General features: G+C 70.0%; 48 protein-coding genes and 2 pseudogenes (1 of these 50 running past the window's edge). 21 read left to right on the top strand and 29 right to left on the bottom strand.

Annotated elements, in window-relative coordinates; genetic code table 11:
* Both AB0D31_RS20490 and AB0D31_RS20485 read right to left on the bottom strand, forming a co-directional pair.
* A protein-coding gene (locus tag AB0D31_RS20490) for an N-acetyltransferase family protein (protein WP_362724906.1) crosses the window boundary here: on the bottom strand, nt 1-325 show its 5' portion. It extends 173 nt beyond the left edge of the window; the window shows 325 of its 498 coding nt (coding positions 1-325); its start codon is at nt 323-325; its stop codon lies beyond the left edge, outside the window.
* The gene (locus AB0D31_RS20485) at nt 322-696 is read right to left on the bottom strand and encodes a metalloregulator ArsR/SmtB family transcription factor (protein ID WP_362724903.1); all 375 of its coding nucleotides are present in this window, start codon (nt 694-696) and stop codon (nt 322-324) included. The genes AB0D31_RS20490 and AB0D31_RS20485 overlap by 4 nt, the downstream gene beginning before the upstream one ends.
* 113 nt (nt 697-809) lie before the next feature.
* Between AB0D31_RS20485 and AB0D31_RS20480 the strand changes: the two genes are divergently transcribed.
* The 4 genes from AB0D31_RS20480 (at nt 810) to AB0D31_RS20465 (ending at nt 5583) form a co-directional block, all read left to right on the top strand.
* Nucleotides 810-2171 carry an NAD(P)-binding domain-containing protein gene (locus AB0D31_RS20480; protein WP_362724901.1) on the top strand — a complete coding sequence of 454 codons (1362 nt, stop codon included), beginning with the start codon at nt 810-812 and terminating at the stop codon, nt 2169-2171.
* A gap of 106 nt (nt 2172-2277) precedes the next feature.
* Entirely contained in the window at nt 2278-2802 is a 525-nt protein-coding gene (locus AB0D31_RS20475; RefSeq protein WP_362724899.1) for an RHS repeat-associated core domain-containing protein, read from the top strand.
* A gap of 946 nt (nt 2803-3748) precedes the next feature.
* A complete protein-coding gene (locus AB0D31_RS20470) occupies nt 3749-4936 on the top strand; it encodes an acyltransferase (RefSeq protein ID WP_362724896.1) in 1188 nt (395 codons plus the stop codon).
* 122 nt (nt 4937-5058) lie between these two features.
* On the top strand, nt 5059-5583 hold the full coding sequence (locus tag AB0D31_RS20465; RefSeq protein ID WP_362724893.1) for a hypothetical protein: 525 nt from the start codon (nt 5059-5061) through the stop codon (nt 5581-5583).
* A gap of 655 nt (nt 5584-6238) precedes the next feature.
* Here the strand turns inward: AB0D31_RS20465 and AB0D31_RS20460 are convergent.
* The 15 genes from AB0D31_RS20460 to AB0D31_RS20390 form a co-directional block, all read right to left on the bottom strand.
* Entirely contained in the window at nt 6239-6805 is a 567-nt protein-coding gene (locus AB0D31_RS20460; protein ID WP_362724891.1) for a VOC family protein, read from the bottom strand.
* A gap of 991 nt (nt 6806-7796) precedes the next feature.
* Nucleotides 7797-8372: a dihydrofolate reductase family protein gene (locus AB0D31_RS20455; protein ID WP_362724888.1), complete on the bottom strand. Its 576-nt coding sequence runs from the start codon at nt 8370-8372 to the stop codon at nt 7797-7799.
* 268 nt (nt 8373-8640) lie between these two features.
* Complete coding sequence (locus AB0D31_RS20450; RefSeq protein ID WP_362724885.1) at nt 8641-9414, bottom strand: SDR family oxidoreductase; 774 nt, start codon at nt 9412-9414, stop codon at nt 8641-8643.
* A 77-nt stretch (nt 9415-9491) separates the two neighbouring features.
* On the bottom strand, nt 9492-11228 hold the full coding sequence (locus tag AB0D31_RS20445; protein WP_362724882.1) for an APC family permease: 1737 nt from the start codon (nt 11226-11228) through the stop codon (nt 9492-9494).
* Nucleotides 11229-11445: 217 nt separating this feature from the next.
* The gene (locus AB0D31_RS20440; RefSeq protein WP_362724879.1) at nt 11446-12720 is read right to left on the bottom strand and encodes an MFS transporter; all 1275 of its coding nucleotides are present in this window, start codon (nt 12718-12720) and stop codon (nt 11446-11448) included.
* A gap of 2 nt (nt 12721-12722) precedes the next feature.
* Nucleotides 12723-14150, bottom strand: a complete 1428-nt coding sequence (locus AB0D31_RS20435; RefSeq protein ID WP_362724876.1) for an amidase — start codon at nt 14148-14150, stop codon at nt 12723-12725.
* Nucleotides 14147-15394 (bottom strand): ATP-grasp domain-containing protein, encoded by a 1248-nt coding sequence (locus tag AB0D31_RS20430; RefSeq protein ID WP_362724873.1) that lies wholly within the window; start codon nt 15392-15394, stop codon nt 14147-14149. The genes AB0D31_RS20435 and AB0D31_RS20430 overlap by 4 nt, the downstream gene beginning before the upstream one ends.
* Nucleotides 15395-15433: 39 nt before the next feature.
* A complete protein-coding gene (locus AB0D31_RS20425; protein WP_362724870.1) occupies nt 15434-16672 on the bottom strand; it encodes a biotin carboxylase in 1239 nt (412 codons plus the stop codon).
* A complete protein-coding gene (locus tag AB0D31_RS20420) occupies nt 16669-17868 on the bottom strand; it encodes a 3-deoxy-7-phosphoheptulonate synthase (protein WP_362724867.1) in 1200 nt (399 codons plus the stop codon). Before AB0D31_RS20420 ends, AB0D31_RS20425 begins: the two co-directional genes overlap by 4 nt.
* A complete protein-coding gene (locus AB0D31_RS20415; protein WP_362724864.1) occupies nt 17865-19403 on the bottom strand; it encodes an aromatic amino acid ammonia-lyase in 1539 nt (512 codons plus the stop codon). Before AB0D31_RS20415 ends, AB0D31_RS20420 begins: the two co-directional genes overlap by 4 nt.
* Nucleotides 19400-20440: an acyl-CoA synthetase gene (locus AB0D31_RS20410; RefSeq protein ID WP_362724862.1), complete on the bottom strand. Its 1041-nt coding sequence runs from the start codon at nt 20438-20440 to the stop codon at nt 19400-19402. Before AB0D31_RS20410 ends, AB0D31_RS20415 begins: the two co-directional genes overlap by 4 nt.
* Nucleotides 20437-20736 (bottom strand): phosphopantetheine-binding protein, encoded by a 300-nt coding sequence (locus AB0D31_RS20405; protein ID WP_362724859.1) that lies wholly within the window; start codon nt 20734-20736, stop codon nt 20437-20439. The genes AB0D31_RS20410 and AB0D31_RS20405 overlap by 4 nt, the downstream gene beginning before the upstream one ends.
* 11 nt (nt 20737-20747) lie before the next feature.
* The gene (locus tag AB0D31_RS20400) at nt 20748-21140 is read right to left on the bottom strand and encodes a hypothetical protein (RefSeq protein ID WP_362724857.1); all 393 of its coding nucleotides are present in this window, start codon (nt 21138-21140) and stop codon (nt 20748-20750) included.
* Between the two features lie 55 nt (nt 21141-21195).
* Entirely contained in the window at nt 21196-22920 is a 1725-nt protein-coding gene (locus tag AB0D31_RS20395; protein WP_362724854.1) for a prenyltransferase/squalene oxidase repeat-containing protein, read from the bottom strand.
* The gene (locus AB0D31_RS20390) at nt 22917-24233 is read right to left on the bottom strand and encodes a phenylacetate--CoA ligase family protein (protein WP_362724851.1); all 1317 of its coding nucleotides are present in this window, start codon (nt 24231-24233) and stop codon (nt 22917-22919) included. Before AB0D31_RS20390 ends, AB0D31_RS20395 begins: the two co-directional genes overlap by 4 nt.
* Before the next feature lie 179 nt (nt 24234-24412).
* Here AB0D31_RS20390 and AB0D31_RS20385 point away from each other — a divergent pair, with 179 nt between their 5' ends.
* Nucleotides 24413-25624, top strand: a complete 1212-nt coding sequence (locus AB0D31_RS20385; RefSeq protein WP_362724848.1) for an AMP-binding protein — start codon at nt 24413-24415, stop codon at nt 25622-25624.
* Between the two features lie 139 nt (nt 25625-25763).
* Nucleotides 25764-26642 (top strand): dimethylargininase, encoded by an 879-nt coding sequence (gene ddaH / locus AB0D31_RS20380; protein WP_362724846.1) that lies wholly within the window; start codon nt 25764-25766, stop codon nt 26640-26642.
* Nucleotides 26643-26689: 47 nt separating this feature from the next.
* On the opposite strand, the pseudogene AB0D31_RS20375 reads toward ddaH, so the two are convergent.
* Nucleotides 26690-27562: pseudogene (locus AB0D31_RS20375) on the bottom strand (LysR substrate-binding domain-containing protein); the annotation flags it as partial.
* Nucleotides 27563-27919: 357 nt separating this feature from the next.
* Between AB0D31_RS20375 and AB0D31_RS20370 the strand changes: the two are divergent.
* The 5 genes from AB0D31_RS20370 (at nt 27920) to AB0D31_RS20350 (ending at nt 33196) form a co-directional block, all read left to right on the top strand.
* Nucleotides 27920-28108, top strand: coding sequence for a hypothetical protein (locus AB0D31_RS20370; protein WP_362724843.1), 189 nt, complete (start codon nt 27920-27922; stop codon nt 28106-28108).
* 146 nt (nt 28109-28254) lie between these two features.
* Nucleotides 28255-29703: a helix-turn-helix transcriptional regulator gene (locus tag AB0D31_RS20365; protein WP_362724840.1), complete on the top strand. Its 1449-nt coding sequence runs from the start codon at nt 28255-28257 to the stop codon at nt 29701-29703.
* Nucleotides 29704-30007: 304 nt separating this feature from the next.
* Nucleotides 30008-30862 carry a class I SAM-dependent methyltransferase gene (locus AB0D31_RS20360; RefSeq protein WP_362724837.1) on the top strand — a complete coding sequence of 285 codons (855 nt, stop codon included), beginning with the start codon at nt 30008-30010 and terminating at the stop codon, nt 30860-30862.
* 270 nt (nt 30863-31132) lie between these two features.
* Complete coding sequence (locus tag AB0D31_RS20355) at nt 31133-32278, top strand: NlpC/P60 family protein (RefSeq protein WP_362724834.1); 1146 nt, start codon at nt 31133-31135, stop codon at nt 32276-32278.
* 6 nt (nt 32279-32284) lie between these two features.
* Complete coding sequence (locus AB0D31_RS20350) at nt 32285-33196, top strand: hypothetical protein (protein WP_362724832.1); 912 nt, start codon at nt 32285-32287, stop codon at nt 33194-33196.
* 237 nt (nt 33197-33433) lie between these two features.
* On the opposite strand, the gene AB0D31_RS20345 is transcribed toward AB0D31_RS20350, so the two are convergent.
* Nucleotides 33434-34312: a helix-turn-helix transcriptional regulator gene (locus AB0D31_RS20345; protein ID WP_362724829.1), complete on the bottom strand. Its 879-nt coding sequence runs from the start codon at nt 34310-34312 to the stop codon at nt 33434-33436.
* A 188-nt stretch (nt 34313-34500) separates the two neighbouring features.
* Here AB0D31_RS20345 and AB0D31_RS20340 point away from each other — a divergent pair, with 188 nt between their 5' ends.
* Nucleotides 34501-35262 (top strand): SDR family NAD(P)-dependent oxidoreductase, encoded by a 762-nt coding sequence (locus AB0D31_RS20340; protein WP_362724826.1) that lies wholly within the window; start codon nt 34501-34503, stop codon nt 35260-35262.
* 318 nt (nt 35263-35580) lie between these two features.
* The gene (locus AB0D31_RS20335) at nt 35581-35742 is read left to right on the top strand and encodes a hydrophobic protein (protein WP_267054796.1); all 162 of its coding nucleotides are present in this window, start codon (nt 35581-35583) and stop codon (nt 35740-35742) included.
* Nucleotides 35743-35854: 112 nt separating this feature from the next.
* Here the strand turns inward: AB0D31_RS20335 and AB0D31_RS20330 are convergent, their stop codons facing one another.
* On the bottom strand, nt 35855-36427 hold the full coding sequence (locus AB0D31_RS20330) for a potassium channel family protein (protein ID WP_362724823.1): 573 nt from the start codon (nt 36425-36427) through the stop codon (nt 35855-35857).
* Nucleotides 36428-37668: 1241 nt separating this feature from the next.
* On the opposite strand from AB0D31_RS20330, the gene AB0D31_RS20325 reads away from it, so the two are divergent.
* Together AB0D31_RS20325 and AB0D31_RS20320 are read left to right on the top strand one after the other, a co-directional pair.
* Nucleotides 37669-38904 carry an acyl-CoA dehydrogenase family protein gene (locus AB0D31_RS20325; RefSeq protein WP_362724820.1) on the top strand — a complete coding sequence of 412 codons (1236 nt, stop codon included), beginning with the start codon at nt 37669-37671 and terminating at the stop codon, nt 38902-38904.
* A gap of 115 nt (nt 38905-39019) precedes the next feature.
* Nucleotides 39020-39478 carry an Rrf2 family transcriptional regulator gene (locus AB0D31_RS20320; RefSeq protein ID WP_362724817.1) on the top strand — a complete coding sequence of 153 codons (459 nt, stop codon included), beginning with the start codon at nt 39020-39022 and terminating at the stop codon, nt 39476-39478.
* A gap of 56 nt (nt 39479-39534) precedes the next feature.
* Here AB0D31_RS20320 and AB0D31_RS20315 read toward each other — a convergent pair whose 3' ends face one another.
* A complete protein-coding gene (locus AB0D31_RS20315) occupies nt 39535-40932 on the bottom strand; it encodes a chloride channel protein (protein ID WP_362724814.1) in 1398 nt (465 codons plus the stop codon).
* A 355-nt stretch (nt 40933-41287) separates the two neighbouring features.
* Nucleotides 41288-42136, bottom strand: coding sequence for a MurR/RpiR family transcriptional regulator (locus AB0D31_RS20310; RefSeq protein WP_362724811.1), 849 nt, complete (start codon nt 42134-42136; stop codon nt 41288-41290).
* Nucleotides 42137-42180: 44 nt separating this feature from the next.
* Here AB0D31_RS20310 and AB0D31_RS20305 point away from each other — a divergent pair, with 44 nt between their 5' ends.
* A complete protein-coding gene (locus AB0D31_RS20305; protein WP_362724809.1) occupies nt 42181-43056 on the top strand; it encodes an EamA family transporter in 876 nt (291 codons plus the stop codon).
* A gap of 322 nt (nt 43057-43378) precedes the next feature.
* A complete protein-coding gene (locus AB0D31_RS20300; protein ID WP_362724806.1) occupies nt 43379-44191 on the top strand; it encodes an NAD(P)H-dependent oxidoreductase in 813 nt (270 codons plus the stop codon).
* A 115-nt stretch (nt 44192-44306) separates the two neighbouring features.
* Here AB0D31_RS20300 and AB0D31_RS20295 read toward each other — a convergent pair whose 3' ends face one another.
* On the bottom strand, nt 44307-44918 hold the full coding sequence (locus tag AB0D31_RS20295; RefSeq protein WP_362724804.1) for a class I SAM-dependent methyltransferase: 612 nt from the start codon (nt 44916-44918) through the stop codon (nt 44307-44309).
* 110 nt (nt 44919-45028) lie between these two features.
* Here AB0D31_RS20295 and AB0D31_RS20290 point away from each other — a divergent pair, with 110 nt between their 5' ends.
* Complete coding sequence (locus tag AB0D31_RS20290) at nt 45029-45718, top strand: TetR/AcrR family transcriptional regulator (RefSeq protein ID WP_362724801.1); 690 nt, start codon at nt 45029-45031, stop codon at nt 45716-45718.
* A 135-nt stretch (nt 45719-45853) separates the two neighbouring features.
* Here the strand turns inward: AB0D31_RS20290 and AB0D31_RS20285 are convergent, their stop codons facing one another.
* The 4 genes from AB0D31_RS20285 to AB0D31_RS20270 all read right to left on the bottom strand — a co-directional run bounded on the left by AB0D31_RS20285 (nt 45854) and on the right by AB0D31_RS20270 (nt 51180).
* A complete protein-coding gene (locus AB0D31_RS20285; RefSeq protein WP_362724798.1) occupies nt 45854-47464 on the bottom strand; it encodes an FAD-dependent oxidoreductase in 1611 nt (536 codons plus the stop codon).
* 71 nt (nt 47465-47535) lie between these two features.
* Nucleotides 47536-48504, bottom strand: a complete 969-nt coding sequence (locus tag AB0D31_RS20280) for a diiron oxygenase (protein ID WP_362724796.1) — start codon at nt 48502-48504, stop codon at nt 47536-47538.
* A gap of 301 nt (nt 48505-48805) precedes the next feature.
* Nucleotides 48806-50332 (bottom strand): NAD(P)/FAD-dependent oxidoreductase, encoded by a 1527-nt coding sequence (locus AB0D31_RS20275; protein WP_362724793.1) that lies wholly within the window; start codon nt 50330-50332, stop codon nt 48806-48808.
* A gap of 404 nt (nt 50333-50736) precedes the next feature.
* Nucleotides 50737-51180 (bottom strand): transglycosylase SLT domain-containing protein, encoded by a 444-nt coding sequence (locus tag AB0D31_RS20270; protein WP_362724790.1) that lies wholly within the window; start codon nt 51178-51180, stop codon nt 50737-50739.
* A gap of 718 nt (nt 51181-51898) precedes the next feature.
* On the opposite strand from AB0D31_RS20270, the gene AB0D31_RS20265 reads away from it, so the two are divergent.
* Nucleotides 51899-52915 carry a winged helix-turn-helix domain-containing protein gene (locus tag AB0D31_RS20265; RefSeq protein WP_362724788.1) on the top strand — a complete coding sequence of 339 codons (1017 nt, stop codon included), beginning with the start codon at nt 51899-51901 and terminating at the stop codon, nt 52913-52915.
* 234 nt (nt 52916-53149) lie between these two features.
* Complete coding sequence (locus AB0D31_RS20260) at nt 53150-53539, top strand: peptidase inhibitor family I36 protein (RefSeq protein ID WP_362724966.1); 390 nt, start codon at nt 53150-53152, stop codon at nt 53537-53539.
* A gap of 974 nt (nt 53540-54513) precedes the next feature.
* Here the strand turns inward: AB0D31_RS20260 and AB0D31_RS20255 are convergent.
* On the bottom strand, nt 54514-55623 hold the full coding sequence (locus AB0D31_RS20255; RefSeq protein ID WP_362724785.1) for an SMI1/KNR4 family protein: 1110 nt from the start codon (nt 55621-55623) through the stop codon (nt 54514-54516).
* Nucleotides 55624-55937: 314 nt separating this feature from the next.
* On the opposite strand from AB0D31_RS20255, the gene AB0D31_RS20250 reads away from it, so the two are divergent.
* Complete coding sequence (locus AB0D31_RS20250) at nt 55938-56720, top strand: hypothetical protein (RefSeq protein WP_362724782.1); 783 nt, start codon at nt 55938-55940, stop codon at nt 56718-56720.
* Between the two features lie 329 nt (nt 56721-57049).
* On the opposite strand, the pseudogene AB0D31_RS20245 reads toward AB0D31_RS20250, so the two are convergent.
* Nucleotides 57050-57326: pseudogene (locus AB0D31_RS20245) on the bottom strand (hypothetical protein); the annotation flags it as partial.

The following is a 57326-nucleotide window of genomic DNA, read 5'->3' as shown; positions in this document are numbered from 1 at the left end:
CCTCGGTGGAGGCGATCAGCGCGTCCAGCAGGGCCCGAGCGACGCCCCGGCCGCGGGCGGCGGGGTGGACGTAGACGGAGTGCTCGACCACACCCGCGTACGCGCAGCGGTCTGAGACCCGGCTGGCTGCCACCCAGCCCAGCAACTGGCCGTCGGGGCCGATCGCGGCGAAGCGGTGCTCGGGCAGTTTCGCGGTATCGAAGTCGGCCCAGGTCGGGGAGGCGGTCTCGAAGGTTGCGTTGCCCTCGTCGATGCCGGCCTGGTAGATCGCCAGGACCTGCTCAGCGTGCTCGGGGTGGAGCGGGCGGATTCGGAAGTCGTTCACGGGGTCGCGGTCTTCGCCCGGCCGGTCAGCAGGGCGCCCATCGCGGTGAGGACGGACGGCTCGACCCGGTAGTACACCCACGTTCCGCGCCGCTCGGAGGCCAGCAGGCCCGCCTGCCGCAGCTTCTTCAGGTGGTGGGAGACCGTCGGCTGGGAGACGCCGACGTCGGAGATGTCGCACACGCATGCCTCCCCGCCCTCATGTGAGGCGACCAGGGAGAACAGGCGCAGCCGCACCGGGTCTCCGAGGGCCTTGAACATGACCGCGGTCCGCTCGGCCTCCTCGGCCGTCAGCGGGCGCTCGGACAGCGGCGGACAGCACGGAGCCGCGACAGCCTCCGGCTCCAACAGGGGCAACACCTTCGTCGACATGACTCCCATCATCCGTTGAACTTCGACGAATGTCTATCTTGACGACTGTCGATCCAGGGTGACACCCTGAAGCCGTCAGGATATCGATGTCCGTCGAATCAATGGAGCTCGTCGTGAACGCATCCACCGAAGCCCTGCCCGTCGTTGTGATCGGTGGTGGGCCGATCGGCCTCGCGGCGGCCGCCCAGCTCATCGAGCGGGACATCCAGCCGCTCGTCCTGGAGGCCGGGTCGGCCGCCGCGGCGGCCGTACGGGAGTGGTCACACGTCCGTTTGTTCTCGACCTGGTCCGAGGTGGTCGACCCGGCAGCAGAGAAGCTCCTCGCGCCGACCGGGTGGGTCCGGCCCGACGGGGCCACCTATCCCTCCGGCGGTGACTGGACCGGGCTCTACCTCCAGCCGCTCGCCGACGTCCTGGGCGACAAGGTCCGCTACAACGCCACCGTCACCGGGGTCTCCCGCACCGGCCGCGACCGCGTCGTCGACGCCGACCGCGAAACGCAGCCATTCGTCGTGCACGTCACCGCGGCCGACGGCGGTGAGAAGCGCGTTCTCGCCCGCGCGGTCATCGACGCCTCCGGCACCTGGGCCACCCCGAGCCCGGCCGGCGGCAGCGGACTCGCCGCCCTCGGCGAGAAGAACGCCGCCGACCGCATCACCTACCGCGTGCCCGACCTGAAGGACCCGCAGGTCCGGGCCCGTTACGCAGGCAAGCGCACCGCCGTGATCGGCTCCGGCGCCTCCGCCTTCACCGCGCTCGCCTACCTCGCGGACCTGGCGAAGTCCCCCGACGGCACCGGCACCCACGGCGTATGGATCCTGCGCCGCGGCATCTCCGGCTCCACCTTCGGCGGCGGCGAAGCCGACCAGCTCCCCGCCCGCGGGGCCCTGGGCCTGGCCGCCAAGGCCGCCGTCGACGAAGGCCACGCCGACGCCGTCACCGGCTTCCGCACCGACGCCATCGAACGCGAGACCGACGGCCGCCTGGTCCTGGTCGGTGAAGACGGACACCGTCTCGACGCGATCGACGAGATCATCGTCCTCACCGGCTTCCGCCCCGACCTCACCTTCCTCGGCGAACTCCGTCTCGGCCTCGACGAGCGCCTCCAGGCCCCCACCGCACTCGCCCCGCTGGTCGACCCCAACCAGCACTCCTGCGGCACGGTCTACCCCCACGGCGTGACCGAGCTGTCCCACCCGGAGAAGGACGTCTACCTCGTCGGCATGAAGTCCTACGGACGCGCCCCCACCTTCCTCGCCATGACCGGCTACGAACAGGTCCGCTCCATCGCCGCCCACCTCGCCGGCGACCACGAAGCCGCCCAGCGGGTCGAACTCACCCTCCCCGAAACCGGAGTCTGCGGCGGAGCCGGCCTCTTCGACCAGCCCACAGCCCCCGAAGGAACCGGCGGCGGATGCTGCGCCACCCCGGCAACCCTCACCATCGGCGCCCCCGCAGCCGCCGGCGGTTGCTGACCGAACCGACGGCGCAACGAAGCAGCGGGGCTGCGACCGGGACGGGGGTCCGGTCGCAGCCCCGCATCGTCATCGCACCCCGTCCGCCACCAACCTCCACGGTGACGTGGCGCTGCAGCTGCCGCTGGACATCAGCCGGCCTCCGCTCGCCCTCGACCAGGACGAGTATGGCAATGCCCGTATCGGCCAGGCCGCCGCCCGCTACAACTGGCTGGGTGGTTACCAGCGTTCCACCGACACACCCGCCGGACTCACCCTCATGGGTGCCAGGATCTACAGTCTGGCCGTCGGCCGCTTCCTTTCGATCGGCCCCGTCGCGGGCGGGAGCTGCAACCGGTACGAGTACGCCTGTGCCGACCCCCGCGACAAGTACGACCTGGACGGCACCTCTCTCATGGAGCGCGTACAGAGGGACTGTAATTCCTACAACTGCGTCCGCACGCGCCGCATCTGCGACAGGTCCTCGCACAAGTGCTCGTTGCAGTGGGACATGTGGTTCCGCAGGGCATGGAGCGGCGCCTACATCGAAGCCGGCTGGCGCTACGAGCTGTCGGTCAGGGGGCACAGAGTCACCTCCGGTAGCTACAGCCATGGCGAGTTGGGCTGGCACAACTTCCACGGGTACTGGTAAGGCATGGCGCTCGCGGCAAGCACAGTTGCTGGGGGTTCACATGCTGGAGTGATCCGGGTGACTCTGTGCAGTTCCACGCTCAGGGCATCGCCCGGTTCGGCTACGCCAAGTACTGGTGGGATCGGTTCCAGAACTTCGGTGGCGGAGGCAGCTACCGCTGACCCATCGCAACTGAACGCCCCCTGAGCCGCGAGCGCGTGGGAAACGAGCTGGGCTGGGAGATCGTCCGGATTCCCAGTTCGGCCTCTGCAGCGCGTGGACGAGGCCAGCACGCCAACACACCGAATTCTCCCCGATGAGTCAATCCATATGGGCGTGCCTCACGCCAGTCCGGCCATCAGTCAACTCATTGTCTCTTCGGCGGCGGTGGCCGCCGCCTCTGCTGGACCGACGGCACCCACCACCTCTACGAGGGTGACGGCAAGGGCGGCATCACCTCCGGCACCACCGTGTGGGGCGGCACCACCTGGAAGACCGTCCTCCAGCTCGCCTGATCAACCAAGTACCCGGTCCACCCCTGCAAAGCGATGCCGCAGGGGGTGGCCGCGAGGGTAGGTAGCGGACAACACCAGACGCACTGCCGCGGGCACCAGACCGCGGTGTCGGCCTGCTACCGGTGGGTGAGGGTCGGCGACCTTTCTGCAGAAAGCCCCGCCTGGGCCCTGACCACCGAGGCCGGCAGTACCGGCACCCGACCCAGTCGAGACATTCTTAGCCCTGCCGCGCTCCCCAGACACCTTTCGGAGAGCGGAACAGCGCACGTCTCCCACCTCACCCTTGCCACGCCCGTCACAGGCTGTGGCTAGAGCCACAGGCAACTCAGCCGGGTGAAACAAGCACCATGTGAGAACATATCCGCTGCACACAGCACACTCACAGGACCATCCCCGTGAGTGCTCTTTCGAATTTACGGCGCCTCGTGACCAGGGTGCCGGGGGGTCGCACAATGGCGGGGCACCGCTCGGGGAACAGACTTGCCGCGCTGGACGGGCTCCGTCTCCTCGCCGCACTGACAGTCGTCTTCTACCACTACGTCGCCCTGGCGAAGCCATGGGGTCACAGCACAGCCTCGATCTTTCCCACTGCTCACAGGTTCGCCCAGTACGGGTGGCTCGGGGTGGAGTTCTTCTTCCTCATCAGCGGCTTCGTGATCTGCATGAGCGTGTGGGGTCGCACCGTCGGCGAGTTCGCCGTGTCCCGTGTCTCGCGGCTCTTCCCCGCCTACTGGGCAGGCCTGCTGCTGACCGTCGCGGTGGTCAAGCTGTGGCCCGAGTTCACGTCCATACACGGCTGGGACACGGTCATAACCAACCTGACCATGCTGCAGGGCGGTAACAACACACCCGATGTCGATCCGGTCTACTGGACGCTCTTCTTCGAGATCAAGTTCTACCTGATCATGACCGTCGTCATGTTCTTCGGCGTCACCTACCGCAACTGCCTGATCCTGTGCGGGGTATGGACCGCGGCCGCCGCCCTGGCGCCGGTTCTCAACACCCCCGTCATCACGGCCTTCGCCATGCCGCAGTACGCCCCCTTCTTCATAGCCGGCGTCGCCTTCTACCTGATGCGCCGCCACCGGCCCAACGCCGTTCTCTGGGGCATCGTGGGACTACAGCTGCTCCTGGCCCAGCGCTACATCGACTACCGCCTGGCCACCAACCTCGGCAAAGCCACCATTGGCACAGTGCCCACCTGGCCGGCCCGGCTCATCATCATCGCCTCCTTCGCCGTGATCGCAGCGATAGCCCTCGGCGCACTCGACAAGATCCAGTGGAAATGGCTCACCCACGCAGGAGCCCTCACCTACCCGCTCTACCTCATCCACATGAACATCGGGATGACCCTCATCCACCACTACCGCGGCCGCCTGCCCGCCCCCCTCCTGGTGGTCTGCGTCACCGCACTCATGCTCGTGGTCGCGTGGCTCATCCACCGCTTCGTGGAGCGCCCGCTGGGACTGTGGCTCCGCAACACGATGCGCCGGGGCATCGCCGACGTACGCCAGCAAGTAGCACCCCGCCGCAAACACGCCAGCCCCCTCCCCCAGGGTCTGCCGCAGACACTCATCCCGCACCAACTCCACGTCCCGACACCCCGTAACCCCGAACCAGCGAGAACCGAACTCGGATGAACGCAGCGGGAATACAGGCACCCACCGGGACGAAAAGGCGCGAATCCCGTCGGCTACTGGGTCACGAAGCAGCGGCCGAGCCTGCGATGCGGGACAGATGAACGAGCAGCACACCCGCTGACGTGGCCCAGGACGCACGTGTCCGCAGGGTCGTCGGGCAGTTCCAGGTCCGTCGGCCACGCCATGACGTCGTAGTCATCGGTGAGGGCCGGGTCCCGCTCGGCGAACTGTTCGTGACCGCTTGGATCTGCCCCATGACCTCATCAGTCACCTTCGCCAAGGCCGCGTTCAGGACCGACTGCTGTTCGACGCCGACCGTGGCCCGCAGCCCCTCCAGCTGGGCCACGCTCGACGAGAGCCGGCCTCGCGTCTCTCATGGTGCGGCTTCCTTGGTCCCGGTACCGCTCTTGACCGTCGCGTACGCGGCCCCCAGCGCGGAGAAGACCATGGCCAAGGACGCGCCGATCACCCCGAAGAACGGGCCGTACACGGGAGAACACTCACTGCCCGTGAATTTCGTCTCGCTGCTCTGGGACATGATCGGAGTCTCCGTTCCGCGCGGCACGATACCGCCGCTGACCGGCGAGCCTGACATGGCCCGGACTGCTCTTCGCGCCGGGAAATACCGTCCAGCGATCAGCCGATGAGCTGTACACGCACCCGAATGACATGGAATCTCACCGACATTCACAGGCCCCACCGCCCCTTAATGACATCCGAACTCATAGATGAACGAGACTCGTTGAGAACGATGTAGCCAGCCGGCCTCCATTCAGCTCACCTTCGCCGAACCTCTTGCCCCCCGCTCGTGGGCAAAGGAGCACAACCGCACGCGGCGCCTGCCGAGGCAAACGACGACGACCTCGCCATGCTGTCCGCCCGTGATCCCGCCATCCCCGGGCGGAGCACCCAGCCGACATGTGGCTGGGGGCCGTCCATGCCGTGCCCACGCCCGACCTTGCCCACCCATCCCTCACAGTCGACTTGCGCGGCCAGTCGAACACGGTCTATCGCGGCACAGTGACCCCTCGGCTCCTGGATGAGTGGCTCCAGGAACGGCACGGCCAGTGGCCCGCGTCGCTCAACCCACACCGGCCGGTGACGACGCACTCAGCGCTCCCGTGAGCTACTGCGCACTGTGCCGCACGTTCGACCACACCCGGAATCGCCCCGCGCCAGATGTGGGGGCGTCGGTGAGGTAGTAGTAGCTTTTCCTGTTCCTCGGCATGGAGTTGAGGGTTCCCGCGGCCTCGCGGGAGGCCGTTTCGGCCAGCGCCGCGGGTGAAGGTCAGCGGGTGAAGGTCAGCGCCAGCGATTGTTGCTGGTGTGGTCTCCGGCGAGCCAACGGGCGAGGTCCGCGTGTGCGGTGGCACGCTGCTCGGCATCGATCTTCTCCACGTCGGGGTGGTCGACGGCGAACTCCAAGATCAGCCCGTTGGGGTCCGTGACGTACAGCAAGACGCAGAAACCGTGGTCGATCACATGAGGGTTCGCGTCCGCGAAGCGGGCTGCGTCGACGCGCTCGCGGATGGCTTCCTGCGTATCGGCCTCGACTTTGAAGGCTATGTGCCGCAAGGGAGTTGAGTTGATGCTGGTCCTGAATTCCTGCTGGTCCTTGGGGTCGGCGAACTGGAAGAAGGCGAGCGCGCTGCCGTCGGCCAGGCCGTAGAGGGCGTGACTGTAGGCGCGCTCGACGCCGGCCATCACCTCACGCTCGGTCCACGTGGCCACCAGAGCCAGGCCGATCACGTCTTCGTAGAAGCGCCGGTTGGCTTCCTGGTCGTCGGTGATCCAGGCGTGGTGATGGAGGCGGAGGGGGAGGGACTGGGCCTGCGTCTGAGGCCGGGGGTGCGTCTGCGTCTGCGTCATGTCGAGTCATCTCCGTACGTAGATGGGGCGTTGGGTCGGGCATTGGGGCTTAGTTGATGACGTCCTGAACAGCATGCCCTCAACACATGTTGAATTTTAAATCAATTTGAGCCATGTTCGCGAGTGAGGCACCGGCGCCAACGAGCTGCATGATCGGACGACGAAATATCCGGTCAGCTGCCAGCGAACTCCGGGAGCCGGGTCAGTGTGAGAGGCCGCGGGGTCACATCACAGTCCTCGTTGAACACATCACAGTCCTCGTCGAACGGCTCGGTGGGAGACTGTTGATGACAGCCTCCACGCGAGGCGGCAGGCACGGTCGGCGGCCTTGCCGGCATCGTGTGATCACGTCGCGCCGCACCGCTTCGACAGCCTCGTCGCCGATCTCTGCCCGGTCGGCGTACGGGTTTGGGGGTGGAGAGGTCTGCCCGGTGTGATCGTGCTGGGCACCGGTATGAAAGGCATCAGGGTATGACGGGGTCGTTGCCGGAGCCGATGCCGGCCGTTGGACCGTCGCCGTGAACAGTCCTGTGCTGCCGGTCGGCTGAGCGGTGGAGGCCAGACGGAACGGGTTCCGCGCGGACGGTCCCGTCCTGCCCGCCGGCTGAGCAGCGGAGCCCAAAGGGCACGGGTTCCGCGCTCGACCAGCCCTGCACGCCGGCGGACGGGGCCTGCGCACCTGCCGGCGAGAAGGCGCTGCGCGCTCGACAGCTGCCCCCGCATACGAGGGACCCCTCACCACAGCCCATGTCCTGACTCGGCAGACGCCGGCAACCGGCCAGCACAGCCCAGTCGGCGCCCCGACGGACACGGACGGGAACGATCGACCGCTGTGCCGTCCGTGCCGCACGTCCAGGACACCTCCCGAGGGCGTCCCGGGCCGTCAGTGAGTGGAGTCGCCGTGCTCAGGGCGCGCACCCGAAACCGGGTCCGGTTCGGACCTGGCACTCACTTTCCTGATCCGCAGCAGCGGCACCATCGTCCGTCGAGCTCAGCGAACGACACGGTAGGAGAGATGAGTCGCCGCCGGGGTCGCTACCACCTGAGTGCGTTCGAGGGTGATGGCGGAGTCGAGCACGCCGAACAAAGACGTACCTCCGCCGACCAGGACCGGGATCACGTGCACGCGGATCTCGTCCACCAGGCCGAGCGGGAGCGCCTGCTGCATGATGGTGGCGCCGTGCAGCCCGACGACCTTGTCGCCCGCCGCCCTCTTGGCCTGCTCGATCGCGCTGACCACCCCGTCGGTGACAAAGGTGAACACAGCCGGATACGACCTGGCGGGTGCCTGATGGGTGACCACGAAACACGGGACATCCCCCATCGGGCCGCCCTGGCCCCAGCCGCCCTCTCCCTCGTTCTTCTCAAAGGACGTACGGCCCATCACCACCGCACCCCAGTCATCGGCCACCTGCTCCAGGATGGCCCGGTCTTCGTCGGCCGCCTGGTCGGACATCCACTTGTGCAGCATCGAGGCACCGTCGCCGAACGGGTTCTCGCGGCTGTCGTTCGGGCCCGTGACGTATCCGTCGAGCGAGACGGACATGTCGCAAATCACTGGTGCCATGGGTAACGCCCTCCCGCTGACGATGCTCGGGATTCACCGTGCGCTGTCGCTGCGTACGACTCTGCACGACGACCGAACTCATCGGTGACCCTGTAGATCGCGTCCATCACGCCTTCCCGCCGTGAACCCCGCACGCGACCAGGTAAAAACCCCTGACTAGTACAAAACACCAACCGGGCCTTTACGCGCCTTTACGCGCCTTTACGCGCTGGACTACCTACAAGCCACCCGGCGGGGCGGGGCGGGGCGGTGCGGGGCTCCGCGAGCGTCAGCGGCCTCTTTCGGCGCCGCCGTTGACCTGAACGATCTGTGCGGTGATCTGGGACGCGGATGGGGAGCAGAGCCATTGGACGGTGCTCGCGATGTCCTCGGGGACGCCCGCGCGGCCGGTGTGGGTCTGACTCACCAGCAGGTCGTGCCGGGTGCCGGCGTGGCCTTCGGCGCCGAAGAACTCCGTCTGCGCGGTGTAGCCCGGAGCCACCGCGTTCACGGTCACGCCCTGCGGCCCCAGGGCGGCGGCCAGGTCATAGACGTACGGGTGCAGGGCGGCCTTGGCTGCCGCGTACGAGCCCGCGCCCGCGCCCCGGTACGCGGCGATCGAGCTGATCATCACAATCCTTCCGCCGGGAGAGGCGATCACCGGGCGGCACGCCTCAGTGAGCAGGACGGCGGTCAGGACGTTGGCTCGGAAGTTCTCGGTCCAGTGCCAGGCCGCTCCGGCCGTGCCCTCGTCCGCTCCCTCGGGGGCGCCGATCAGGACGTTGCCCCCGGCCGAGTTGACCAAGACGTCCACCGTTCCGTACGCGGCGCGCAGTTCGTCCCGTACGCGGTCGGCCTCCTCGGGGCGGGCGAGGTCGGCGGTCAGGGCCCGTACCTGGCCGCCCTGGGCCGCGTATTGTCCGGTGAGTTCCTTCGCCGTGCGGGACAGTACGTCCTCCCGGCGGCCGATGGCGACGACCTGGGCGCCTTCGGCGGCGAAGGCCGCGCACACGGCGCGTCCGATGCCGGTACCGCCGCCGCTCACTACCACGGTGCGTGTCATGGAAAGCCTCCGAATCGGGTCTGCCGGGGTGGTCGGGTCCGGCCGGTCTCGCGGGTGTGCCGGGTCCAACGAGTCTGTCATGTCTGCCGATTGTGCTGTGCGCGGCGGACTCCTGAGCGCACGCCCCAGCGGTGGACGAGCAGGGCGGCGGCGCCCACCGCGACGGAGTCCCAGGGCGCGGTCACCAGCCCGGATCCGCCGGTGGAACCCGCGGCCGCCGCGACGAAGAGCAGGAGCAGATAGCCCAAGAACCAGGCGCCCGAACGGAGTTCGATGGCCAGGCGGTCGCGGTCGGAACGGTACCTGATGGCGAAGATGACGAGGGCGGCCAGCATCAGGGGTATCGCCGTACTCAGTTGGTGCCAGCCCGCCCAGTGCACCAGCTCCGTAGAGACGACGAAACCGGCGGGTGCGATCCAACCCATGCCGCGCATACGCCAGTTGCCGGCCTCGCGGTCCGCGTCGTGGCCGGGCGCGTGGTCCGCCCCGTAGGGAAACTGGCGGTCCGTCCCGTGACCAAGCCCGCCGTCCGCCCCGTAACCGAGCTTACGGTCCGCCCCGTAACCAAGCCCGCAGTCCGCCCCGTTGCCAGGCTCGTGGTCCGTCGCGCGGAAGGTGCTGACCGCGACGGAGCAGGCGGCGTACGTCAGGAGGGAGAGCACCCCGACCACGCCGATGATCTCCTGCCAGCCGTGGAACGGTGCGAGGAAGACCGTCGCCAGGACGAAGTTGGCGAGCAGGGTGCGCCGGGGGACGCCGGAGGCGGGATGCACGGAGGCGAAGAAGGCGGGCAGGACGCCGTTGCGCGCGGCCGCGTACGTCTCGCGGCTGCCGGAGGCGACGAAGATCCCTGCGGCGCCGGTCGGCGAGAGGACTGCGTCCGCGTAGATCAGGGTCGCGAGCCAGCCGATGTTGAGCGCCAGCGCGAGCTGACCGAAGGGAGAGTCGAAGTCGATCCCGTGCCAGCCGCCGGCCAGCCGGTCGATCGGGATCGTACCGACGAAGACCAGTTGGAGGACGGTGTAGAGCACGACCGCCAGCAGGATGGCGGTGATGACGGCGCGCGGCAGGTCGCGGCGCGGGTCGCGGGCTTCGGCGGACAGCTCGATGGGGGCTGCGAAGCCGTTGAAGGTGTAGATGATGCCCGCGCCGGCCACGGCCGAGAGCGCCGCCGACCAGCCATACGGGGCGAAGCCGCCGCCCGCCTCGACGGTGCCCGGGTGGAAGCCCGCGGCGACCAGTACCGCGATGGTGATCAGCGGGACGCCGAACTTGAAGACCGTCAGGGCCGTGGTGACCCGGGCGAAAAGCCGGACGCCGAACCAGTTGAGCAGCGCGAGGGCGGCCAGGAGCACGACGGCCGCGCCGATGCCCCGCGCCGTGAGGGCTCCGTGCCGGTACAGGTCGGGGACGTAGTGGCCGGCGTACTGCACGATCGCGGACGCCTCGGCGGCAAGGGCGCTGGCGACGGAGAGCAGGACGGCCCAGCCTATGGCCGTCCCCACCAGCGGCCCGTTGGCCTCCAGGGGCCAGCGGACCATGCCGCCGGCGCGCGGGCGGGTCGCGCCGAGCTGCACGAGGACCAGGCCGACAAGCATCATCGCGGCACCCGCGACGGGCCAGGACAGGAGGGCCGCCGGGCCCGCCGCCTGCGCCGCGTAGTAGGCGCTGAAGAGCCAGCCGGACCCGACCATGCCGCCGAAGGCGATGGCGGTCAGGCTCCACCGCCCCAGCTCACGCCGGAGTCCTTCGTCCGGCGGGGCGGTTCGCGGCGCCTGCTTCTCCAGTACGGGTGGCGGGGAGGGTGCGGACATGTGTGTCTCCAGGTGGGGTGGCCGGGCGGGCGGGATCGGTCGCGGGCAGGCGTGAGCGACGCTCGGCGTGGCGCGGGCGGGGAGCCGAAGGGGCGGCCGCGGAGAGAGTTGCGGTGGGCCTCGTGCAGGCGGTCAGTGGTACGGCGAGTCAGTCGTCCAGGGACGGTCGTGCGCAGGCGGTACCGACTCCCCCGTCAACCGCCGGCAGCCGCCCCCGTCAGCCGTCGGCCGACTCCCCCGTCAGCCCGGCGACCCGGTCCCCGGGGGTCGGCTCTCCCTCGTGCTGGGCGGGGGCGGTGGCGGGCGTGCGGCGGGTGAGGAGCAGCAGGAGCGCCGCGAGCACGACCGCACCGACGGCGAACGGCAGCGCGGGGTCGATCTGGTAGAGGCTGGTCGCCGCGAGGGGCCCGAGCACCAGAGTGAGGGCGTTGACGGAGGCGCTGAGTCCGGCCGCGCTGCCCTGTTCGTTGGCTCCGACGCCGAGACTCATCGCCGAGTTGTAGCCGGGGATCGCGAGGCTGTGGCCGAGTCCGGAGACGGTGACGGCGGCCAGGAAGACCGGCAGCGAGTCGGCCAGGCAGATGACGACGAAGGCTCCCGCGGTCAGCGGCACGCCCACGCGCAGCAGACGCTGCGGGCGCCACGCCAGCTTGGGGATGATCAGGCCTTGGACTACGAGCATGGGCAGGCCGCCGGCCAGCAGGACCATGCCGGACAGCTCCACCGTGCGTGCGGGGGTGAGGTCGAGCCGGTCCATCAGCAGGAACCCGATGCTGGACTGGAGGAGGCTGGTGGAGAGGTAGATGCCGGCGCCGGACACCAGGAACCTGCGGATGCGCGGGTCGAACGGGCTGAGCCGTCCGCGTGCCGCCGTACGGTCGGTGTGGCGTTCCTCGGCGGGCAGCCAGATCCAGACCACGACGCCGACGAGGCCGATCAGCACCGGTGCGGTGTAGAGGGCGGGAAGCATGCCCAGGTCGCCGAGGAGTCCGCCGAGGCCCGGGCCGAGGACGAGTGCGAGGCCGATGGCGGCGCCGACACGGGCGATCCCCTTGATGCGTTCGCCCTCCTCGACGGAGGTGTCGGCCACGTACGCCTGTGCTGCGACCGGCAGGGCCGCGAGGGAGCCGCCGAAGAGGATGCCCCGGGCGAGCAGGAGCAGGACGAAAACGGTCGTGGCGCCCAGCACACCGCGCAGCCCGAGGTGGGCGGTGGCGGCGAAGGCGGCGAGGCCGAGGGCGGCGCCGAACAGGGCGATGACCATGAGGGGTTTGCGTCCCCACGCGTCGGCTCGGCGGCCCCACAGGGGGCTGACGAGCGCCACCACGGCGGCGGAGGCGCTCATCACCATGCCGTACTGGAACTCGCTGATGGACAGTTCGCGGGCGAGCGGCGGCAGGATGGGGGTCAGGATCTGCTGGCCCGCGTAGCCGCCGAAGACGGCGAGGTGCAGGAGGCCGAGGCCTCCGGTTTTCTGACGTGCCGTGACCATCGTCACTCCTCGGAACTGCCTTGTACAGATGGGGCGTTGGCGATTCGGGGTCGCAGTCGGAGGTCGCCGAGCGCGTGAGCCACGTCCTGGGCGGCGGCGATGAGCGCGCCCTCCTGGTGCGCACCCGCGACGAGTTGCATGGCGATGGGGGCGTCGAGTACGGGGGCGATGCCGGCCGGGAAGGTGATCGCGGGCAGTCCGGCGAAGCTGGCGACCGGGGTGAAGCCGATCTCCCGGTCGTAGCGGGGGTCGCCCGGTACGGGGATGGTGGAGGCGGCGGGCGGCACCGTACCGCGCGGTCGGGGCAGTGCCGGGTCGAGCGGCAACAGCCAGGCGTCCACGGCCCGGTCGGCGAAGTGGGCCGGGAGTGAGGCGCGCAGCCGTGTCATCCGGTCCCGGACGGCGGCGTACTCGTCGTCCCCCACGTCGGCGCCGGCGCGCAGGGCGGCGAGCGTCGAGTCGAGGAGGTCGTCCCCGATGCGGGCGCGCCAGTCCTGGTAGCCGTCCCAGGCGTCGCGGGCGCACAACTGCCAGGCGTCGGCGCGGCAGTCCCACAGTTCGCCGAGGTCCGCGTCGACGACGGTGTGCCCTGCGGCGCGCAGGAGTTCGGCGGTGCGGGCTACGGCGCGGGCGATCTCCGGGTCGAGTACGCCGTCCCGGTGCAGTTCGCGCGGAACACCGACGCGCAGTCGGCCACCGGCGGGTACGGGTGCGCCGAGCCCCAGGTGCTCCCAGGCGAAGGCGAGGTCGTCGGCCGTGCGGGCGACCCAGCCGGGCGCGTCCATGGCAGGCGAGAGGGGGAAGACGCCCGGGAGGTTGCGCGGGTGGTGGGTGACGCGCAGCCCGACCACGCCACAGCGTCCGGCGGGCCAGCGTACCGAGCCCAGGACGTCCGTGCCGAGCGAGACGTCGCAGATGTTCGCGGCCACGGCGACGCCGGAGCCGGTGCTGGACCCGGCGGGGTCGATGTGCGGGAAATACGGGTTCACGCAACCCGTGCCGACGCCGATGTTCAGCTCGGTGGTGACCACCTTGGCGACGACCTCGGCGTGGGTGACGTCCCGCAGGACGGCGGCCGTGGCGCGCGGGTGGTGGCGGTAGTGGCGCAGCCCGAGTCGGGTGGCGAAGCCCCGTACGTCCACGGTGTCCTTGACACCGAGCCGCAGTCCGCCGGTCGGCTCGCGCAGTTCGGTGCAGGCCCGGTAGTGGCTGTCGGCGCGGGTCGCCCAGTCCGCGGCCTGGACGCGGAGCTCCTCCGCGCCGATCTCCCCCGTGGCCAGGAGGCGGTGGCGGTCGGCCAGCGGCAGGGCGAGGATCTCGGGCAGGGCGTTCCCGGCGGTCGTGGTGCTCAGGACGTCGCGCACGGCGTGGGGTGTGGCCGCCGCCCCGGGTACGGGGACGGCCGGGCGGGTGTCGGCTCGGTTACTCATGACAGTTCGTAGAGCCCCTCGCCGTCGAGGAACCGGAGGGTTCCGTAGTCGCGGAGGACGACCTCGGCGACCTCGTGCCGCAGGTTGACGATCATGGGGTACGTCAGGTCGTCGACCGTCGGTCGGATCTCGCCGCCGGGCGCCACGAGAGGGCGGATCTCATGGACGCTCTCCAGTTTCTCGATGGTGTCCATGTGCCGGAACCGCTTCAGCGTCCCGGACGAGGGCGAGATCATGGCGATGGAGGCGAAGTGCTGCTGGATGACGTAGTCGGCCCGACGGCGCTCGTGGAAGCGCTCCGGTGCCACGTACGCGTCCACGGTCCAGTCGATCTGGGAGGAGCCGGTGCCCAGGCTCGCGTAGTAGGGGATGTCACCGCCGGCGATCCGGGCCCCGGCCTCCACCAGGCAGGGACCGTCGGGGGTCAGCTTGACCTCCAGGTGGCCCGGACCGTGCTGGATGCCCAGGGCGTCGAGGACGTCCTCGGCGTACCGGCCCAGCACCTCGCCCTCGGGTGAGCGGCGGGCCAGCAGGTGCACCGAGTCGCACAGGTCGAGGACGCCGTTGGCGGTGATGCGGGTGGTCTTCCAGACGTCGGTGACGTGGTGGTGGCCGTCGCGGCTCACGGTGTTGACGACGTACTCGCCGCCCACCAGGTACTCCTGGGCGACGACGCCCTCGTTGTCGACGGAGAAGAAGTTCTCGGCGCGGGCCAGGTTGCGGTAGGCGGCGATGGACTCATCAGGGGTGTCACAGAAGTGGATGCCGTCCCCGCCGGTCGAGCGGATCGGCTTGACGACGACGCGCCGCCCCAACTTGGTGTGCCACTGCCGCAGTTCCTCCTCGTCGGTGACGAGGATCTGCTCGGCGCCGTGGACACCGGCCTTCTTGATGGTCTCCACCATCGTGTACTTGTCACGCCGCGCGGGGCTCAGGGCCGTGCCGTTGGTCGGCAGGGACATGGCCTCGCTGAGGACGTCGGCGAACTCGACGCCGAACTCGCCGCCGGGTACCACCGCGACGGGCTCGAACGCGGAGACGGCACGCACGGTCTCGGCCAGGTCGCCGTGATGCACGATGTTGGCGGCGTAGTTGTCGAGGCTGAAGGTCGATCGGTACACCTTCGGCACCTCGGGGGTGCTCTGCACGCGGATACAGGCGTATCCGGCCTTGATGAACTCCGGGGCGAGGCGCCGGGTGGGGTGGTAGGCGTCGACGATGACGACGTGGCCCTTGACGGACATGGGGTGCTCTCCCTCAGGGGGCGGGGTCAGGGGGCGGGGTCAGTGGGCGGGACTGAGGACGACGGGTTCGGCGCTCACGCGGAAGGCCGCGGCCGTCGTGGTCAGCGCGTGCTCGACGGTGGCGGAGTCGGAGGCCCGGAAACGGAAGCGGCCGCCGACGTGTTCGTAGTAGGCATCGGCCGCGGGGAGCACCTCGCCGGGCTTGAGGAGCACCTCGGCGTAGGGGCCGAGCTCCCAGCCCGTCGTAGGGGTGACCTCGGTGATGCGGCAGGGGCGTGCCTCGGGTGCCGGAATGAGCAGCCAGCCGCCGATGTGTTCCGCGGGAGCCGGTCCCACGGGGCGTACCGGCAGCCCGAGTTGGAGGCGGAAAGCGGCCTCCATCAGGTCGTACCCGTGCAACTCCCGCCAGATGAAGGGAATCTCGGCGCCTCCGATGCGCGCGCCGACCTCCAGGAAGCGGCACCTGCCGCTTCCGGCCTCGACGAACACTTCGAGGTGGAAGGGGGTGGGCCGGTCCGTGAGCGCGGCCAGGGCGGCGCGCGCGTGCTCGCCGATGGGGGCCAGGACCGCCGGGTCGTCCTCCTCGACCGACCCGAGGAAGGTGCCCTCGCGGAAGCCCAGGCAGGTGTTGACGTATCGGGAGGCCCGCCAGCACATGAGCTCCGTGCCGTCGAAGATCCCGTCCACGTGGTAGATCGCGTCGGGCAGGAACTCCTGGACGAGCATCGGCTCGCCCCAACTGGACGCGTCCAGTTCCTCGGGGCCACCGACCAGGCGGACTCCCGCGCTGGAGCTGCCGATGCGGGGTTTGAGCACTACGGGCCAGCCGTGCGCGGCGGCGAACGCGGCGACCTCGGTGGCGCCTGTCACGGCCGCGCTCGCGGGAGCCGGGACACCGGCCGCGGCCACGGCCTCGACCATGAGGTGCTTGTCGCGGAACCGCAGCAGGTCCTCGGGGCGGTCGCCGGGGCAGTCCCACTCGACGCGCAGCGCGGCGCCGACGAGCAGGTCGTCCTCCTTGAGGGCGACGATCCGGTCGGGCCGGCCGTGGCGTGCGGCCAGGAGGTGGACGGCCGCGCGGACCTCGTCGAGGTCGTCGGTCCTGGTCACCGTGACGACGTCGGCGGCCGCGGAGGATATCGCCGGGAGTGCTGTCTCCGTCGCGACGTAGGTGACCGTGTGGTCGCCGTGGTCGAGGTAGCGGTCGTACTCGGCGTAGCGCTCCTGCCATCGTGTGACGATCACGATGTGGGGGCGGGGGGTGTCGGCGGCGGTCACGGGGTGTCCTTTCGCGCGAGCAGGCCGGCTGTCACCGTGAGCAGGTCGCGGGCCTGTGCGGGGCTCAGACGCGGATCGCAGGCGGACCGGTAGCGGGGCAGGGCGTCGGTGGCGAGGCCGGTCGGGTCGTCGACGCACTCGGTCACGTCGTCGGGCGTCATCTCGACGTGCAGGCCGCCGGGGGGTACGTCGTGGGCGCGCAGCACGGTGAAGAAGTCGGTGACCTCGCGGATCATGTCCGTCATCACGCGGGTCTTGCGGCCCGAGGCGTGACGGACGGTGTTGCCGTGCATCGGGTCGCACAGCCAGACCACGCGGCCGGCGAAGTCGGCAGCGGCTTCGATGAGCGCGGGCAGGCGGCGTGCGGTCTCGGCGGCTCCGAGCCGGGTGATGAGCGAAAGGCGTCCGGCGGAGTGGCCCCGGGCGAGTCGTTCGCACAGGTCGCGTACGTCGTCCGGGGACGCGCCCGGGCCCAGCTTGACGCCGACAGGATTGTTCACCGTTTCGGCGAACCGCACGTGCCAGCCGTCGAGTTGACGGGTGCGCTCGCCGATCCAGAGCATGTGCGCGGAGGAGCTGTAGTGCCCTGCGGCCTCGGGGTCCTCCCGTACCAGAGGCTCCTCCAGGTCGACGAGCAGCGCCTCATGGCTGGTGTACGCGGCGCCACCGGCGCCCTGTGCCAGGTGGCCCTGGAGCAGGAGGGTGTCGAGGCACCGCGTGGCGTGGTCGTAGGCGGCGCGCAACCGGGCCGGGTCGGGGCGGCGGGCGGCGGGGTCCGCCTCGGGCCGGTTGACCGCGTCACCTCGGTAGACGGGCAGGACGGTGCCGTCGGCGAGGGTCTCGGCGGGGTGTGAGCGTGGCTTGGCGTACTGACCGGCGAACCGGCCGATCCGTACGACAGGGAGTGCCGCGCGGGTTGCCAACAGGTCTGCCAGGTCGGCCAGTTGATCGGCCTTGGCGGTGATCCTTGCGGGCGCGGAGTCGAGGAAGGGTTCGGCGCAGTCGCCGCCCTGGAGGACGAAACCGGTGCCTTGCGCGGCCCGGGCCAGTTCGACGCGCAGTCGGTGCACGGCACTCGCGTCGACGAGGGGCGGCAGCGAGGCGAGGCCGGCGCGGACACTCTCCAGGCGTTCGTCGGAGGCCCACGGGGGTTGCTGGGCGGCGGGCAGGCGGACCCGGTGTGTCGCTGTCGTCATGCGCATGGTCCTTGCGGAGTCGTGAAGTGGCGTTCGAGTCGTCGGGCGGTGGCGGCGACCTCGTCGGCCAGGGGCCGGTCGCGGTCCAGGGGGGTCCAGTCCGCGGCGAGGTGTCGCCAGACGCCGTGCGCAGGGGCGGTTCCGTTCAGGTGGGCGAGTTGGTTGAGGGCGAGGGCGAGGGAGGCGACGATCCACCAGGCGCGGTCCAGGGCCGTGGACACCGCGTTGGCGCTGTTGAGGGCCAACGGCACATGGTCCTGGTTGTTGAGGTTGGTGGGGACCGGGGTGAACGAGGCGGGGTAGCCGTGCTGGCGGATTGCGCCCAGGTGCGAACCGGCGGCGATCTGGACACCGGCGAGGCCGCTCTGGCGTCCGGGGGTGGGCGTCAGCATGGGCGGGAGGCCGCCGTTGTGCTGCGGGTCGAGGGCGAGGTGGAGCTGGCGTTCGGCCAGATAGGCCAGCTGGTGCAGGCACAGCATGTGCTGCTCGCTCGCCAGGGCCACGGGCGCTGCGTGGAAGTTCCCGCCGTGCAGGACGTCGTCGTCGACGAAGACGGGGTTGTCGGTGGTGCCTTCGCCCTCGGTGATCAACACCTGTCCCTGGAAACCGAGTTGATCGAGGACGGCGCCGACGACCTGGGGAGCGCAGCGCAACGAGTACGGCTCCTGGAGCCGGCGCGCGGCGCCTTCGACCTGGACGACGGCGCTGCGGGCCGCACGGATCAGGGCGGCGGCCTGTCGCTGGCCCCGGTGCCCCCGGACGGCGGAGAGCCGGTCGTCGTAGGGCTCGGGGCTGCTGCCGAGGAGCCCCGCCAGGTGTCCGGTCCCGACGGCCACGGCGTGGGCCAGGGCCTGGAGACGTACGTGATTGTGCAGAGCCTGGGCGAGGGAGGCGCTGGTGCCGTTGGCGAAGGCCAGGGCGGACCGCGCGTCCCAGTGGACCGGGTCGGCTCCCAGCGCGCGCAGCACCTGGTCCGCGGGCTCCTGCCGCCAGGTGCCGTCCGGTTCGCGCCGCCAGGCGCTGCCGTTCCCGGCCGCGGCCTGTGCCGCGTGTGCCAGGGGAACGAGGTCGCCGCTGGCGCTGAGGCTGCCGTCCTGGGGCACGACCGGGGTGAAGCCCTGGTTCCACTGGGTGGCGAGGGCGTCCCAGACGCCGACGGCCACGGCGGACCGGCCCAGGGACATGCCGCGCAGCCTGAGCCAGACCATGGTCCGGGTGACCTGGGGCGACAGGGCCGTGCCCTGGCCGGTGGTGAGGTGGTCGAGGAGGCCGGTGCCCTGGACGTGCGGGTCGTGGTCGGCGTCGTAGGCCACCAGCGGGCCGAAGCCCTTGGTCAGGCCGTAGACCGGGCGCCGGGCGGCGATCTCGGTGAGGGAGTCGCGGCTCGCCGCGAGGCGGGTGCGGTCCTCGGGGCCGAGGGCGAGCACTTGGTCCGGTCCCGAGGCCCGCAGGAAGTCCTGAACCGCGTCGGGGCCTGACGTGGTGAGGGCTTCGGTGAGGGGGGTGAGGGGCGGCAGGGTGGGCGATGTCGTCATGCCACTCTCGTCGTCGTCGTGGGAACCGTCGTGGGAGGGCCGGTGAGCCGGTTCAGCAGGGGCTTCCCGGTCGCGGAGCGGGCGATCCGGTCGAGGTGGCGGACGGCTCCGGGAAGCGGGCAGCCAGGTAGCGCGGCCGTGATCGCGCTACGGACGGCCTGCGCGTCGACACCGCTGGGGCCGTTGGCGTGGAACAGGTCGTAACGCTCGCCGCGCACGGGGTCGTCGGCGGCGGCGCAGACCACCTCGGTGCCGGGGAAGGCGGCGGCGACCGCGTCCTCCACGACGCCGAGGTCGCAGCGGACTCCATTGACCTTGATCATCCGGGAGGACCGTCCTCGCCAGAGGAAGGAGCGGGCCGCCACCGGGGTCACCGTGTCGTCCATGGTCCACGACGTAAGGGGGCGGTCGGAGGCGTCATGCCGGGCGAGCCGGGGGCCCCGCACGGTGAGCCGGTCGTCGTCGCCCACGTGGACGTCGACGTCGTCCAGGAGTCGCCAGGGCTTTTCCGCTCCGGGGTCGACGGCCAGGGGACGCATGGCGACCGCGCCGGTCTCGGTGGAGCCGAAGACCTCCACGGCCGTGAACGGCGTGCCCTGCCGGTCCCGTACCAGGTTGCGGGCGGCGGCGGTGACGGGTCCGGTGCCGTGGAGAGCGACCGCTCCCGGGTGGTCGGCTGTGGACGGCACCAGGGAGCGCAGGACCAGCCAGCTGGACGGCAGACAGACGAAGAGGGTGCGCAGCCCGGGGCGCGGGGCCGGCACGCTCGTGGGGTCGTCCCAGGCCCGCACGACGGGCACGTCCAGGAGTTCGGGCAGGACGGCGCCGAAGAGCCTTCCGAAGAGGTGGCGGGGCGGGGCGAAGCAGACGATCTGCTCGACGGTGCCCAGCGCGGTCCGGGCCACCAGTAGTGCCTCGTCGCGCAGTTGGTCGGGGGTGCGCCACCAGCGGACCGGGTCGCCGCTGTGGCCGGAGGTCTCGAAGGGGACCTCGGCCACCGGGCGATCGGTGGTGGCGGGAGCGGAGACCGGTGTCACGAGGTGGCTTCCAGGGCCGTACGGTCCTCGATCAGGTCGCGCACGAAGGCGGCGATGCGTCCCACGGTGGCGAAAGTGTGCCGGACATCGTGGGCGACGAAGTCGACCTCCACACCGAAGGCCGCCTCGACGCGCGAGACGCACTCCAGAGCGGTGAGGCTGTCGTAGCGGTCGCCGAGGGCCCGGGCCAGATCGGCGTCGTCCGCGACGGCCGCGAGGGCGTCCCCGAGAAGAGGGCTGAGTGCGGCCCGTACCTGCGTGGTGAGTTCGTCGAGGGCGGGGACGGTCGTGGTCATGAGTGATTCCTTCACGGGCTCGTGGCAAGTCGGAGGTGACCCCCGTCGACCAGGTGGACGAGCGCGGGATCGGTGGGGCGGAACTCGATGTAGAGGAAAGGGGTCCGCTCGGTCATGCCGAGCGCCGCCGCGATCTCCTGCGCCAGGTCGGAGCGGAAGGTCTCGTCGCGGTCGGGGCCCACGCACACGGTCACGCGTGCGTGGTGCAGGCCGTCCCCGGCGGAGGGCAGCGCATCGGCGGGCATCCCACCGGTGAAGAGGGAGTTGGGTTCGGCGGTGGTGAAGTGCACGACGACGTGACCGGCGGGCACACCACGGGCGGTCAGGTGCCGGGTGAGCCGGATGGCCACGGCCCGTCGCGCGGGCACCGTCAGGTCGGAGGTGAGGATCTCGATGGTGGGCATGGGTGCCTTTGGTGGGCCTCGGGGAGGTGGACCGGCGGGGGCGGGGGGGCCGGGGTCAGGACAGGACCAGGTCGGGCAGGGAACCCGTCGGCCCCTGCTCGACCCGGCGCCGCAGCAGCGCACCCAGGCAGGCAGCCAAGGGACCGCCCGTGGCGGGGGCCAGCGGGGTCCAGGCGGTGCCGTTCGTGGTGTGCACGCGGTCGACGAAGCGGCGCAGGTGCTCGGGGTCGATGGCGATGCCGAACAGGTCCGCGGTAGCCACCGCTTCGTATGTGGACAGCAGGTCGGGCATGCGCGAACCGGTGTCGGCCCAGCCACCGCCGCGCACCCGGTGGGCGTCCAGGACGTCGCGGACAGGGGCGTCGTCCAGGTGCCCGAGTGCGTGGCGGACCCGCAGGACGCGCAGGCGCGCGCGTGCGCCTTCTGCCGGGCTCCGGGTGGTGAAGGTTTCCAGGGCGCCGTCGTCCAGGACGACGCTCACGTCCGCGTCGAGCAGACGGACGACGGCGACGGCGGCCGCCGTCGACAGGGAGTCCGAACCCCTGCCCTCCCAGAATCCGAACCCGCCGTCGGGGTTCTGCAGGGAGCGGAGCCAGTCGAGGACGCCGGCGCGCTGCTCGGCGTGGCGCTCGGGATCGGCGAAGGCCCCGGCGGTGAGGCCCCACAGAGTGCAGCGGATCTCGCTGCCGCGCCCGGGCATGTACATCAGGCCCGCCTCGTTGGGCAGCCGGCATCCTTCGAGCCAGGCCCGGTGGGCGGGTACGGCGGGATCCTCCGGGCGCGTGAGGACGGCGGCGGCGGTGGTCAACGCGTCTGCGGCGAGCGCCGGTTCGCGGTAGGTGTAGCCGCCGTCGGTGCAGGCGAGTTCCGCGATGCGGCGGACCACGTCGTCGGCGATGTCGCTGACCTCGGCGCCGACACCGACGAGCGCCCCGACGGCGCAGAAGGAGGCCCATACGTCCTCGACCGGGTAACCCTCCCACCGCACGAACGCACGCCCGGGACCGCGCAGGGCACGTACCCACGGCTCGATGTCGTACGTGGGCATCGCGTCGAGGATGCGGAGGGCGGCGACCGACCGGTAGGTGGCCCACATGCACGGCGTCCCGGCGTCAGGCGAGAACCGGAACCCTCCCTCGGGGGCCTGCTGGGCCTGGAGCCAGGCGACCAGGCGCGGTACGTCCCAAGGAGGGCGTACGGACTCCTGGGCATTCAGGGCGGCCCAGGCGGCGGCGCCGTAGTGGCAGGCACGCACGTCGGCAGTGGTGTGGCCCGGACTCCAGGAAAGCCCGCCGTCCTCGGTCTGGAGGCCGCGGAGCCAGGCCAGCAGGCGTTCGCGGTCAGGGACGGTGGAACGGGCCGGGCCCAGGGTGGTGCGGGTGGAGAAGTGGGTGGCCCAGACCTCGGCGTCCTGGCCGGGCGTCATGGCGTACGCGTCGCCGGTCCAGGTGGTGGCGAGCCATGCGGCGGTCGTCTCCGGCTCCGGGACGGGGCGGCCGAGGTCGGTGAGCGCCTGGGTGCAGTAGAACGTTGCCCACGCGTCGGAGGGCATGCCGACGGACCAGGCGTAGCCGCCGTCGGCGTTGCGGCGACCGGCCAGGTAGCGGGCGGTGGCGTCGGGGGCGGTGGCGTCGGCGGCACGGCCGAGCCAGGCGAGCGTGCGTATCGCGGCGTACGTGCACCACAGGTCGGGTTCGCCCAGGACCGCGCCGCCGGGAGGGGAGGGCACGGCGGAGATCGTGGTGAGGCCGGCCTGAGGAGACACGGTGGGGGCGGTCATCGGGCGCTCTCCACGATGCGTACGTTGGTGCGCTTCCAACTCTTCTGTGAGCCGCCGCTCTTGGTGGTGGAGGGCAGCGCGTTGAGAAAGGCGACACGGTCCCAGGCGAGGCCCAACCGGTCCTGACAGGCTTGGCGAACGGTGTCGGCTGCGGCGGCTTCGCCGGTGCGGTCGGCGCCGGGCGCTCGCTCCAGGAGGAGCCGGGCCTGCGTGCCCGCCTCATCGATCTCGACCAGGTAGCCGGTGGCCGGCGTCAGCCCGTAGACGATCTCCTCCACGTCGTGGATCGCCAGGTCGACGCCCCGCACGCGCAGGCCGTCGCTGGACCGGCCGCGGACGACGATGGTGCTGCCGGGGGTGGAGCAGTCGCACCGGTCGCTGCTGATCTCCACCTCGTCGCCGGTGTCGAGGCGCAGCAGCGGGCGGGCGTGGAGGTTGAGGGGGGTGACGACCAGCCGCCCCGAGCCGTCGGCCGGCAGGGGTGTGGTGCGCTCCCCGTCGGTCAGCTCGAAGTAGTGGGCGTGGGTGAGCAGGTGGAGGTTCCCGGCCGGGCAGGTCGCGGCGAGTGTGCCGGTCTCGGTACTGCCGTAGCTCACGTCGTATGCGGTGGCGTCCCACCAGGCGCCGAGCCGAGTACGCAGGGCGGGGGTGCTGACCTCTCCGAGGAGCATCAACTTGTGGACGTGGTCGGAGAGTTCGGGCAAGGTACCGCGCTGGGTGAGCAGCCGGGTGAGTTGCATCAGCACGCCGGGGGCGGCGAAGACGGCGGTGGGCCGCAGAGTTGACCAGAGGTTCGTCAGACGGTCCCAGTCGGAGATGCCGGTGGCGAACGGGTACATCCGTGTGTGCGGGAGCCCCAGGTACTCGCAGACGCCGACGATGAGGTCGGCGACCGGCACGATGTCGGAGGGCAGCAGGATCGCGACCCGGTCCTCGGCGCTCAGGACGGAGCGCCACGCCTCAGCGACCGAGACCGTGTTCCAGACGATGTCCTCCAGATGGCGCGGGGTCGGGGTGACCCGGCCGGAGGTACCCGTCGTCTCGTAGTACTTGGCCGCCTCGGCCAGCTCCCCCACCGCGAAGCCCCAGGGGTCCTGCTTGAGGCGGTCCTTGGGAGTGATCGGGAGCCGCTCGAAGCTCTCCCAGGAGAACGCGCCGATGTCCCGGAACGCCTGGGACTTGGCGGCTCGCTCCCACACCGCGGCCACCTTCTGGAGGTGGAAGTCTCCGGTGGGCGGGTGCCGTCGGGCCCGTAGGGCTTCCTCCTGCGCCTGCCGCAGCAGCCTCAGTCCCGCTTCATCACGGATCAACATGCGTTTTCCCAACTCGCTTCGACAGGTGGCAATTCCTCGACGCGCTTCGAAGAATTCAGTCACAGCCCCCGTCGCACGTCCAATAACCATCTCGAATCAACGCGCGATAAGCACGGCTGATCACGTGAGTGGGAAATCCGCTTGGACAGTGGGTGTCGCCGCCGTACCTACTTGTTGACATGACGAAGACGCACACGGAGCTCTCGGTTCCCGCTCTGCTGGAACGTATGGCGGAGATTCCGTCCCTCAGTGACCGGTACGACGACGCACGGGCCCTGCCCGAACCGCAGTTGCGGGACTTGCCGATCCTCACGAAGGACGACTTTCGGGGTGCTCTTCCCGACGTCCTGCGCGTGGCCCGGTCGCGGCAGCACGGTTCGATCGTCCTGGGCAGCGGCGGCACCACCTCGACCCCGAAGTTGAGTTTCATCGCCAGCGGCCAGCTGATCGAGGCGATCGCCGCCGAGTGGAGTCCGCTGGACCACAGGGACGTCCTGGTGAACTACGACACCCCCGGCCGGCTGTCCTCGTCGCACAACTTCTTCAACGCGGTGGCGCACCAGGCCGGCGCGGTGACGATTCCGTTGGGTGCGGTGGACGAGGCGCAGCTCGGCGAGTGGCTGGACTTCGTGGGCCTGCTCGACGCGACCGCCCTGAACGCGACGCAGAGCCAGATCGGAAACCTGCTGGAGTTCTACGAGCGCACGAACCGCAAGCCCCCGGCCTTCAAGAAACTGCTGTGGACGGGCGAACCCTTCGGCGACCGCGCTCTGGAGACCGTTCGCCGTGTCCTTCCGAACGCGGAACTGCACGGGGTGTACGGGTCGACGGAGACCTGGGTGATCGGGCACAACGGTCCGGGCTGCGCCATGGACACGTTTCACCTGATGCCGTACCAGCACGTCGAGTTGGAGGACGGGGCGATCCTCGTCACCAACCTGCATCCCGAGTGCGTCAACCCGGTGGTGCGCTACCGGCTCGGCGACCTCGGCGAGTTCACCCGTTGCGCCTGCGGCCGGGAGGATGCCGCACTACGCGTGATGGGCCGCGACGATCCACAGATGAAGTTCCTGAGCATTTTGGTCACCCCGCAGGAGATCGTCGAGGCGACCCGGCTGCACCCGGCGGTCAGCGACGTGCAGATCGCGCTGTTCGACCACGGCTCTCCCGCGGAGCGGATGGAGCTGCGGATCAAGACCGCCCGGGGCGTCGATCCGGCCGAGGTCGAGCGTGCGGTGCACCGCACGGTCCTCACCCAGGTGTACCGGCTGGGCTACGAGGTGGAGACCGAGGCGCCGAACGCGTTCGCGGTGCGTGCGGTCGACCGCTTCACCGTCAACGACCGGTCGAACAAGACACCGTTGGTCGTCAAGGACAGCCCGCTGGCCTGATCCCGCCGGGGCGCCGCCCGGCTCACCCCGCTCACCTGGCCCACCCGGCTCACCCGGCTCACCCGGCTCACCCGGCTCACCCCGCGCCGAGGACACCCATCCCGTGTCCGACCGGCCCGATTTCGAGAAGAGAGTTCCCATGGCTCAGCGCATTACCCGTACCGCTGTTCCCCGCCGTTATCTCATGTGCCGACCCACGCATTTCGAGGTGACGTATTCCATCAATCCGTGGATGGACCCCGAGAAGCCGGTCGACCGCGAACTCGCCATCCTCCAGTGGGAGCGTCTCCGTGAGACCTATCTGGAACTCGGGCACACGGTCGAATTGATCGAGCCGGCACCCGGTCTGCCGGACATGGTGTTCGCCGCGAACGGCGCCACCGTCGTGGACGGACGCGTTCTCGGCGCCAAGTTCCGCAACGAGCAGCGCGTCGCCGAGGGGCCCGCCTACTCCCGGTGGTTCCGGGAGAACGGGTTCCCGGAGGTACGGGATCCGGAATTCGTCAACGAAGGCGAGGGCGACTATCTCGTCACCAAGAGCTGGGTGCTGGCCGGCTGCGGCTTCCGGACCGACCCGGCGTCGCACCAGGAGGCCCAGGACTTCTTCGGCCGACCCGTGATCGGTCTGCGTCTGGTCGACCCGCGCTTCTACCACCTGGACACCGCGCTCGCGGTCCTGGGCGACGACGAGATCATGTACTGCCCGGAGTCGTTCTCGCCGGGCAGCCGGGCGGTGCTGCGCCGGCTGTTCCCGGACGCCGTCCTCGTCTCGGCCGAGGATGCCGGCGCGTTCGGCCTCAACGCCGTATCGGACGGGTACAACGTCATCCTGCCGCAGGCGGCGAGGGGGCTGGCGGAGCAGCTCGCCGCGCGCGGTTACAACCCGATCGGAATCGACCTCTCGGAACTCCTCAAGGCCGGGGGCAGCGCCAAGTGCTGCACCCTGGAGCTCCGCATGGCCGGATCGACCGCCCCGGAGCGTGCGGCGACGCCGACGCGCACGGCCTGCGTGGTGTGACGTCGGGCGCGCCCACCGTGCCGCTGGTCCGTGGCGGAGGCGACGAACGACAGGAAGGCCCGCAGCGCGGACTTCGTGTTGTCCTTGCGCCACACGAGGGCCAGCGGCACGGTGGGCGCACCCTCCAACGGGCGCAGCACCACACCGGGTACGTCGAGCAGGGTGACTGCGTCCCGGGTGACCAGGGTCATTCCGTGTCCCTGTGCGACCGCCATGAGCATGTGGGCCTCGTCAGGCTCCTCGCGGACGATGTGCGGGGTCCGGCCCGCGGGATAGACGGCCTGGATGATCGACTCCCACAACCCGCCGGACTCGCGGGGGAAGTAGACCAGGGGGTAGGCGGCGATGTCCTCGAACCTGACCGTGGGCCGCCCGGCCCACGGGTGGTCGGCGGGGAGGGCTACGAGGATCTCCTCGCGCCCCACGCCGAGGAGATCCAGGTCCTGGCTCAGCTCCACCGGCGGCCGCACGAAGCCCACGTCCACACGGCGGGCACGCACACGTTCCAAGTTGAACGAGCTGTAGCCGGCCGAAGTCCGCAGGGTGACGTGCGGACGGACCGAGCGGAACGCCACGGTCAGTTCGTGGGCCTGGCCCAGGCCGGCGGACGCCGTGTGGGCGAGGGTCAAGGTCGCGTGGTGCCGGTCCGCCATGTCGTTCGCGAAGCCGTTGACCTCCTCGGCGTGCGCAACCAGGCGCTTCGCCTTGGGCAGAAGCTCCTCGCCGATCGCGGTCAGGGAGACGGTCTGGCGCGACCGGTGGAAGAGGGGGGCGCCGATCTCGCGTTCCATCACCTTGATCGCCTGGGAGAGGCCGGGCTGCGAGATGTGAAGTCTCTTCGCCGCTCTGCCGAAGTGCAGTTCATCGGCCACAGCGATGAAGTACGTGAATCCTCGAATGTCCACGGGTCCAACCTCCATGCGCCTCGCGGCGCCCGTAGCGATGAGGAGGGGCCGTCCCGTCCGCACGCCGATCGGCCGGGCCTGCCGCGACTGGCGGACGGCGGCTGGCGCACCGAGAAATCCCAAGCGCCCCCCTGGCGCGGGTGGTCCGCACCCTTGCGAACCGTCCCGAACTCCCTCGCCCCCAAGGTCTCCAACTGGTTTCGGCCTGAAAAGTAGGCCAGCGAGTCAAGTTCTGTCAAGCATTGACTTTCTTCGTCAAGAGTCCTTAGTTTCGACACTCGTCCCGCGCCACCCAAGACCACCCGGACCGTCCGGACCAACCCGCGGGACGACTTCCGGACACACCAGCCCCACCGAGAGAGAAGAACTTCCATGCGCCTCGTCCACGGCTTCGCCTCCCTCGCCACACTCACGGCGGCAATGCTGTGCACCGTCCCGCCGGCTCATGCGGGAGAGCTCACCAGTCGTTCGACGGCGACCGCCACCCCCCAAGAGATCGAGTGGCCCGCCCCCAACCCTGCGGCCTCCGACGAGATCGAGTGGCCGGCCCCGACTACTTGAGGAGTCTTCCCGCTCGGCTCGCTCAGGGGCCGGGAGCTCGTGCCGTCACGGCGCCGCCCCCGGTTTCTTGACAGCCCAGGTGAAGAATTGAATAATCCGTCGACAACTCGAGGCGGGCAACTCGAGAACGGGGCTGTCCGTAAGGAATGAAGATGCTTGAGCAGCCGGCATTCGGTCGTCGTCTTCGTCAGCTCCGACAGCAGCGAGGGCTCACCCAGGCCAGCCTCACCGGCCCCCGCATGTCGGCTGCTTACGTGTCCAGGTTGGAGGCGGGGTCCCGGCCACCCACAGCGCAGAGCGTGGAACTACTCGCCGCCAAGCTCAACGTGCCTGCCAGCGTGTTCAACGAGACCGAGGTCACCGCACTCTCGGACACTCTCGCCACCACGGCGGCACTATGGGAATCGGCCACCAAGGGCGAACTCCGACACCAGCTTGAGCAGGCGCTGGAGAAGGACACCGACGCCGACCCCACCTTGCAGTTGCAGGCGTACGCCCAACTCGCCAAACTCCAGGGCGAGGAGGGCCACAGCCTGGAGGAGTACGACACCCTTCAACACCTCATGCGGGTGAGCGAGGAGCTCGGCCACCCTGTGCTTCTCCTCAACGCCCACCTGCGCCTCGCGCGATGTCAAAGAGCCCTCGGCCACGTCGACGATGCGCGCGCCACCGCGCGGGCAGGGCTGCACCTCGTGCAGCAGGCCGGTCTCGGTACCGACGACGCCATCCGCCTCAAGATCCTGCTCGTCTCCACCGCGGCCGAACTGGGTGACCTCGCCGATGCGAAGCGCCTCAGCGCCGAGATCTGCGCCCCCCTCGAGAACCGTAGGGGCTCCCTCACCGCAGAGGCATGGTGGACCGCGGCCACCGTCACGACCCGCATTGGCGACCACAACCGCGCCCGTCTGCTTCTGGACAAGGCACTCGCGGCGGTCAGCAGCCGCGAGGACCTCTCCTTGTGGGTGCGCCTCCGCCTGGCAGCCGCCGCCCTCACGCTGCAGGCCGCTCCCCCGCGCCTCGACGCCGTCGAGCACTACCTCGCTGAGGTCAAACCGGCCTTGGACCTGGTGGGCACTGCGCCGAACCAGCAGGAGCACACGTTTCTGACAGCTCAACTCAGTTATGCCCGGGGTGACTTCGCTGCGGCCCGTGCCCTCTGCGACGGCATCGAGCAGGACGCGCTCCTGCTCAGCTACCGCGACCGGATCCGCTTCCAGATGCTGCGGGCGCAGATCCGGATAGCGGAAGGGGACACCACGGCGATCACGGACCTCACCGCGCTCGCGGAGCGGGCCCAGGACACGGGAATGATCGACTTGGCCACGGAGGTATGGAGAACGGCGGCGCAGGCACACACGGGGCGAAAGGCTCACGAGGGGCCTGGAACGGGCCCCGAACCGGAGGAACGCTCCAGCGCTCCTAGCCCGTGGAAGGGGGCCGAGGCTCCACCGGATGACTCCCGTACGGGCCCCGAGCCACGGCGAAGCGAGCCGGGAGAACAAGGCTCGGACCTGCGCCTCCTCGACCTTCAGCACCCCGTGTCCGAGAGCCCCGGGGCGACCGCTGCCGGAACCGGCATGCCCAGCGTGACCTGACCGCTCAGCTTCGTCGTACATGTCTGGCCTCGGTGGTTTCACCGGTCCTGAGCCACCACCCCTAGACCCTGGAAACGAACGAAGCCACTCCAGGAGGCCACGAGGTTGGATGACTCGATGGGGCGACGAGAGCGCGTGAAGAAGAGACCGCCTCCCTTCGGCGTGCCGAGGAGCGTCGTCCTGCTGGCGATGCCTCTGCTCAGGCAGCGGCATCACGGGATGTCCAGAAAAGTCGGAGGCGTCGCTGCCCGCGCGTGGCATACCATCGGCCCGCCCCGACCCGTCGAGTAGCACCAAGGACTTTGTGAATCACTCCGATCTCCGCGCCAAGGCACCTTCGCTCGCGGCCGGCATGGCCGCCGCCGACCACAGCCCGGACATCCAGCTGTCCCAGACTCACCACCGCGCCGCGCTCGTGGCGAGCTGGCACATCGCACCAGGCGCAACTGTCCTCGAACTGGGCTGTGGCCAGGGCGACATGACCGCCGTGCTTGCGGAGGCGGTTGGGCCCGAAGGGCGCGTGGTGGCCATTGACGTGGCCGAAACCTCCTACGGGGCGCCGGTCACGCTCGGAGAATCGGCGGCCCGGCTCGCGGCGGGCCCCCTCGGGCCGCGCATCGACTTCCGCTTCGGCACCGATGTCCTCGACCCATCAGTCGACTTCCCCGAGGGCACCTTCGACCACGTGGTGCTCGCACATTGCTCCTGGTACTTCGCTTCGCTCGGACAACTGCGAGACACATTGGCCCGGGTGCGGGCGTGGGCGCGGCGGCTGTGGTTCACCGAGTGGGACTTGACACCTGCCTCTGACGACCAACTGGCGCACCTGCTCGCCGTACTGATCCAGGGGCAGACCGAGGCCGCGGGATCGCATGGCCAGGGCAACGTCCGCACACCTTTCTCGCGCGAGTGCCTGCTGCGGCTCCTGCCTGAAACCGGCTGGACGGCCGACGGCGACACATCGGTCGATACCGAAGAGCTTCAGGACGGCGACTGGGAAGTCGCCGCTTGCCTCGACCTGGTCGGCACGGAGGAGCGTTTGGCAGCGCTGCCCGAGCCGGTGCGGCAGCTGCTCCTGAGCCAGGCCGACGTTCTCCGGGCCATCGCCAAGCCCCGCGGTAACCGCGCGCTCGCCGCGTATGCAGTCACCGCGCGCTGACGTACGACCTCAACGGCCGGTCCGGTCACCATGCGGAGACGAGCAGCCTCCAGACGATGGCGGAGCTGAACTCGCCGTTGTGGTGGCTGCGAAGCCATGAGCTGCGAGCAGCGAGCAGCGATGGAAATCGGCCAACTGTGGCCGAAGAATCGGACGCGTACACGTTGACACACGTGCGGATACGAGGATCTACCGCCCGTGTGCGGATAGTGTGTTCATGGGCCGAACGGATCTCCGTATGACCCAACTTGGCCACCCTGATGGTAGGTCGTGATCCCAACTCTCGTACCCGGCCTCCTGAAAGTGGCGCTGATGAACATGTCGCCCGGCGGTAGACAGCTGCGAATCCGGGTCGCTCTGACAGCCTTTGTCGGCGCGGTCACCCTCATACCGGGCCCGAGTTATGCGGCGCCGAACGATCCCGAACCGGCCGACGGCGGGCCCCTGGAACAGATCCACAACCAGCTTGACGGCCTCTACCGCGAGGCGGAGGTGGCGACCGAGGCGTACGACGCCGCCAACGAGAAGGCGACCGAGCAGTCCAAGCGGCTGACGTCCCTCCAAAGCGACCTCGCCCACACCCAAGGCCGGGCGGACGCCCTGCACGACCTCGCGGGGGCGGCAGCCCGAGCCCAGTACCGCGGGGACTACTTCAGCTCCACAGGCTTCCGGTTGATACTCAGCGACCATCCCGAAAACGCGCTCCCCGACGCCGCGCAGGCGGACCGGACCCGCGACACTCTCGAGAACATCTATGAGAACCAGAAGACTGCCCGCACGGAGCTCGACCGGCAGACCGAGGCCGCGACGAAGAACCTGCGTGACCTCAAGAAAACCCTCGCGGACAAGGCCGGCACGAAGGCAAGGATCCAGAACAGGATCGCCGACGCCGAGCGGATCGAGGCAGGCCTGAAGGCCGAACAGGTCAACGGGCTGGCGCAGTTGGAGAAGCAGAAGGCGGACGAGGCCAAGGGCAAGTGGCCCGGTTCCGGTTCGAACGGCGGACCACCGGCGGACAAGGGCGGAACGGGAAACGGGCCTTCGGGCGGCGGGCCGGCCGTGAGCGGCAGGGCCGGACAGGCCGTCTCCTTCGCCATGGCTCAGATCGGCAAACCGTACGGGTGGGGCGACGTAGGTCCCTCGTCGTACGACTGCTCGGGGCTGACCTCCGTGGCATGGGCCCATGCCGGACGTCCTATACCCCGTACCTCGCAGGCTCAGTGGCAGGGGCTGCGCCACGTCAGTCTCTCGTCCGCCCAACCCGGCGATCTGATCATCTACTTCAACGATGCCACGCACGTGGGCATGTACATCGGAGGCGGACAGATCGTCCACGCTCCGCGGCCCGGCCGTACGATCACCACCGCACCGGCCGCATCCATGCCGATCCTCGGCGTGGTCCGACCCGGAGGCTGAGCGGATATGTCCCACTTGCCCGCACCCCGTGACGACGGGAATCTGCCCGCGCTCAGCGCGCAGCCGTTGATCCGCCTGGACGCGTACGTCGCCGAGGACGGATCGACAGTGGTCAACGGTCATCTGCTGACCATGGGCGGCACCAGGCCACCCAATGAGGCGATCCTCGATGCCGTGGCGATGTTCGCCCGCACCCTGGGGGCTCCAGTGGCGGCAACGGTCGTAGACCGCACCGCGCAGCAGGTGGCGCGGCTTCGGGTGCACCCGGACGGCTCCAGCTACACGATCGCCGACGAGGAGGACCTGCCGCCCGGCCGTGAGCGAACAGAGGCGGAGGAGCAGGCGTTCCCGCCGCTCGCCCGGGTCGAGCGGATCATCCAGCACGCGCAGCGGGAGGAGTTGCACGCGGCATTCGTCCTGGCCAGTGCTCTGCGCGAGCATCTGACGCTCCGCCGGGGCGTGGAGGACGATCTCTCGCTGGAGGCGCGGGCGATCGAGGCCTACATGGCGTTCCTGCGCGGCGACTACACGGTCTCCACCGTGCTCGCGCTCACCGTCGCGCGCATCCGGTGCCGCACCGACCTCAACCGGGCCGCACCCGAGGTGGCTCGCGCCACCGCTGCTTGGCAACGACTCGAGGACGCGAGCCAAGTGGCGGCCCGCGGGCAGGAACTGCTGTACATGTGGGACCGGTTGTCCGCTGCGGGCCTGGTACAGCATCAAGCCCACCAGACCATGGCGTTGGCGGTCCGAACCCGGCTCGAACGGGGCAGCCAGTACGTGGAAGCCCCGGCGGAACGTCCGGCTGCGGCTCTCACCGCGGCCCAGGGTCCCGCCGCCCCCGAGGACACGCCACTCAAACGCAGCCGAAGGGGCCTACGGCGCTTCACCAGATGGACGGGCCGGGCACCCGGCTGAGGCGAACCCCGTCGGGGCAACGCGGCCCCTGCCCGAGCCGGATTTTTCCGAGAGCGGGTCAGAGTTGTCCAAGTCAGCCGGATAGCGGGTCCCGCCGCCGGGCGGAGCGCCTTGGAGGCATGAACACGAGGTACGCCCAGCGGTGGGCCAGTGTGGTTGGTGCGACCCATGCGGCCACTGTGGGTGGTGCGGCCCGTGCGGGCGCTCTGGCCGCGCAGTTAGGACGGCGGGTGTTCGTCAGGGTGACGTGGTGGGGTGTGGGGTGTCCTCTGGTTCGTCATGCGCACTGGTGGGGGCGGATTCGGTGTGTGAGAGTGCGCCGAGGAGCCGCAGTTTCTCGTCGCTGTCGCTGTTCTTGTCGGGGTAGTAGATGACGAGGATGACGTCATCGATGGGGAGTTTGTCCCGGTGGAGGCGTAGGTCACCGACCACGGGGTGATGGACCGTGGTGGTGCCTCCGTCGAGAGCACGGACGTCGTGACGGGCCCACAGGGTACGGAATCGCTGACTGGACAGTGCGAGTTCTCCGACGAGTTCGACGAACCGGGGGTTGTCGGTGTCGTCCCCGATGGTGGTGCGCAGGGCGGCGACGAAGTCGGCTGTGGCCTTGGGCCAGTCCTGGTGGAAGGCTTGTTCTTCCGGGTCGAGGAGGAGGGAGCGCAGCCGGTTCAGGCCGGGCCGCAGCCGGGGTGAGAGCGCGACGGCCATGGGGTTGGAGGCCAGGACATCGAATGCGCGCCCTTCGACGAAGGCGGGGATCTCAAGGTGGGCGAGCAGTTCGCGCACCCTCGGTGGTACGTGCTCGGGGCGCTTGCGGCGCGGCGCTTTGGGGCGCGCTGCCGTGAGGCCGAGCAGATACGTCCGCTCGATGTCGTCGAGGTGCAGGACGCGTGCGAGTGAGGTGAGGACCTGGGGTGAGGGGTTCTTGTCACGGCCTCGTTCCAGGCGCAGGTAGTAGTCGGGGCTGATTCCGGCAAGCAGGGCGACTTCCTCACGGCGCAGGCCGGGTACGCGGCGGTTGCCGCCGGGCGGGAGCCCTGCCTGCGCCGGGGAGACCAGCTCACGCCGGGCACGGAGGTAGCTGCCGAGCCGGTTGCCGGCTTCCTCATCCTTCATACCGACACCGTAATGCGGTACGCGTGTCGCAGAGGGGGCTCTGTCAGGACCAGGGATGACGGGGGCCCTGCCCGGCCCGGCCCAGGACGTCAAGACTGCGGTGACGCTGCTTCGCACGAGGCAGCGGCCTCACTTGTTGCGCCGCGCACCTGAGGGCGGGCGGCGTCCTGGACTGAAGGGAAGATCTCATGGATCTCTCCAATCGCACGGTTCTCATCGTCGGCGGAACCTCGGGTATCGGGCGAGAGCTGGCCCGGCGGTTCGCCGCGGCGGGCAGCACGGTGACCGTTGGCGGTCGCAGCCCACAGGCACTTTCGGAACTCGCTGAGGAAGGGTTCGGCACGGTCGGCATCGACGTCACCGACAGCGTCTCCGTCGCAGCAGGCCGGGACGCCGTGCTCGCCCGGTACCCCGAGCTGGACACCGTAGTGACCATGTCGGGCGTCATGTTCCTGGAGGACCTGCGCGACCCCGCGCACTTCGAGACGGCAGCAACGACGATCGACACCAACCTGCTCGGCACCATCCGAGTCATCGACGCCTTCACCCCCCACCTGGTCCAACGGGGTGCCGGCACCTTCATCACCGTCACCTCCGGCATCGCCTTCCTGCCGTTCCCGCCCATGCCCAGCTACGCAGCCTCGAAGGCCGCGGTGCACGCCTACTCCGAGGCACTGCGCGCACAACTCGACGGCACCGGCGTCGGCGTCATCGAACTCGTCCCTCCCGCCGTCGCCACAGCGGGCCAGGAAAAGGTGAACCCGCACGCGCTCGCCCTCGACGACTTTGCCACCGAGGTCATGCACCTGCTCACAGAGGACCCAACCCCACACGAGATCCTCGTCGAGGGCGTCCTGATGCACCGCTGGGCCGAGCGCGACGGCACCTACGCCGACCTCGTCGCACAGCGCTCCAAGGCCCTGGCCATGCTCCCCAGCCGCCAAGGCTGACCCCAGTCCTGCCCGATCGACGCCGCGATGCGCTCGACTGTGCGGGTGGCGGGGCGGCGGGGCGGCCAGGTGGCCAGGTGGCCGGGTGGCCGGGCGGCTTCGTCCAGCGTCACGCAGCGACATCCGCTGAGACGAAGGGTTCAGCTAGAGACGGTTGAGGGCGCGGGTCCCTGCGATGTGCCCTTACGGGTTTGACGAGGGGCTCTGGTGCAAGGAGGGGCGCAAGCGACTTCCCGGATAAGAATTTCATAAACAAGCATGTCGGAGGTGTGTCGGCGGGATCGGACGGGGCATTCGATGGCTCGGAGGTTGATAACTATGGTTCCCCTGCTTCTCGTTCTTCTGCTGGCTCTGATCCTCTTCGGCGCGGGCTTCGCCCTGAAGGCCCTGTGGTGGATCGCGATCATCGTTCTCGTCGTCTGGCTGGTCGGGTTCATCGCCCGCCCCAAGGGAGGTAGCGGCCGCTGGTACCGCTGGTAAGCCGGCACAGCCGCACCATCAGCAAACAGGTGGGTGCCCCGCGCTACGGTGCGGGGCACCCACCTGTTTGCACGACGACCAGGTCGCCGGTTCGGATCAGTCCCGCCCTTGATCAGACACCCCCGGGTTCGGACGGTCCCGGAGCCAACCCGGAGCCCGGCTCCTGATGATCGCGGCGACGCAGCCCCACCCGCACCGCGCCGAACACCGCCTTGCCGAGCACTGCCAGCACGATCAGATCGACGATCATCTGCACGCTGGTCAGCGCCCGGGCCGCCTCGCTGGTCGGCACGATGTCGCCGAAACCGACGGTCACGAACACCGAGATCGTGAAATACAGCGCAGCGGTCCGGGTCAGCGGCTCCGAGAACGATCCCGGGACGTCATGGGCGAGCAGGAAGTACGCGGCGGAGAACATCACCAGGAAGAGCGGCACGGCTACGGCCAGCGCCCCCATGGCGCGCAGCCACGGGTAGCGTGCACGGCTGATCGAGGCGAGTTGCCACACAAGCAGCCACCCGAACACGGCCAGCGCCCCCACGAGTACCGCCACCGTCCCCACACCGACGCCCCAGTCGAGGGGCGCCACGTAATACAGAACCGTCACCAGGACGACCGACGCGAGGGCACGCAGCACGTGGACTGTGCGGGTCAGGCGACTGACTCCTGAGACTGCACGGTCCATGAGGCGCTCCCGGGTACGCGATACGTGAAGAAGGTGTTACGCACCAGGAGAGTCACCCCGCGCCGATCCCGCCACCGGACGCCCAAGGCTGCGATGAGGCTGTTGCCGTATCCCCCGGCCCGGTGCCGGCCCGGCATCGACACTGTCCGGCCGAAGAGCCGACCCGGCATTCCAAAGTTTCGACGTTCCAGGACGCGTTCTCCGCTGCGGGGCCATCCCTGTAGGGACAGCGAGCAGCAAGGATTCCGCGCGCTCACCTCAGTGGCGCCTTCGAGGAATCCGAAGGCCCTCGCCGGTGGGCGAGCCCGCTTCCGGAGACGGCCATGTGGCGGCACTCCTGCGGGCGCCGGGGAAAGACCTCTTCGCACCGGTCGTCGCACCGGTCACTCACTGGTCCTCGCTCAGGCCGAGGTAGCCGAGGTAGCCCAGGGGGGTGGTGGGCCGCGAACGCCACCCGTTGATCCTGCACTCCCCCGGACTTCCGGAGAAGTAAGTGTCGAGGCCCGAGAAGCCCGTCGAGGCGAAGGCATGCCCGTCAGCGGCCGCCGGCGGGCGGCCGGATCCACGCCGGGCACGGCTCAACTCGGCGCCTAACCCTGGCAGTTGCAGGACGTTCAGTCAGATCACGATTGCCCGAGCCAGCTTGTCCACCGACGTGCGTGCCGACGCAGAACGGCCCCCACCGGTCGCCCTACCAGGCGCCCCATGCCGGCGCCGACGCCCCCGTGGTGTCACCAGCTGCACTTTCGCGTTCCCTCATTTCCCATCGATTTACTAGGAAACCATTGACAGCCCACCCTCCCGGTGCAGAGGATGGGCGCATGGCCCCCACACAGAAGCGGCTCGTTCGCCGTCGGCATGTCGACTTCGGTCACCTCGCCGGCGCCGCCTGTTGTCAGGCCTAGAGCACTCCCCGCGCACGTTCCGCGCCTCGGCCAGGCCTTCCGGTCTCCGCCCATTCGTTGATCGCGCGCCACGCCACAGAGCCAGGCCACGCGCGAACTCGGCTCCCACCGATGGGAGTTGTGACGGATTGGGACGGGAATCGTGCCGGGAGTTGCGGCCAAGGCCGCCATCGCATCGATTCCCGCGCACAGCTCCTCACCACCGGAAGCTCACCACCGGAAGCTCACCACCGGAACCTCACCGTTCGGCGCCCCGCCTGGCCACCGGCAAGACCGGTTCAGCCTGAGCGGCCAACACCCCACCCCGTCGTCAGCGACCTTGAGGAGACCACCGCCATGGCCGTTGCCGCAGCGCCGTCCGTACCCGCCTCGGATTCCACGCACACCAAGCCCAGCCGCGTGCATTGGCAGCGCGTTGCCCGCGAGACCGCGGACGACCTGGCCACAGACGCGGCGGCCAGGGAGCAGGCGGGCAAACCTCCCTTCGACGAAGTGTCCCGGCTTCGTGAGGCGGGGCTCCTGACACTCCTCGTCCCGCACGAGCTAGGGGGCGGCGGAGCCGACTGGCCGACGGCCTGCGCCACCGTCCGGGAGATCGCCGCCGCCGACGGCGCGGTCGGTCAACTGCTCGCCTGTCACTACTTCCTCTCGTGGAGCGTCCAGTTGTTCGGCACGCCCGCCCGCGCCGCCGAGATCGAGCGGGAGTCCGCGGCCGGGCGGTGGTGCTGGGGTGGCGGGCTCGGGCGCCAGGAACTGCCTCTGACGTTGACCAGGAAGGCCGGTGGCTATGTGCTCGACGGCCGCCAGAGCTACGCCACCGGCATCCTGGTCGCCGACCGCCTAGCCGTGCGGGCCGAGCGGGCCGACACCGGCCAGCCGTTCGCCGTCGTCGTCGATTCCGCCCGCCTCGGCGTGCGGATCGATGGCGACGCCGACACCTTCGGCCAGCGGCTCGCGGGCAGTGGGGCCGTGGAGTTCGATGCCGTACCGGTCGCGGCCCAGGACGTACTCGGCTCCCTGTCCGCGGACGAGGACGTCCTGTCACCCCGGGCTGCCGTGTCCTCGCCGGTCGGGCGTCTCCTGTCGGTCCAGCTCCTCCTGGGCATGACCGAAGGGGTGCTCGCCGAAGCACGTGAGTACAGCCGGGCGGGCCATTCCACCTGGCGCCCGGACTGGCCGATCGGCTCTCCCCAGGACCCGCAGGTGCTCACCACCTACGGAGAACTCACCGTCCTCGCCCGCTCCGCGGCGGCCCTCGCCGATCAGGCGCAGCAAGCCGTGCACGGTGGGCTGGCCCGCGGTGACGACCTCACCTACGACGAGTACGCGGAAATCTCCGTCGCCGTGGCCATGGCCGAAGCCGCCGCCTCCAGGGCGGCGCAGGAGTCCACCGCCCGCGCTCTGGACATCATCGGCGCCCGCTCCCTGTCCTCGCGGCTGGGCTTCGACCGCTTCTGGCGCAACGCCCGGACCCACACGCTGTACGAGCCCGTCACCCATCGCCTGCGCGACGTCGGCGACTACTTCCTCAACGGCGCCCATCCGCCGTTCGTCCTGCCCCTCCGGCCTTGACGATCGCAGGCGCCACCCCGCCCCGGTGGCAACGGCGCCCCTGCCCGGCGGCCGGCGGCCGGCCGTGGACCCGACAGAAGCCGTGCCGCCGAAGGCCATACGGAATACTGCGCACATGAGGATCTCAGCCAGGGCCGACTACGCGGTGCGCGCCGCCCTGCAGCTCGCCGCGTCATCGGATGCCGGGCCGTTGAAGGCCGAGGCCATCGCCGATGCCCAGAACATCCCGCACAAATTCCTCGAAGGCATCCTCAACGACATGCGCCGGGGTGGTCTCGTGCTCAGTCGGCGGGGCGGCAACGGCGGTTACCGACTGGCCAAGCCCGCCGAGTCCATCAGCATCGCCGACGTCATCCGCGTCGTGGACGGTCCGCTGGTGTCCGTACGCGGGGTACGCCCGCCGGAGCTGTCCTACACCGGCCCTGCCGAATCACTGCTCCCCCTGTGGATCGCACTGCGGTCCAACGTGCGCGAGATCCTCGACGGCGTCTCCCTCGCAGAGGTCGCCACCGCCCAACTGCCCACAGCAGTATCGGCGTTGGCGGACACGCCGGGGGCGTGGGCGAACCCCTGAAACAGCGGGCCACCACCAGGGAGGCGGGAGATCCGACCTGCCGCCACGGCACGTCCTCATACGCGGGATGTCTCTGCGTCAGCTACGCGCGAGGGCAGCAGTTCGGCGGTGATGAAGGCGACCGCGGCAGCGAGGATGACCAGAGGCATCAGATCCGCGCTGTCCAGGAGCAGGGCGACGAGGACGACACTGCTCACCGGCAGCCGCAGCGTGGCCGCGGTGGCTGCCGCCATGCCGGCCGCCATCGCGGGAATCACTCCGAAGCCGGGCAGGGGCGCGAGCAGGACACCGGCCGCAGCGCCCAGGAAGAGGGCGGGAAAGATGGGGCCGCCTCGCAGGCTGCCCAGACACAGGGTGTAGGCCGTCCCCTTGAAAGCGAGGACGGCGAGTAGCGCGCCGACGCTCCAGGTGTGGGGGTCGGACGCCAGGGCACTGATGGCGCTCCGGCCCGACGAAGCGACCTCGGCCGGTGAGCGGCCGGTGATCAGTGCGTAGAGGGCAGCGCAGGCCCCGGCGCCGAGCGCGTACAGAACGGTCCGTACGATCACGGCCTTCTCGACGTTCTCCATGTTCTCGGTGGTCTCGGTGGTCTCGATGGACGCGGCCACCCTCTGGCCCGCGCCCAGCACCCCGCGCATCGCGACCGCGATGACCACGGCCATGAGCAGCGCCCACAGCACGTCCGGTCCGTCCAGGCGTGGGGGCGGGGCGGACAGTTTGAGGCCGAGGCTGCCGGTCTGCAGTCCGGTCCAGCGCCCGAAGCCGGTGAAGACCAGGGCTCCGACCCCGCTGGACAGCAGGGCCGGCAGCATGACGGCGAACAGCCGCGGACCGCCCACCCCGGCGATCTCGATGAGGAGGACGGCGGCGACCAGCGGGCTGCCGAAGATCACCGCGATGGCGGCGGCGGCTCCGGCCGCGCCCAGCAGCGCCGTGCTCTGCGGGGTTGCCGGTGCCCGGGCAAGGTCGCGGAACAGCAGGGCGAGCCCGCCTCCCAGGGCGATCAGCGGTGCCTCCGGACCGAGGACGGCGCCGAACGGCAGGCTCGCCGTCGCGGCGAGGAGTACGCCCGGCAGCGTAACGGGGAGCGTGCCGCCGGTGTGCAGTCCGGAGGCCGGGATGTGACCGCCCGCGCCGGGCAGGCGCGAGACGACCAGGCCGACCACCAGGCCGGAGACGAGCAGGAGGGGCAGCGGCCACCACCACGCGGGCATGTCCCTCCCCTGCTCGTGGGGCAGGTCCACCCAGAGGAAGTGCTCCAGCTCGTGCAGCCCGACCAGGTACCAGAAGGCGGCCAGTGACACCGGAATGCCGATGACGGCGCAGAAGACGAGCACCTTCAGATAGCCGGGAGTCAGCAGGATGTCCCGCAGACGGTCTGCGGCTTGGGGCTGCGAAGGTTCGGCGGCGGCCGCACCTGATCGAGGTCCGGGTCGAGGGCTGGGCTCGGCCACCGCTGTCCTCCCTTCCCATCGACCCGGCTCCCCGGGCACAGCCGACTGACTCCCGAGGAGCGCGGCGTCTCGGCACGCCTCGCAGCCCTGACGGCCGGAGCAGAGACAGTTGAGGGTCGGGCCCACGGCGAAGGCGACCCGGCCGCACAGGTCCATCGCTATGCCTGGTCACGGCCGAGCGCAACACGAACGCCCCACCGCCGGCACAGGGCTGTTCCGTAGGATGCGGACATACCGGGCCGGCGTCCGGGGTGGCGGCCCATGCACCGGGATGGTGGCCCGATGTGCGGCGTCGTCGCCTGACATGCGACCGCGCTGGTCCGACTGGATGAACCAGGGAATGTGAGGCGTCCGGTCAGTAGGTGTGATCCGCCGTCACATCGGCGGACAACGCCAGACCCCGCTCCGCGTCGGCCCCACGCACCGTCAGCAGGGTCTGGCACAGCGCGTCGACGACGGTGAGGTGAGCCAGCCGGCTGGCAACCGTTTCCAGGCCAAAAATGAGGTCCTGCCCGCCCGCGACCAACGTGCAGGTGCTGGTCTCACTCAGTGGCGAACGAGCGTAACTGGTCACGGCGATGACGCTGGCGCCTGCCACGCGGGCGCGGCGAGCGGCGTCGACCGTGCTGCGGGTGGCGCCCGTATGGCTGATGGCCAGGCATACGCCATCGGGCGGCAGGAGCCCCGCGGACAGCTGAGCGGTGAGCGGGTCTGCCGGGGCGTCGACGACACAGCCGAGCGCGCGCAGGCGGTACGCGGTGTCCAGAGCGACAGCGCCGGACAGGCCGGCTCCGGCGACCAGCACGCGAGGGGCCGTATCGAGTGTCGCGGCCGCGGCGCGCAGGGCGTCCAGGGAAAGCGTGGAGGCCAGGCCATCGAGCGCCTCCCTCGCGGATCGCACGGTGTCGGCGAGTGCGCGGGCGGCGGGGTCGGCCTCGCTCGAAGGGCGTGGGGGCGGCGCCTGGCGCGCCGCGGCGATCTTCAGTTCCTGGTACCCGCGGAACCCCAGACGCTGGCAGGCGCGCACCACGGATGAGGGTGCGGTCCCGGCGAGCTCGGCCACATCACTGACGCTCAGATGCACGAGCTCCACGCCCTTGTCGAGGACGACATGGGCTACGCGGGTCTCGGTGTCGCGCAGCTCTGGCAGGTGGGCCCGGACATGGGCCGCGAGACTCCGCTCCACCCCAGAATTGAATTCCATAACCTGATGCTACCGTGGAATTCCATTCCACAGAGAGGGTGATCATGTCTGTGGCCCTGGCGCTGCCCACGGAGGCGGCCGCCGTGCCCATCGTCGTACTGATCGCGGCGCTGCTCCACGCGGTGTGGAACGCGCTGGCGCACGGGGCCGGGGACAAAACGGCGGTCTTCACGCTGATGAACGCCACCACCGCGGGATGCGCCGCCGTCATGGTGTGCTGCACCACGCTGCCCAATGCCGCGGCCTGGCCGTACATCGCCACCTCGGCCTGGCTCCAAGTCGCTTACCAGCTGCTGCTGTTGCAGGCCTACCGGCTGGGCGACTTCGGCCAGATGTATCCGATCGCTCGTGGCACCTCGCCCCTGCTGGTGGCGCTGGCCTCCACCACCGTCCTGGGACAGCCCATGCCTGCGTGGAATGCCGTGGGAGTACTGGTGATCTCGCTGGGCCTGGCCGGTCTGGCACTGGCAGACGGCATGCCCGGCCGCGCCCAACTGCCGGCGCTGGCCGCCGCCCTGGGCACGGGCGTGATGATCGCGTCCTACACCCTCGTCGACGCCGCCGGCGTGCGGAAGTCGGACACCGTCGCGGGCTATGTCGCCTGGCTCTTCCTGTCCCAGAGCCTGGCATTCCTGTTGCCCGTCTGCCTCACGCGCGGTCGCTCGCTGACCGGCCGGCTCAGGGCCGTGGGCTGGCGCGGTCCTGCCGGGGGCGTGCTGTCCCTGCTCGCCTACGGGCTCGTGGTCTGGGCTCAGGCCCGCGGCAACGTGCCCACCATCGCCGCCCTGCGCGAGACCAGCATCGTCTTCGCCGCACTGATCGGCCTGCTGGTCTTCCGAGAGTCCTTCGGCCATCGGCGCCTTACTGCCAGCGCCGCCGTCCTGACCGGCATCGCGGTCCTCGAACTGGCCCACACCTGACCGCACACGACGCCACGCGGACGCCCCCGTCACAAGCTGGCCACGGCCCCGGACGCGCGCTGCCCACTCAAGCTCCCCCAGCATGCCTCAGTCAGCGGAACCACTGGGCGGACAGCCCACTTTCGCGGAGGACCGCCCGTCCCCGAGCGGCTTGTCCGGCTCCTGGGCAGGCCGCCTCGGGCAGAGCGGCGACTGGTCGTTCCTCGTGGAGTCCGGCGGCAGCGAAGGCTGCCGGTCGACCAAGCACAGACACACGCGCGAGTCGGGTGTGGCGGTTCGGGTACATGCACAAGCCATCACCCGCTTGAAAAGGAGACATGGCGTGCAAGTCCTCTGGCTCACCGCCCATCCCGGGCCCCGCTCCCTCAACGGCTCCCTGTACCGCGAGGGCGTCCGCTTCCTTGAGGAACGGGGGCATGCGGTGCGCACGTCCGATCTGTACGCGATGGACTGGAACCCGGTTGTCACCGCCCAGGACTTCTCTCGCGCCGCCCCCGGCGAGAACGACGATCGGTTGGTCGTCGGCAGCGCGGCCGAGGAAGCCGTACGCCGGGGCACCCTGGCCCCGGACATCACCGCAGAACACGACAAGCTCGCCTGGGCCGACACGCTGATCGTGCAGTTCCCTCTGTGGTGGTACGGAATGCCCGCGATCCTCAAGGGCTGGTTCGACCGCGTCTTCGTCCGCGGCTTCGCCTTCGGTATCCACGACAGCCAGGGCCGCCAATTGCGCTACGGCGAAGGCGCGCTCGCGGGAAAGCGCGCCATGGTCGTCGTCAGCGCGGGCGCCCGCGAGGCGAGCCTCGGGGAACGCGGCATCAACGGCTCCCTCAACGACCTGCTCTTTCCGCTGCAGCACGGCACCCTCTGGTACGCCGGCATCGACGTCGTACCGCCCCTGCTGATCCATGGAGCCGACCGCATGGACGGCGCCGCCTACGCCACCCACACGGACAGCCTGCGCCGGCGCCTCGAAAGTCTCCCCCACACCCGGCCGCTGCCCTTCCGCCGCCAGAACGGCGGAGACTACGACGAAAACCTGATCCTTCGTGCCGAACTCGCTCCGGCCACCGCCACCGGCCTCGCCGTCCACTACCGCACCGAAGCCCCCGACTTCCCTCCCGGCGCCACCTGACAGGGCGCTCCGCGAGCAGGACGCCACGCGGGTGCGTCCTGGGCGTGCGCCGCCCCTACCGCTGCTCCCCTGCGGATGATGCCGCCGACCTCCGCTCCACCGAGTGTGCCCGAGGTCAGCGGTCGCGGCGATGCACGCTGACGGCGTAGCCGCCGCCGTCGTAGGGAGCCGCGTCCCAGGTCGCGAAGCGGGCGGCGAGCTTGAGGCCGGCTGCAGTGCAGTGTGTGTCGTACTCCGCCAGTGTGAGGAACGGCGGCACGGGCAGGTGGGCGGCGTCGAGGCCGAAGCCCGCGACCAGCAGGCCGCCCGGACGCAAGGCCTCCGTCAGCCGCTCGACCACCGTGGCCTCCGTGCCGGGCGCGACCAGCGGCAGGACGTTCCCGGCGGCGACGACGAGGTCGAAGTCCGCGGCGACACCGAGCGCCGCCGGATCGAACGCGGCCAAATCGGCCTGGAACCATGGCAGTTGTGGTGCGCGCTCCCGCGCCACGTCCAGCATCGACGCGTCCAGGTCGACGCCGACGCAGTCGTACCCGAGCTCGGCAAGGCGGATCATGACCCGCCCCGCACCGCACCCGGCGTCAAGGACCCGGGCGCCGGCCGGTACCAACGACGCGCAGAACGCCGCCTCGCCATGTACGTCCTTCCCCGCGCGGGCCAGCACCTCGAAGCGCGCGGCGTACTCGCCTCCGGATGTTCCACCGGTCAGTTCCTGCCAACGACTCATGCGGCCGACTCTAGATCGTCGGGGCGATCCGGTCGTCACCCAGACCTGCGGGCCCCAGACCGCGGGTTCACACCTGGGGGCACACTGAGCCGGTCCTATATCCTGACGAGGTGGCGGACAGAACCGGCGGAGAACCGCAGATCGACGGACGCTCCACCCGGTGGGACGAGCACAAGGCGCAGCGTCAGGTCGACTTGGTGGACGCGGCCGTCGCGCTCATCGAGGAGGAGGGCACGCGCTTTCGCGTGCAGCGTCTTGCCGAGCGGGTCGGGCTGCCGCGGTCGGTGCTCTACCGGCATTTCAAGGACCGCGCCACGCTGGACGAGTTGATCCGCCGACGGGTGGTGGAGTCGTTCCTGCGTCGGATGGAGCCCACCCTCACCTTCGAGGGGACCGTCCAGGACGCCGTGCACCGAGTGGTGGGCGCGCACCTGGACTGGGTTGCCCAACACCCCCGCCTGTACGCCTACATGGGTGTCGCGGAGCACGCCATGGGCGACGGCTCGCTGGTGGCGGACACCAAGACGGCCATCGCCCTGATGCTGAGCGAACGGTTCGGGGACGTCCTCAAGGCGCTCGGGGTACCGCAGGCGCCGATCCGCTCGGTCGCTGTCGGCATCGTGGGTTTCGTGGACACCGCCGTCAACCAGTGGGCGCACGACGAACGGCGTGAGCAGTCCGAGGAGGAGTTGCGCGCCATGCTGTGCCGCTCGGTCTGGGCGGTCCTCGACGCGACCCTGCGGGACCTCGGCGTGGAACTGTCGCCACAGCAGCGTGTGTCGGACCTGGAGCGGCGCTGACCGCGCTGACCGAGTTTGATCGCGCACTCCTCTCCGCTCTGCTCCCCTGCTCCCCTGCTCCCCTGCTCCCCTGCTCCCCTGCTCCCCTGCTCCCCTGCTCCCCTGCTCCCGACGAGGGTATGACCCACCGGGCCGTCAGCCGCGTACCGCTGGAACGGATTGCGCTGCCGCGCGGTGCAAGGAGTCGCTGTCGGTGAGCTTGACGCGGGGACGCTCCTGCGCCTCCCCCGCCGCTCGCTCCGCGCGGTCGATCGCCCGCCATGCTTCCAGGCCCAGGGCGCGCCCCTCCGTTCCCGAGGTGGATACGGGGCGGGCGAGGTGGCCGGCGCAGAAGTCGTCCAGGAGGGATTCGACCGTCTCCTGCGCGCAGGTCCTGTTCGTTCCGATGAAGCCGGTCGGTCCCCGCTTGATCCAGCCCGCGACGTAGACGCCGGGCTCGACCCGTCCGGAGGCGTGCGGGATCGTCCCGGTGTCCTCGTCGAAGGGCAGGCCGGGGACGGGACGGGCCCGGTAGCCGATGGAGCGCAGGACGAGTCCGGTCGCAAGGGTCCGGGTGTCGCCGGTGGGCCGAGCGCGGACGGTGCCGTCGGGGTCGGTGTGCAGCGTGGTGGTGGTGATCTCAAGGGCTCGTACGGAGCCGTCGCCGACGATTCGCACGGGACTGGTGAGGAAGCGCAGCACGATGCGGCGGCGCCCCTCGACGGGTGTGCGGGCGGCCAGCTCCGCCAGGAGGCGCGTCTTCTCGGTGGTGTCGGGCGCCAGCTCCTCGGGCCGGCCCTCGACGCGTACGTCCACGTCCTCGAGGGCGCTGAGCGCGAGGAGTTCGGGCACGGTGAATGCGGCGTGCGCGGGTCCGCGGCGGCCGAGAACGACGACCTCACGGACCTTGCTCGTGCGCAGCGCTGCGAGCGCGCGGTCGGAGATGTCGGTACGGGCCAGCGTGTCCGGGTCGGCGGTGAGGATGCGGGCGACGTCGAGGGCAACGTTCCCGTTGCCGATGACGACGGCGCGTTCGGAGCCGAGGTCGGGGGCGTCGTGTGCACGGTCGGGGTGGCCGTTGTACCAGCCGACGAAGTCCGTCGCGGAGATGCTGCCGGTCAGTTCCTCGCCTTCGATGCCGAGGCGCTTGTCGGTCGCGGCACCGACCGCGTAGATCACGGCGTGGTGCTCGCGCAACAGGTCGGCGTGGGTGACGTCGGTGCCGACCTCGACTCCGAGGCGATAGCTGAAGGCGGCCTGTGACTCGATGGCCCGGAACAGCTCGGTGACCCGCTTGGTGTCCTGGTGGTCCGGTGCGACACCGGCCCGCGCGAGGCCGTACGGCGTCGGCAGGCGATCGTAGACGGTGACGCGCACGCCCGGGTGGCGCAGCAGCTCGTCGGCGGCGAACAGTCCGGCCGGCCCGGCGCCGACGACCGCGACGGACAACTCGCCCTTCGGCAGGCGGCGTTGCCGCGGCACCACGTACATGGGGGCGCGGTCGGCGTGCGCGTTCTCTTTGTAGTACGACGCGTTCAGCTCCAGGAACGGCAACTCCGCCTCGCCGAGGGCCGTGTGGGGTTTGAGCGCGTCCACCGGGCAAGCCGTCGTGCAGGCACCGCAGTCCACGCAGGTACGCGGATCGACGTACAGCATCTCCGTGGTCCCGAAGCCGGGCTCGCCCGGCGCGGGGTGGATGCAGTTGACCGGGCAGGCCAGTACGCAGGAGGCGTCGGCGCAGCAGGATCGGGTGACGACGTACGGCACGGCGGGCTGGTCTCCGTTCGGTGTTCGGCGTAAGGCGGCGCGAGGGGCCGCGGGGCCCGGTGTGCGGGGTATCAGTCGGTGAGCGGGGCGGGTTCACCGCGGAAGCGTGCGGGGCGGCCGTCGATGCGCAGGGCCCTCCACAACGGGCGGGAAGCCTTGTTCATCAGGCCGATGTCCTCGGCGAGCATCCGTACGTCGGAGAAAAGCTCGTGGAGCAGTTTCCGGCCGGCCTCGGACTTCCAGAACACGTCCTTGATCACCCAGGCGGGGATGCCGACCCGCTCTGCGGAGTTCCGGTCGGGGATCATGATGACGTCGCACAGGCTACGCATGATCAGCGGGAAGAGCACGGACAGGGCGCCGCGGCGGACCTTGCCGAAGCGCGGGACGCGCAGGCGCAGGAACTCGTGCGCGAAGGAGATGTGGCGGGCTTCCTCGGCTATGTGGATCTGCATGATCCGCTGCGGCAGGGGATGCACCGGCTCCCCGCTGCGCAGGGCCGCCTTCTGCAGGTGGTCGATGGGCTCCTCACCGGCCAGGATGCCGGTGAAGAACGCCTCCGGGTAGAGGGATCCGAACACCGGCAGGATGCGGCTGAGTTGGCGGAACCAGCGCTTTCCGCCGGAGGTGTCGACGCCGGTGCGGTTGACCAGTTCCTGGAACATCTGGGTGTGGTGGGTCTCTTCGGTCACCTCGTGCGTGAGGTACCTGAACTCCTGGTCCTGGTTGCCCAGTTGGTAGACGTAGTCCAGCGCCCCGCGCATGAGGAGGTTCTCGAACTGCATGCCCACCTTGGCGATCACGGCCCAGCGCCAGATACCGATCCGGATCTGCGTGTCCAGTGACTGCTGCCGGTACCAGGGATGGGCGCCCAGCGCATCTGCCGAGGTGAGGACCCACCGCGGGTCACTGGGGTCCACGGTGAACTCGGGGTCGTCCCACTTGATGTCGGTGAAGGCGTTGAAGTGGACGTTGACGGAACCCTCGGACAGGGTCCGCAGGCGCTCGTCGTAGGCCTTCCTGGTCAGGTGCGCGGTCATTTTCGTCCTCGCTTGTCTGGTGGGCCCGCCGCCCCGGCGGGAGGCCGATGGGCGGTGCGTGGGTCGGGGTGAGGGGTGGGAGCGGCCTGTGGGGCCGGTGGTACGGGGTGCGGCGGGCCCGGGCCGAAGGTGGTGCTGCCGGGTTGGCGCGCTCGGGAGCGGTGTCCGCCCGGTGCGGGAGCGGTCAGGCACTGGTGCGACCGGTGCGGAAGCGGTCAAGCACGGGTGCGACCGGTGCGGAAGCGGTCAGGCACGGGTGCGACCGACGCGGGAGCGGGCCGGCACGGGTGCGGACGGGCGGTCAAGCGGCGCGGGTCGGTTCCTGGGCGCCGGCCGCGGCGACCGTGCCGGCCGCGCCGGACCGTCCCGCCTGGTCGAAGCGCAGTGGGGCGTCCTCGATGGGTGCGCTGCGCAGCATGGCGCGGTCGCGGTAGTAGTTGTTCCACATCCGCCAGGGGTCGCGGGTGCCCTGGCGTGGCATGGCCTTGTCGGCCCGCGCGATGTAGCCGGAGGTCAGCGCCTCGCCCATGACAGAGAACGCCGAGCGGTCGGCTTCGCAGGCCAGCGGGGTGGCGATGTCATGTCCGTGGCGTCGCATGTGTGCAAGGAGGCGGGCGGTGTAGGCGGCCGCCAGGTCCGCCTTCAGGGTCCAGGAGGCGTTGGTGTATCCGATGACGAGGGACATGTTGGGCACGCCTTCGAGCAGGACGGCCTTGTAGAGCACGCGGTTCGTGACATCCACGGGGCTGCCGTCGACGGTGAGGGCCATGCCGCCCAGGAGCCGGACGCTCAGTCCGGTGGCGGTGACGACGATGTCTGCCTTCAGCTCATGGCCGGATTTCAGTCGGATGCCGTCGGCGGTGAACGTGTCGATGTGGTCGGTCGCGATGGCCGCCTTGCCGCTCTTGAGCACCTTGAAGAGGTCACCGCCGGGCACGACGCACAGCCGCTGGTCCCAGGGCTTGTAGCTGGGGCTGAAGTGACGCATGTCGACGCTTCCGCCGGCCCGCGCCCGCACGAGGCCGAGCAGAACCTTGCGGGCGATCCGGGGGTACTTGCGGCAGAAGGCGTAACTCCCGCGCTGCAGCGCGATGTTGCGGGACCGGGAAATCCGGTGGATCAGCCGGGCCGGGACACGAAGCTTCCGCAGGACGGAGATGACGGGGTCGACCTCGGGCAGGGCGAGGATGTAGGTGGGCGAGCGCTGCAGCATGGTGACGCTCGCGGCGTCGGCCGCCAGCGCCGGGAGCAGGGTGATGGCCGTGGCGCCCGAGCCGATGACGACCACACGCTTGCCCGTGTGGTCGAGGCCCTCGGGCCAGTGCTGGGGGTGGACGAGCGTGCCCTGGTAGTCAGCCTCGCCGGGGAACTCGGGACGGTACGGCTCGTCGTAGTCGTAATAGCCCGTCGCGCCGACGAGGTAGCCCGCGCTGTACGACTCGCGCCGGCCGGTGGTCTCGTCCTCGACTTCGACCGTCCATCGACCCTCGGTGTGGGAGAAATCGGCGCTGATCGCGCGGCGGCCGAAGCAAATGCGTTCGAGGACCCCTCCGTCCGCCGCGGCGTCCTCGACGTACTTCCGGATGTCCGCGCCACCGGCGAGAATGCGAGCCTGGCGCCAGGGGCGGAAGCCGAACCCGAAGGTGGACATGTCGGAGTCGGAACGGATGCCGGGATACCGGAACAGGTCCCACGTCCCGCCGACCCGGGCACGCCGCTCAAGCACGACGACCGATGCGCCGGGATTGTCCCGCAGGATGTGGCACGCGGCGCTGATTCCGGATATCCCGGCGCCGATGACCAGGACGTCGACGTGCTGCTGCTCCATCGCGGAGACCCTCGCTCTCGCTCGTGGGCTCCCGGGCGGCGCAGAGGCGGAAAGCCGCTGCGGCTCGGGGCGCTGACGCTTGCTCAGGTTCGTGGTGCCACCTAAGCGCCTCCTCGCAATTTACCTGCGACACGGCGTTTCAGATACCGCCGGTAACGTGAGCTGGATCACGATTGTCGGGGCGGTTCGTTGGTTTCGGATCCCCAGCGAGCGCGTACCGCGCGACGACTCACCGGCAGCGTCCGTAACCGCGCACACCCCACCACCAGCGGACCCTCTCCCGCCGGACACACCGTCAACAACGGCGACGCGGGACCACGCAGGGTCAGGGGCCGGGAATGCCGACATGCCCGCCGCTGTAGCGGCGGGCATGTCGGATACGGCTTCTTACGTCAGCTGGTGGCTCAGTACCAGTGGTGGGCCTGCCAGAAGTTCCAGGCGCCGACCGGGCTGCCGTAGCGGGAGTTCATGTAGTCCAGACCCCACTTGATCTGCGTGGCCGGGTTGGTCTTCCAGTCCGCGCCGGCGGACGCCATCTTCGACGCCGGCAGAGCCTGAACCAGGCCGTACGCGCCGGAGGAGGAGTTCGTGGCGGTGTGGTTCCAGCCGCTCTCCTGCGAGACGATCTTGCTGAAGGCGGCGAACTGCGCCGGGTCCTTGATCATCTGCTGAGCGATCACCTTGGCGTTCACCGGGGCCGCCTGGGCGGGAACCGTGGCGAACAGCGAACCGGCGGCGCCGACGGCGACAACGGCGCCCGCGAGGGCCTTCTTGGAGACGGCGATGCGGCGGATGACTGCGTTGGACACGAAGAGGCCTTCCGAAGGGAACAGGGACGGTCGCGGCATGCCGGGGCATGCGTTAGCCACTCACGCGGTGGGGAGGGGCTCGTCTGCGGCGGGTGGAGCACCCGTGCCGCTCGGCGACTCATCCAGTTCTACCGATCCCCGGATGGCCTGGCAATGCCCCCCTTCTCCTAACGGACTTCGCAGCAACCGGTACGCCCAGTCCGCACACGGCGCGGTTCGCGCAAGGCGTGAAGGGCCGACGAAGCATCGCCCAGGGCCGCCGAAGGCCACTAGGCCCGCTCGTATGTGACCTAGGTCCTGTGGGCCGCCTCACGATAGATATGTCCAGATATCACCGACTGTAGCCATATATACCCTTTGATGTCCGGGCGGCGGACCCGCGGGACTCCCCCGATCAAAGGAACACGAGCGACCGGAGCCGCCAATCCAGAGGTCCCCGCCCGGCACAGGGACGCACGTGACTCCAGAACCCGGCACAGGGACGCACGTGGCCCAGAACAACGAGGAGAGCGCCCGCCGTCCCACGTCGATGAGGGTGCCGGCCACGGGTCGGCGAAAAACACCCCCTCGGAGCTCAGCGGGGGAAGGCGCTTCGGGCGTGTGATGCCTCGTGGCGGTACCTCCCGGTCAGCGTGGGGGTGGCTTTCCGTCAAAGTCGGTGGAAGCGCTGGAGCGGCCGGGCCTGCGCGTCAGAGTGGAAGGGCGAGGCGAGCCTAGGAGATCGTCCGCAGGCGCGCGAAGGCCGCAGGGGGTTGAGATGCTGCGCGTTCACTTCACCGACCGCGATCTGGCGCGGGTTCACGTGGCGAAGGCGCCGGACCCGCTCTGGGAGACGGTGCTGGGGTTGCAACAACTCGCCCAGCCTGTGCACGGACCGGTCGTGTACGCCGACTGGCGCCGCAGGGCACACGCCGAAGTAACGGAACGACGACTCCAGGAACAGGCGCGATTGTTGGTCACGTTGGCACCGCCTGGCGTGGACTACTTCCCGGATTTCCTCACCCCGGGTGCCGCAGCCGATGGTTTGCGCTGCGGACTCGCGGCGTTGCGGTCGACTCCCCCACGCCAGTTGCGGCAGGAGGTACCACGCGCCCCCAGGCTGTCCGGTCCGGGTACGCCGCCTCGCTGGGCACGCGAACTGTCTTCCGGCGACCAACTGCGGCTGAGTGAACTCTCCGACGCCATATGGTCGTTGCACGACGTGCTGGTCGCTCCCGACTGGGCCCATACGGCAGCGACCGTAGCGGCGGACCGGGCGTTACGAATCCGAGCGCTCGATGTCGGTGGGGTGCACGGCTTGCTGGACTCGCTGCGACCGGTGCTGGACTGGCGGCCCCCGGTGCTGTCGGGACCGTATCCGGTCGACTTGGACATTCAGCTGGGAGGCCGGGGCCTGCGGCTGATCCCATCGCACTTCTGCTGGCGCACCCCGGTGGCTCTGGTCGACGCCTCGCTGGATCCGGTCCTGGTGTATCCGATCGAGCACCCGATGCCCAGCCCCGGCGCGACGGCCGGGCAATGCCGCCATCACGTACTGGCCGCCCTGCTGGGCCGTACCAGGGCAGGCGTACTGGCGGGCCTCGACCGCACCGCGACCACGGGCGAACTGGCTTGTCGTCTGCGCATATCGCCGGCCTCCGCCAGCGAACATGTGCGGGCCTTGCGGGACGCGGGCCTGGCAGTCAGTATCCGCGCCGGGGGCCGCGTGATCCACATTCTGACGCCCCTCGGCAACACCCTTCTCGCTGGAGACGGCACGACATCGTCGCAATGACCATCCCTGCCGCGGCAGTTCGCCATGCACCCTGCACACAGCCCGGCGCGAGACTGCACTCTGTTTCTCTGTTCCCGCCACTGACACAGGGTCTTGCCCTGGGGGCCAGTGAATTCGGTCAGAACCGAAAGGGTTCGCCGCTGGCGCGGCCACGCTGCCAGGCTCCGGAACGGACCCAGGGAGGCAGGTGACGACGCCTCCCCTCTCGTCAGAAGGGAAAGCCCAGTGAACGCGATGCGAACCATTTTCGCCGGGGTGGCCATGGTGGGCCTCGCCGTCTTCACCGCGCCTGCCGCCCATGCCGCGTCCCCCACCGCCTCCGGATACAGCCGGTGTGCCGGCGGCGAAGTGTGCTTCTTCAGCGGCGACGACGGCTCCGGCAGCATGTGCAGCTGGTCCGGCGACGATGCGGACTGGCGGAACGGTGCGGTCAGGTGTTCATGGTCGGCCGACAAGACCGTGCACTCCATCTACAACCACGGAACTCCGCAAACCTACGACACCGTCGTCTACTACAAGGGGGCCAACTATTCGGACCGGGTGGGATGCACCACGGTCGGCAAGGAGGGCAACCTGGCCGGTACGTACCACGTGCGCTCGCACAAGTGGGTAACCGGCTGCTGACCCGGTGAAATGACGCCATCCGCGGGGCTGTGGCTCCCCGGCATCCTCATCTGGACCCGACGCCGGCCAAGAAACAGAAGCCAGGCTGCTGACCGCCGCACGCACCGCCCTGACCGGCGATGGTGTGCCCCCGTCGCGCAGCCGCGGCGCAGGGCGCGATGCAGGGCGGCGCGCTGTGCAGGGCGCACACCTGGCGGGCAGAGGGCAACTCCGCAGTTCGGGCGATTCTCAGGTGAGATCGTGCACAGGGTCGCCGGGCTTCCATCCGGCGTCCGACCAGTGCGGGGTTGCCGGTGGACGCGGGGGCGCGGGGGGCGGGTTCGAGCCCCGATTGGGATTTTGCGGGACGCTTTTACCGGAAGGGCCGGCCGGGGAGCGGCGCTGGCCACTGCCCGTCTCCTTGGCGGGCCGCTCCGACTTCACGGCAGGGGCGGGAGATCTGGTGGTCCTCGCCTTGGGCACGGATGAGTCGGGGGCCGGCATCGACGTGGCGCCGTGGCCCGCGGATGACGAAGGCACCGGCGCGGCCGCAGAGGCCGTCGCGGACGGTGAGGACGATCCGGACGGAGGGATGCTCTTCGGGGAACTGGGCGAAGTCGCCGGCGATTTCGCCGTCCCTCCGCCCGAACAAGCAGCGGCCCCCAAAGCCAGGACGAGTAGGGACGTCGCGCCGACTACGGCGCGCGATCGGTGCTTCACGGTGTTCTCTCCTCGGGTGCCCGAGAAGTAGATCACGCCAGGTCGGGAGCGCTTACCAGCGAGTCCCGGCCAGAGAGGCCACTTGAACGCGCCAGACCACAGGTCCTGAGCCGCAACCCGTTCTCGCGTGTCCAGGTACCCGGACGCCAGTGCCACATGGGACCCGGACGCCAGTGCCACGTGGGACCCGGACGCCAGTGCCACGTGGGACCCGGACGCGAGTGCCACGTCGAGGCGGCGCGGGCCGGCGACCGGGCCCTTCGGGCACGGTCGGTCTAGTCCGAGGCCCGGCGGCCGTTGATGACGGCGCGTACGGCCCGGTCGCCGCGAGGGTCGGCCATCAGCCGGGCGATGTCCCACCACCGCAACAGCAGCGCCGGATAGTGCGGCAGCACCGCATCCATGAGATCTCGGTCGAACCGTGCCCGAACGCTCCCGTGGCGCAGGGCGACGCGGATGTCGTCCAGGGACGGCGGGGTGTGACGGATCGCAGGCGGCAACGTGGCCTGATACTCCGGGGCCAGCTTGTGGCCGGGCTGGACCATGACGTTCCCGCCCAGCGCATCGGCAACGGTGTCCTCCAGTTCGATCTGGGCCTGCACGACTCGCCCCCACCAGCGGTCCCGGAAGGCGACCAAGGCGTCGAGGTCGGCCAGGTCGAGGGCGTCGCGCTGCACGTCGAACTCTGCACGCTCATCGCCGGGCAGAGCTTCCCGGATCGCGCCGAGAGTCTTCGCGGGATGGCGGGGCGGGGCCTGGCCGAGGTGGCGTACCCACTGGTCGCCGCGCTCCTCGTCCAGAGGGGGTCCCCACACCAGGGCGCCTCCTCTCATGCCGGGCTTCTCCGAGCCGGCTGCCGCCATGGGGGCTTCCAGGCTGACCGCCATGAGTTCCAAGTAGGCGGGCAGCGACGCGTACTCCTGCTCGCGCTCCCCGTACATGTTCCACCGGCGCACTTCCCCGGTCTCCCCGTTGACGTACAGGCCGGAGATGGTGTCGTCGGGGTTGAGCGAGCAGAACGGTATCCACGATGACTTCCACAGCACCGGGGCGTCCTCGTCCCCGGTGTTGTACTCGCCGTGCTCCCCCTGGAACCGCATCTGCATCTGGTGGGCCCGGATCACAGCGTCGAGCGGCATCAGGGTCCAGTCGCCCATCATGAGCCCCGAACCGTCGACGCCGTCCTCACCGGCCGACAGGTGCCACAGCGCCTTCAACTCCTGCGGAACGCTTACCCCGAGGGCTTCTTCCAGGGCCGCGATCTCGGTTTCGCAGGCGCCGGGCTTGAGGGAGGCGTACGACCGCGGGGCGTACCAGGCCAGCCATTCCGTGATCCGGCTCCATGCCTCGGTGACTCGCACATCTGCTGGTGTGTCAGTAGTCATAGTCACCACGTTCGCATTGCGTCCCGACTCCGCACGCAGCGGGGCCCGGGCTTCATACCCTCATGCCCCTCCTCCTCGTACAGGGAGCGTGAGGTTGGACAGCCCCGGAGGCGATGACAGCAATGCGCACCGTCCGCCTCGACCGCGGAGAGCTGCGGGCGGGAGTCCAAAGGCACGGTAAAGTCAGTGCGTGAGGCCCAAGTAAAGCCCCGTGGGGCGGGCCTCCTCTCCATGTTCGAGGCAAGCAGGACCCGCTGACAGGACCCGCTGGGCGACGCAGCTCGACATACCCCCATCGCAGACCCGGAGAATCGATGCGTCGCCATATCTTGCTGACCGCTGCCACCCTGCTGCTGTGTGCCGGCTGCTCAACGGCAAGCACGGGCAGGGCCTCCGAACCCTCTGTCGACCAAGGGGCCATCGTCAAAACGGCCACCGCGACAACGAGCAAGGGCACCGCTCGCATGGATCAGAAGATCGTGATCGCGGGCGGTGGGGTGGATGCCACCATTGCCGTCACAGGCAACGTCGACTTCGCCGGCGACAAGGCGACCCTCGCCGTCGACTTCCCGCAGGGCGGGATCAGCCATGTCGACGAGGTCCTCGTAGGTAAGCAGGCCTATATACGCGGTGCGGCGGGTGTGGACGAGGCCACATGGGCGGTCGGGTCACGCGACACCGCACAGGCCCACTACATCCTGCGGGCCCCGCTCAATGATCCCCAACACGTACTGCGGCAGATCTCTGCGATGCACCACGTGTCCAAGGAGGGGGATGAAGAGGTGGCCGGGGTAGGGACCTCGCGCTACCGCGGGATGCTCGACCACGAGACACTCACCTTGCGTATGGCCCCGGAAACGCGGGAGAAGGTCGAGCAGGCCCGTGACCTCCTCGGCAACGACCTGCCGGCCTACGCAGAAGCCTGGGTCGACCAGCAGGGGCGGGTCGTGCAAACCCGCACATCCATGGACCTCGGCGGCGCACGAGTGACCGTGACCACCGCCCTCGGCGATCTGGGCAAGCCCGTCCGAGTTTCCCTTCCGTCCGCCGACGACACCGTCCCGGCCACCGGCTTCACGGGAATCCTGACCGGCTGACCCGAGCATGGCGCTGTCCCGTCCCGCCGGAGTGCCGGTCGGCTGAGTGATTGGGATGGCGCAGGTGCCGTGCGCCGGATGCTCACCTCGCACAGGCGCCGTCTCCCATGGCGACATGGCTCACCAACCACAAGCAGTCCCCGGTCACTTCTCGTGATGCGGCCACGCGGGGTGGGTGGTTCGCGATGCTGCCGGCTCAGTGCTGATGACCGATGGAGAGCGTTCGTCGTGGTCGCCATCAACGAGATTTACGTCCACGCTGCTCCCCCAGCCCTGAATGCCTGCGTCCCGGACGCCACAAACGTCCGGTGCAGAGGGGGTGCAGCACGTCAGGGGCCGCCGCTGCCCAGGTGCCTTGCTGCGAGCGTGGTGACCTGCGCGGCCAGGTCGGTCAGGGAGGAGTCGCGCCGTGCGGCGGCGCGCGCGAGTCGGACCACGTCGTTCGCCCAGGCGCCGGTGGCCCGGTCCTCGTCTTCGATCCGGGCGAACCCCCGGTCCAGGAGGCCGCGGGCCTCCGTGCGCGAGTCGGACCACGTCGTTCGCCCAGGCGCCAGGGGCGAGCTCCTCGACTTCGATACGTGCGAACCCCCGGACGAGGGGGCCGCG

Origin of the sequence: Streptomyces sp. NPDC048361 (assembly GCF_040651795.1) — a bacterium.
GTDB lineage: Bacteria > Actinomycetota > Actinomycetes > Streptomycetales > Streptomycetaceae > Streptomyces.
Note: the sequence above shows the minus strand (reverse complement) of the source record. Positions and strands in the feature narration are given on the sequence as shown.

Bases quoted from the DNA above. Each gene is read 5' to 3' on its own strand.
- AB0D31_RS20345 (WP_362724829.1), bottom strand. From the start codon at position 34,312: ATGAAGGATGAGGAAGCCGGCAACCGGCTCGGCAGCTACCTCCGTGCC.
- AB0D31_RS20365 (WP_362724840.1), top strand. From the start codon at position 28,255: ATGAAGATGCTTGAGCAGCCGGCATTCGGTCGTCGTCTTCGTCAGCTC.
- AB0D31_RS20260 (WP_362724966.1), top strand. From the start codon at position 53,150: ATGCGAACCATTTTCGCCGGGGTGGCCATGGTGGGCCTCGCCGTCTTC.
- AB0D31_RS20440 (WP_362724879.1), bottom strand. From the start codon at position 12,720: ATGGTCACGGCACGTCAGAAAACCGGAGGCCTCGGCCTCCTGCACCTC.
- AB0D31_RS20320 (WP_362724817.1), top strand. From the start codon at position 39,020: ATGAGGATCTCAGCCAGGGCCGACTACGCGGTGCGCGCCGCCCTGCAG.
- AB0D31_RS20415 (WP_362724864.1), bottom strand. From the start codon at position 19,403: ATGACGACATCGCCCACCCTGCCGCCCCTCACCCCCCTCACCGAAGCC.
- AB0D31_RS20485 (WP_362724903.1), bottom strand. From the start codon at position 696: ATGTCGACGAAGGTGTTGCCCCTGTTGGAGCCGGAGGCTGTCGCGGCT.
- AB0D31_RS20310 (WP_362724811.1), bottom strand. From the start codon at position 42,136: ATGGAATTCAATTCTGGGGTGGAGCGGAGTCTCGCGGCCCATGTCCGG.
- ddaH (WP_362724846.1), top strand. From the start codon at position 25,764: ATGGCTCAGCGCATTACCCGTACCGCTGTTCCCCGCCGTTATCTCATG.
- AB0D31_RS20350 (WP_362724832.1), top strand. From the start codon at position 32,285: ATGTCCCACTTGCCCGCACCCCGTGACGACGGGAATCTGCCCGCGCTC.
- AB0D31_RS20450 (WP_362724885.1), bottom strand. From the start codon at position 9,414: ATGACACGCACCGTGGTAGTGAGCGGCGGCGGTACCGGCATCGGACGC.
- AB0D31_RS20340 (WP_362724826.1), top strand. From the start codon at position 34,501: ATGGATCTCTCCAATCGCACGGTTCTCATCGTCGGCGGAACCTCGGGT.
- AB0D31_RS20330 (WP_362724823.1), bottom strand. From the start codon at position 36,427: ATGGACCGTGCAGTCTCAGGAGTCAGTCGCCTGACCCGCACAGTCCAC.
- AB0D31_RS20390 (WP_362724851.1), bottom strand. From the start codon at position 24,233: ATGTTGATCCGTGATGAAGCGGGACTGAGGCTGCTGCGGCAGGCGCAG.
- AB0D31_RS20270 (WP_362724790.1), bottom strand. From the start codon at position 51,180: ATGCCGCGACCGTCCCTGTTCCCTTCGGAAGGCCTCTTCGTGTCCAAC.
- AB0D31_RS20420 (WP_362724867.1), bottom strand. From the start codon at position 17,868: ATGACGACAGCGACACACCGGGTCCGCCTGCCCGCCGCCCAGCAACCC.
- AB0D31_RS20335 (WP_267054796.1), top strand. From the start codon at position 35,581: ATGGTTCCCCTGCTTCTCGTTCTTCTGCTGGCTCTGATCCTCTTCGGC.
- AB0D31_RS20430 (WP_362724873.1), bottom strand. From the start codon at position 15,394: ATGTCCGTCAAGGGCCACGTCGTCATCGTCGACGCCTACCACCCCACC.
- AB0D31_RS20405 (WP_362724859.1), bottom strand. From the start codon at position 20,736: ATGACCACGACCGTCCCCGCCCTCGACGAACTCACCACGCAGGTACGG.
- AB0D31_RS20265 (WP_362724788.1), top strand. From the start codon at position 51,899: ATGCTGCGCGTTCACTTCACCGACCGCGATCTGGCGCGGGTTCACGTG.
- AB0D31_RS20305 (WP_362724809.1), top strand. From the start codon at position 42,181: ATGTCTGTGGCCCTGGCGCTGCCCACGGAGGCGGCCGCCGTGCCCATC.
- AB0D31_RS20445 (WP_362724882.1), bottom strand. From the start codon at position 11,228: ATGTCCGCACCCTCCCCGCCACCCGTACTGGAGAAGCAGGCGCCGCGA.
- AB0D31_RS20400 (WP_362724857.1), bottom strand. From the start codon at position 21,140: ATGCCCACCATCGAGATCCTCACCTCCGACCTGACGGTGCCCGCGCGA.
- AB0D31_RS20435 (WP_362724876.1), bottom strand. From the start codon at position 14,150: ATGAGTAACCGAGCCGACACCCGCCCGGCCGTCCCCGTACCCGGGGCG.
- AB0D31_RS20460 (WP_362724891.1), bottom strand. From the start codon at position 6,805: ATGACGCAGACGCAGACGCACCCCCGGCCTCAGACGCAGGCCCAGTCC.
- AB0D31_RS20295 (WP_362724804.1), bottom strand. From the start codon at position 44,918: ATGAGTCGTTGGCAGGAACTGACCGGTGGAACATCCGGAGGCGAGTAC.
- AB0D31_RS20255 (WP_362724785.1), bottom strand. From the start codon at position 55,623: ATGACTACTGACACACCAGCAGATGTGCGAGTCACCGAGGCATGGAGC.
- AB0D31_RS20470 (WP_362724896.1), top strand. From the start codon at position 3,749: ATGGCGGGGCACCGCTCGGGGAACAGACTTGCCGCGCTGGACGGGCTC.
- AB0D31_RS20455 (WP_362724888.1), bottom strand. From the start codon at position 8,372: ATGGCACCAGTGATTTGCGACATGTCCGTCTCGCTCGACGGATACGTC.
- AB0D31_RS20280 (WP_362724796.1), bottom strand. From the start codon at position 48,504: ATGACCGCGCACCTGACCAGGAAGGCCTACGACGAGCGCCTGCGGACC.
- AB0D31_RS20370 (WP_362724843.1), top strand. From the start codon at position 27,920: ATGCGCCTCGTCCACGGCTTCGCCTCCCTCGCCACACTCACGGCGGCA.
- AB0D31_RS20385 (WP_362724848.1), top strand. From the start codon at position 24,413: ATGACGAAGACGCACACGGAGCTCTCGGTTCCCGCTCTGCTGGAACGT.
- AB0D31_RS20250 (WP_362724782.1), top strand. From the start codon at position 55,938: ATGCGTCGCCATATCTTGCTGACCGCTGCCACCCTGCTGCTGTGTGCC.
- AB0D31_RS20395 (WP_362724854.1), bottom strand. From the start codon at position 22,920: ATGACCGCCCCCACCGTGTCTCCTCAGGCCGGCCTCACCACGATCTCC.
- AB0D31_RS20275 (WP_362724793.1), bottom strand. From the start codon at position 50,332: ATGGAGCAGCAGCACGTCGACGTCCTGGTCATCGGCGCCGGGATATCC.
- AB0D31_RS20325 (WP_362724820.1), top strand. From the start codon at position 37,669: ATGGCCGTTGCCGCAGCGCCGTCCGTACCCGCCTCGGATTCCACGCAC.